This window comes from Pseudomonas sp. 10-1B (genome assembly GCF_000935045.1).
GTDB lineage: Bacteria > Pseudomonadota > Gammaproteobacteria > Pseudomonadales > Pseudomonadaceae > Aquipseudomonas.
This window is the reverse complement of sequence record NZ_JYKS01000023.1, coordinates 1-56393: the sequence shown is the minus strand read 5'-3', so window position 1 is coordinate 56393 and position 56393 is coordinate 1. Positions and strand designations below refer to the sequence as shown.

The window sequence follows — 56393 nt, the reverse complement described above, 5'->3', positions numbered from 1 at the left end:
CATCGAGCAACCTGTTGAGCAGCTTGACCTGTTCGGGCAGCAAACCATCTGCGCGATGCGCCTGCCAGAACCTGGCCTTGGCCAGTATCCGGTCGATGTTTGCCAGTGCCTGTTCGAGGCTGCGCAGCAGGGTGGCAAGAAACCAAGACAGCCACACGGTGATATCCAGGTCGCCTTTTTGGCTGCTCTCCAGCACTTGGTAATAGCCGGCCCTGTCGTCGAGAATGCTGGCGGACATGGCATGGAAGCGAATGGCCTGGCGCTCACCTTGCGCCAGCGCCAAGTCGGTGATCGCCCGGGTCAGGCGGCCATTGCCATCGTCGAACGGATGCAGTGTGACGAACCAGAAGTGGGCGATGCCGGCGCGTAGCAGTGGGTCCAGGCCGGCAGTATCACGGCTGCTGGCAAACCAGTCGAGAAACTCGGCGAGCTGGGCTTCCAGGCCATCGCGCGGTGGCGCTTGGAAATGCACGGTGGGCTTGTCGAGGCGGCCGGAGATCACCTGCATGGGCACTTCATCACGCAACTGGCCGACCAGTACCGTTTTGCTCAAGGTGCCTTGCGCTACCGGGAACAGCCAATGGTGCCAGGTGAACAGGCGTTGCAGGGTCAGTGGTCGGTCATACCCTTGGGTTGCATCCAGCATCAATTCCGCCAGCCCCTCACTGCGGGCATTGGTGGCTCCCTGTTCCGCGATGCCCAGCCGGCGAGCGAGGGAAGAACGGACCGAGCCCACGTTCAACTGCTCACCTTCGATTGCCGAGGAGGTGACGATATTCTGCAGAAGTGTATCCAGGATGTTCTGGCATTCGCTCAGCTCATCGATGCTGCCGATCTTGCCCAGCAGGCGCCCTTGCATATCAATGCAGTTGCGTAGCTGTGGGGCGATGGTTGCGTTTTGCCAGGTGAACTTTGGCCAGTCAGGTTGCTGCCAGATCCACAAAGAGCTGTTCATGATTGTTGTCGATCCATCCCGTGAGCCGAATAAGCCGGCTATTCGGCTCAGCTTGTGAGCCGAATAATAGCGCTATTCGGCTCAGCTTGTGAGCCGAATAAGCCCGTTAATCGGCTCACCGGTTCTCGTGCATCACAAAAAAGGGGCGCTCCATGCGATGGAGCGCCCCTTTCAGTATTGCCAGGCCAGTCTCACTCAGTGGTAATCCGCGAGTGCTGCTTGGTGTCCTTCATGGTCGCGTAAACCAGCAGCGAGCAGGCGATGCACGCGGTGACGTACCAGTAGAAACCGCTTTCCATGCCCGCGCTCTTGAACCACAGGGCCACGTATTCGGCGGTGCCGCCGAAGATCGACACGGTCAGGGCGTACGGCAGGCCCACGCCCAGGGCGCGGATCTCGGTGGGGAACAGCTCGGCCTTGACCACGGCGTTGATCGAGGTGTAGCCACTGACGATGATCAGTGCCGCCATGATCAGGAAGAACGCGCCCCACCAGGTCTGGATGGTGTGCAGGGTGCTGAGGATCGGCACGGTGAACAGGGTGCCGAGCACACCGAAGGCGATCAGGATCGGGCGCCGGCCGATCTTGTCGGACAGGCTACCGATCACCGGCTGCAGGCACATGAACAGGAACAGCGTAGCGGCCGAGATGGTGGTCGAGTCGCTGATGCTCATGCCCACGGTGTTGACCAGGTACTTCTGCATGTAGGTGGTGTAGGTGTAGAAGGCCAGGGTGCCGCCCATGGTCAGGCCGACCACCGTCATCAGCTCCTTGGGGTGGCGCAGCAGGGTGCGCATCAGGCTTTCCTTGGCCTTTTCCTTCTTGGTGAACGAGGCGGTTTCTTCCATGCCACGACGCAGGTACAGGGCGACCACGGCGCACAGTGCACCGATCACGAACGGCACGCGCCAGCCCCAGGCGTACAGCTGCTCGGTGGTCAGTGTCTGCTGCAGGATGATCAGTACCGCCAGGGCGATGAGCTGGCCGGAGATCAGGGTCACGTACTGGAAGCTGGAGAAGAAGCCACGGCGGTCCTTGCTGGCCATTTCGCTGAGGTAGGTGGCCGAGGTGCCATATTCGCCACCCACCGACAGGCCTTGCATCAGACGTGCGATGACCAGCAGGATCGGCGCGGCGACCCCGATGGTTTCATAACCCGGGGTCAGCGCGATGACCAGCGAGCCCGCGCACATCAGCAGCACCGAGGCCATCAAGGCAGCCTTGCGGCCTTTGCGGTCGGCATACAGGCCCATCAGCCAGCCACCGATCGGGCGCATCAGGAAGCCCACGGCGAAGATCGCGGCGGTATTTAGCAATTGTGCGGTGGAGTCGCCGGCCGGGAAGAACGCCTTGGCGAAGTACAGCGAGAATGCGGCGTAGACGTACCAGTCGTACCATTCGACCATGTTGCCGATGGACCCGCTGAAGATCGACTTCAGGCGGCTGGCGGTGGTTTTTTCCGCGGCGGGCGCGATGGCCGCCCCGGCGGGCAGGGAGGTGGCGTTATCCATCAGGGATACCTTCTCGTTGTTTTTGTGGAGCGCGCCATGGCGCAGCTTGCACGGGTAATTGCAGAAGGTGTGCCAAACGGGTGCGTGATGATTCAAATGGGGGCGCTATGCGCCCCTTCGCGGGCCCGCCCGCACCCACAGGGACCGCGTCACGCCTGACGTTACATATCTCTCTGTAGGAGCGGGCTTGCCCGCGAAGGGCTGCAAAGCAGCCCCAAAATCTCAAGATGATAAGCGGATTCCCGCTTATCCCTAATTATCAATAAGCGGAAATCCGCTCATTCCCGCCCAACAAAATCCTCGCGTACCAATCCATGCCGCTGCATCTTCTCGTTCAGCGTGCGCCGCGGCAGTTGCAACGTCTCCATCACCGCCTTGATCTCGCCCCCATGCTGGCGCAGTGCCGCGCGCAGGCATTGCGCCTCGAACGCTTCCATCTGCTCGCCCAGCGACTGCCCGCCAGGCGCCACCTCGATGCTTGGCGAACCCAGCCCTAACGCATGCCGTTCCGCCGCATTGGCCAGCTCACGTACGTTGCCCGGCCAGTCATGCGCCAGCAACTGCGCCAGTTGCATACCCGACAGCGCTGGGGCAGCGCGGCCAAGCTTGTCGCCAGCAGCACGGGCAAAGTGCTCGAACAGCAGCGGAATGTCCTCACGCCGCTCGCGTAACGGCGCCAGGCGCAGTTCGGCAACATTCAGGCGGTAGGCCAGGTCTTCGCGGAAGCGCCCGGCACGGGCCTCTTCAAGCAGGTCGGGCTTGGTCGCGGCAATGATGCGCAGGTCGACGCTGATGCTCTGGTTGGCCCCCAGGCGCTCCAGCTTCTGCTCCTGGATCACCCGCAACAGCTTGGCCTGCTGAGCCAGCGGCATGCTCTCGATTTCGTCGAGGAACACCGTGCCGCCGTTGGCGTATTCCAACTTGCCGATGCGCTTGCCCTGGGCACCGGTGAAGGCGCCGCTTTCATGGCCGAACAGCTCGGCCTCGAACAGCGATTCGGGGATGGCAGCGCAGTTGAGGGCGACAAAAGGCTTGCCGGCGCGCGGGCCAAAATCGTGCAGGCAGCGGGCCACGCGCTCCTTGCCACTGCCGGTTTCGCCGCGGACCAGTACATTGACCGGCAGGCTGGCCAGGTCCAGCACTTGCCGACGCAGCTGTTGCAGGCCCTGGGACATGCCCAGCAGCGTGCTTTCCAGGCGTGACTTGAGGTCGGCCTGCTCGTGCAAGCGGCGGTTTTCCAACACCAGTTGGCGCTTTTCCAGGGCCCGACGCAGGCTGCCCAGCAAGTGCTGCGGGGTGAAGGGCTTTTCCAGAAAATCGTAGGCCCCGTTGCGCATGGCTTCCACCGCCATCGGCACGTCGCCGTGCCCAGTCAGCAAAATTACCGGCAAGTCGGGGTCATCCGCCTGCACGCGCTCGAGCAATTGCAGGCCATCCATGCCTGGCATGCGCACATCGCTGATGATCACCCCCGGGAAGTGCTGCGGCAGGTGCGCCAGGCACTCCTCGGCGCGGGCGAACAACTGCACGCTGAAGCCGGACAGACTCAACCATTGCTCGACCGCAGTGCGGATGCTGGCTTCATCATCGACGACGATCACTGAATTCAACATACAGGCTCCAGGTCACGGGGCAGGGTAAGGCTCAGGCGCGCGCCGCCGGGCAGGTTTTCGGCCTGCAGTTGGCCACCGGCCTCGTGGATGATGCCGTAGGAAATGGCCAGGCCCAAACCCAGGCCCTCGCCCACCGGCTTGGTGGTGAAGAACGGGTCGAAGACCTTGGTCAGATCGGCCTCGGCAATGCCGCCACCAGAATCCAGCACGCTCAGGCGCCACAGCTCGCCGTCGGGTTCGATGCGGATCTCCAGGCGCTTGTAGCGCTTGTCGGCCATGGCGTCGAGGGCATTGCGCAGCAGGTTGATCAGCACCTGCTCCAGGCGAATGGCATCGCCGCGTACCCAGGCCGGGCGCGCCAGGTACAGGGCCACCTCCACGGCTTCGCTGCGAATGCGGGCTTCCAGCAGGTGCAGGGCCTGGTCGACCACGCTGGCCAGGTCCAGGCGCTCGCGCAGGCCAACCGGGCTGTTGCGGGCGAAGGTTTTCAGATGGCTGGTGAGCGCGGCCATGCGCGTGAGCATCTGCTCCAGGGGCTCCAGCGCCTGACGCGCTTCTTCATAGCGGCCATGGTCCAGCAACAGGCGCAGGGTTTCCAGCTGCATGCGCTGGGTGGTCAGCGGCTGGTTGATTTCGTGGGCCATGGCTGCCGACATTTGCCCGAGTGCGGCCAGCTTGGCCGATTGCACCAGGCCCTCCTGGGCGGTGCGCAGTTCTCGGGTGCGTTCTTCGACCTGGCGCTTGAGTTCCTGCCGGCTGCGCTGGCGCAGGCGGGCCAGACGCAGGCGCTGGCTGACGAACAGGGCGGCGAACACCAGGCTCAGCCATACGGCGGCAGCGCCGAGGGCGGCATTGCGGCCATCGGCGGCGACCTGCGGCTTGCGCAGCAGGTGCAAGGTCCAGGCTTCGCCTTCCAGCGGCAAGCTTTCCCACAGGTATTCTGCGTTGCCCTCCGGGGCTTGCACGCGGCTAAGGGTGCTGTTGGTGGCAAAGCGGGTCAGCACCCGGTGCTGCAGCGGCACCAGCGGTTGCTTGTCGTACTGGCGGGTTTCGGCCAGCTCGGCATGGTCGGCGCTACTGAGCGGCTGCAGCTCGCGGTAGCGCCAGCCATCCTGGTTGGCGATGAAGGTGATACCACGGGCATCGCTGACCAGCAGTATGTCGCTGCCCTGGCGCCATTCGCGCTCCAGCTCGGGGAACTCCAGCTTCACCACCATGGCGCCGAGGAAGCGGCCGTGCTCGTCGTTCACCGCGCTGGCGAGGAAGTAGCCCGGCACGCCACTGGTCACGCCCACAGCGTAGAAGCGGCCACTGCCCTGGCTGCGGGTTTGCTTGAAGTAGGGGCGAAAACCGTAGTTGGAGCCTACGTAGCTGCTGGGCAGCCGCCAGTTGCTGGCGGCGATGGCAAGGCCGGTGCGGTCGAGCAGTTCGAGGGTGGACGAGTTGGCGGCGCCGTTGATGCGTTCGAGCTTGCGGTTCAGGGCGTCCTGCATTTGTTCGCTGACCGGGCCACGTAGGGCGGCGATCAGTTCCGGGTCCAGGGCCAGCACGGCGGGCAGGGCGCGGTAGCGGTCGATCAGGGTATGCAACGCATTGGCGTACAACCCCAGTTGCTGGTTGGCACGCCGGGCGTCGTCCTCCATGGCCTGGCGCTTGGCCTGGTGCATCGCCCAGCCAGCGCTGAGGGCGGTGCCAAGCACGATCAGCAAGGTGATCAGCCCCAGACGCAGGGCGCGAAAGGAAAAGGGCATTGGGGCGGATCCGGAAAATTGTGTGTCTTTAAGGGCCCTATCGCCGGCAAGCCAGCTCCCACAGGTACTGCAAAGGCCCGTCAGGCTGTCGCGCTCTTGTGGGAGCTGGCTTGCCGGCGATAGGGCCGGTCCTGGATGCAGCGTACTTACAGCAGTTCAAAGCTTTGCTGCTGCACCGCCTGGGAATCCAGCCCGACCTGGACATTGAATTCCCCTGGCTCGGCAACCCGCTGCAGTTGGCCATTGTAGAACTTCAGGTCTTCCTCGCTGATGCGGAAGGTCAAGCTCCGCGACTCGCCAGGCTTGAGCATCAGCTTCTGGAAGTTCTTCAGTTCCTTGACCGGGCGGCTCATCGACGCCGACACATCCTGCAGGTACAACTGCACCACGGTCTCGCCTTCAACCTTGCCGGTGTTCTTCACCGTCACCTCGGCTTCCAGCGTGTCACCGCGCTTGAGGTCTTTGTTCGACAACTTCAGGCCCGACAGCTCGAAGCTGCTGTAGCTCAGGCCATAGCCGAACGGGTACAGCGGGCCGTTAGGCTCTTCGAAGTACTGCGAGGTGTAGTTGCCCGGCTTGCCCGGCGTGAATGGCCGGCCGATACGGGTGTGGTTGTAGTACATCGGAATCTGCCCGACCGAACGCGGGAAGGTGATGGCCAGCTTGCCGGACGGGTTGTAGTCGCCGAACAGCACGTCGGCAATGGCATTGCCACCCTCGGTACCGGCGAACCAGGTTTCCAGAATGGCGTCGGCCTGCTCGCGCTCCCAGCCGATCGACAGCGGCCGGCCGTTCATCAGCACCAGCACCAGCGGCTTGCCGGTAGCCTTCAGGGCCTTGATCAGCTCACGCTGGCTGGCCGGGATCTCCAGGGTGGTACGGCTCGACGACTCGTGGGACATGCCGCGGGACTCGCCGACCACTGCCACCACCACGTCGGACTGCTTCGCGGCCTTGACCGCTTCATCGATCAGCACCGCAGGCGGGCGCGGGTCGTCGACGATTTCCGGGGCGTCGAAGTTGAGGAAGTTCAGGTAATCGAGGATCGCCTTGTCGCCGGTAACATTGGAGCCCTTGGCGTAGACCAGCTTGGCCTTGCCCTCCACGGCGCGCCGCAGGCCTTCGCGCACGGTCACCGAATGCACCGGTTTGCCGTCGGCGGCCCAGCTGCCCATCATGTCGATCGGTGCATCGGCCAGCGGGCCGACCAGGGCGATGGTGCCGGCCTTTTTCAGCGGCAGGGTCTGGTTGTGGTTTTCCAGCAGCACCAGGCTGCGGCGCGCCACATCACGGGCGGCCTCGCGGTGCAGGCGGTCGTTGCCGTAGTAGTCCTTGAGGTCGGTTTCGGCCTTGCCGATGCGCACGTACGGGTCCTTGAACAGGCCCATGTCGTATTTGGCGCCGAGCACTTCACGCACCGCCTGGTCCAGCTCGCGCTGGGTCACTTCGCCGGACTTCAGCAGGCCTGGCAGCTCTTCGCCGTACAGGGTGTCGTTCATGCTCATGTCGATGCCGGCCTTGATCGCCAGTTTGGCGGCTTCGCGGCCGTCGCGGGCGACGCCGTGGCGGATCAGTTCCTGGATGGCGCCGTGGTCACTGATGGTCACGCCCTTGAAGCCCCACTCCTTGCGCAGCAGGTCGTTCATCAGCCAGGTGTTGGAAGTGGCCGGTACGCCGTTGATCGAGTTCAGCGCCACCATCACCCCGCCGGCTCCGGCGTCGAGTGCGGCGCGGTAGGGTGGCAGGTAGTCGTTGTACATTTTCGGCAGGCTCATATCGACTGTGTTGTAGTCGCGCCCGCCTTCCACCGCGCCATACAGGGCGAAGTGCTTGACGATGGCCATGATGCTGTCGGGGTTGGCCGGGCTGCTGCCCTGGAACGAGCGGACCATCACCTGGCCGATTTTCGAAGTCAGGTAGGTGTCTTCGCCGAAGCCTTCGCTGGTGCGGCCCCAGCGTGGGTCGCGGGCGATGTCGACCATCGGCGCGAAGGTCATGTCCAGGGCGTCGGCCGAGGCTTCGATGGCGGCAGTGCGGCCGACCTTGGCAACGGCATCCATGTCCCAGGTCGCAGCCATGCCCAGGCCAATCGGGAAGATGGTGCGTTCGCCGTGAACGGTGTCGTAGGCGAAGAACATCGGGATCTTCAGGCGGCTGCGCATGGCCGCGTCCTGCATCGGCCGGTTCTCGGGCGCGGTGCGTGAGTTGAAGGTGCCGCCGATGCGGCCGGCGGCGATTTCCTCGCGGATCTTGTCGCGGGGCATTTCCGGGCCGATGCTGATCAGGCGCAACTGGCCGATTTTCTCGGCCTCGGTCATCTGGCTGATCAGATGGTCGATGAACGCCTGTTTGTCCTGCAAGGGTGGGGCGGAGGGGGCGGCGAGGGCCGCCTGACTGGCAAGGCCCATGGCCAGGCCCAGCAAAGACAGTTTCATCATCAATTCCGTTGTGGGGCCCCTGCCGTATCCACGGCGATACGCGCGCGGCCGAAGTTTTCAGGCGGCTATTGTTGTACGATTTGCAGGCATTTTTTCCAGCGGCGGATTATGCCTGAATATATCGCCTGCGGACGAAGCCCCGAATGCCGGGACAACAACTATAAGAACGCTGAAGAGACCGACGGCATGACTCCCTTTGACGAATACCATCAGCGGCAGATCGCCGAAGCCATTGCCCGTGCCGAACGGCGCACCGATGCCGAACTGGTGACGGTGCTGGCCAGGCGTGCAGACGACTATGCCTATTGGCCGTTGTTCTGGGCTGCGGTACTGGCGCTGGCTGTGCCAGGGTTGCTGCAGTGGCTGCTGGGCTGGCCGGGGGTGCGAGGTTTGCTGGTGGCCAACGTGCTGTTGTTCGTCGGCCTGTGCCTGCTGCTGCGCAACCCGCGCCTGGCCGGCTGGCTGATCCCCCATGCCTTGCGCCGTTGGCGCGCCTCGCGCCTGGCCCGCCAGCAGTTTCGCGAACAGAACCTGCAACGCACTGCGGGTGCCACGGGGGTACTGATTTTTGTCAGCGAGGCGGAGCGGCATGTGGAGATTCTGGTTGATCGCGGTATCGAGCACTACCTGGATGCCGAAGCCCGCGCGGCCATCGTTGCCCGCTTTGTCGAACAGGTGCGTCAGGGCCGGACCTTGCAGGGCTTTGTCGAGTGCATCGACGCCTGTGGTGACCTGCTCAGCGAGCACGTGCCGCCTACCCACGCCCGTAACGAGTTGCCCAACCGCCTGGTTATCCTCGACTGATTCGGCCCCCTGGGGCGCACTAGCCGTAAGCCGTGTGCAATTCCTGTGGGAGCTGGCTTGCCGGCGATGAGGCCAGTCCAGCCAATACAAGACAGTTGCTTCCACAAGGTGGGCTGACCGCCTGCGAGGTCAGTTTCTTGTGCGGGCTGGGCGATCTCCCACAGGAAGTACACCACCCTGTAGAATGCATGCATTGCGCCAAGCGCTTCCCGCTATCCGAGGCACCGTTTCTCCATGTCCGCCAGTTCTTCTGCTTCGTCCGCGCCAGATGCGCGCGCCCAGTTTCTCGACCTGCTGAATACCGCCCTGCACGGCAATACCCTGGTCAAACTGGTGCTGGCGCGCCATGTCGGTGCCGACCAGACCCTGCAACGGATCATTGCCAAGCCGCTGCAGGTCAAGGGCCAGCCATGCCTATCGCTGGTCTACCGCCACCAGACCCGCGACATCACCCGTAACCTGCCGCTGGACCAGGCCCAGGCGCTGGTCGCCGAGCTGCTGCCGGACAGCTTCCGCAACGCCCACCTGTTCGATGCCGACGGCGAAGTGCAACTGACCTTCAGCAAGAAGGGCAAGCCCATGCTCCAGCGCCACGGCGCACAGGCACCGCGTGAAGCTGCCGCGAGCAGCGGCCATGACCGCGAGAAGAAACGCTACCTGGAGCTGTCGCGGCCGTTCCTGCGTGACCTGGGTGTAACCGACGCACAAGGCGCGTTGATCCCGTCCATGTCGCGCAAGTGGAAGCAGATCAACAAATTCATCGAGGTGTTCGACCACGCCCTGGCCAACGCCCCGGTGCCAGCGCAGCAGGCGCTGCGGGTAGCCGACTTCGGCTCGGGCAAGGGTTACCTGACCTTCGCCATGCACGACTACCTGCGCAACAGCCTGGGTCGTGATGCGCAGGTGACGGGCGTGGAGCTGCGCCAGGACATGGTCGACCTGTGCAATGCCGCCGCCTCGCGCCTGGAGCACCCGGGCCTGGAATTCCAGTGTGGTGATGTACGCAGCGTGGTGCCGGAGGCCATCGAAGTGATGATCGCCCTGCATGCTTGCGACATCGCCACCGACTACGCCATCCACACCGGCATCCGTTGCAACGCCGCGATCATCATGTGTTCGCCGTGCTGCCACAAACAGATCCGCCCGCAATTGCACAGCCCAGGTTTGCTGCAACCCATGCTGCAGTACGGCCTGCACCTGGGCCAGCAGGCCGAGATGCTCACCGACAGCCTGCGTGCGCTGTATCTGGAAGCCTGCGGTTACGAGACCAAGGTGTTCGAGTTCATCTCCCTGGAGCACACCAACAAGAACAAGATGATTCTTGCGGTGAAGCGGCGGCAGGTGGGGGACAACGGCGCATTGCTGGAGAAAATTGCCCAGCTCAAGGCGTTCTATGGAGTGCAGGAGCATTGCCTGGAGACGTTGTTGCGGGCGGATGGGTTGCTTTGAAGGCTTGGCTGGTCGCCTCTTCGCTGAACCCTATCCTCATGCACTGAATCCTCCTGCACACCTTGATTCGGTATTGATCTCAAATAGGCGTAGGAGAACTCCCAAGATATCGTTCGGGACTTTTTGGACGGCTATAAGCCTGTAGTGTGGCGTGCTACTTACTGAATGCCAGGTTGTCACTTGACAACCTTGTGTTTGCGAGCCCACACTGGAGGAAAGCTGATGTCACGCCCCAGTCATGCCCAGAAAGAGGTCGAGCAGGCCTTGAGGCACGCCGAGTCACAGGGATGGAAAGTCGTGAGGGGAGGTGGGCACTGTTGGGGAAAGATGTATTGCCCCTTTAACGACAGCGAATGTCGCTGTGGCGAGTTCTGTATCACCAGCGTCTGGAGCACCCCAAGGAACCCTGGCAATTTTGCCCGGCAGTTGCGGCGAGTGGTCGATAACTGCTCGGGAAACAGAATGTCGCCCTGGCCTGCCAATAGAGATGAGGAGTAGACGCCGTGGAGTATGAGTACACCCTCAAGTATCAATTGAACGAGCACGAAGATACCGATTCGCTATTGGAGCGTTTGGCCGAGGCGGGTTGTGACGACGCGGTGGTCGGCCTGGGTCAGCCGGGGAGGCTGGCGCTGGCTTTCATCCGCGAGGCTTCTTCTGCGAAAGAAGCCATCGAAAGTGCGCTCGATGATGTTCGCAAGGCAGTTCCCCGAGCACGCCTGGTCGAGGCGACGCCTGATCTTGTAGGGCTTACCGATGTGGCCGAGATCGTAGGCGTATCGCGGCAGAACATGAGGAAGTTGATGCTCGCTCATAGGCATAGCTTCCCTGCGCCCGTTCATGAAGGTAGTGCTTCGCTTTGGCACCTTGCTGATATTCTGGACTGGTTACAGATTCGTGGTAACTACTCGATCGGGCAGGACAAACTGGACTTGGCCCGAGTGGCGATGACGGTCAATGTAGCCAGTGCCTATGAGCGCGTCTTCGGAGGTTCGTACAACGTGCTGCATTGAATTGCGTCGCGGGGTCCTTTTCCCGAGCCGATCCACAAAATGAAATGTCCTGATAGTAGAATTTACTTTTAATGTGAATGTTGGTCCGCGTTTTTTGTCACAAGTCATTAAATGCTGCTATTGATATTCCGGATATGATGATTAGGATTGAAAGTGCCTTCCTCAGGAATCCAGAGGGGGCTATATCCTCGCTAATGAAGTTCGGGAATAGTCGAGTTGCGATGGCTCCAAAAATAAGTACGAACAGAGGATGGATGCTAACAATGACCGACACTAAGGCTGCGCCGCCGCCGACAGCCAGCGCGGCCATGAAAAATATATAACCTCCTACATCGAATAGGTTGGTGGCAGCGAAAATGCCAAGTTGTTTGGTGTTAAGTGTTTTTAGATCTTGAGCTATTAGCTTTCTCCAGGCAGGATTAAGCAGCAATAGAAAGCCACCAAGCGCGTACCCTGAAAAGTTGAAGAGCAGAACGAATTCAAGGTTCTTCATTTTCAGTATTTCGTCGGAAATGATGGTTGATATGGCACCGAAGAATGCGGATACAAATACCATCGCAATATGTCTTTTTTCTCCCAGACCGAGAATCGTTTTTTTTGACATGCAGAGAATTAGAATTCCCCCTGTGATCAGAAAGAAACCGAGTGCCTGCTCGTATGTGGGGAAAGCGTTAAATATCAATATCGAGGCCGCAAGAACAAATAGTGGCTCTGACTGATGGATGGGTATGACTACCGAAACATCCATGTCTTCCAAGGAGTAGCTGTATGCAAAATACTGGAGGAATATCGCAAGCCCAGAAAGTATGTTGAGGCTGGCAAAGAGAATGTCGATTTCTGAAGTGTCGAGAAAAATATATATAAGCGCGGCGAAGAATGTGTTGCCTACGCTGAGAAGGAAAATGAAGGGTATGTAGTTCGAGGTTATATGTTCAATAGCGAATTTGTCCAGTATGTTGGACAGGCTCCACAAGAGTGGAGCCATCAGGGATAAGTATACCCAGTTCATTGATGTCGCTCCAAGATGTCGATAATGGTGCTCTTGCTATGCCGTAGTAAGTCATGAGAAAAGTCGTCAGTATCATGGTCGAAAATGAACGTGTTGTTATAGGTGAACGTTTGGGAGGTTTCATGTGCCAGTATGCTTTCCAGTACAGCGGGAGCTTCTTTTAATCTTGGCTGGTGGCGAAGCTTCAAGATTTTTATTGCATTCCCATAGTGCGCAGCTTCGTCTTTGGCTGCGTTACGTATCCAGGTCGATAGGCATGAAGGCCCCAAGCTGTCAAAAAGCTCAAAGTCTTGCTTGTAGGCTCTTGTGCTTGTTATTTCATCGAATGCAATTGAAAGCAGGATAGTAAACTCATCAGTCAGGAATGCTTCGATGGGATCGAAATCTGGCTTTCTGGATTTTAGTTGGTGTTCAATAAGTTCTTCGCTTTGTCCATAAAGAACGCTGTTTATCTTGCGTAGACCTCGATAATGGTTTTGTTCGTCGAGATGCCAAAGGCATACGAATTCAAGGAATTCATCGCTTAGTTTAAGATCTTTACGTTTCAGGAGATAGATGAGGAAATGCTTTGAGTCGAATTCGGAACTCATGTCGTGCCAGAAATGTTTCTGGCGGTATTTGATATCTTCCTTGTTTCCGATGATGACTTCGGGGGACAGATCTTTCAATAGCTCCACCGAAGACCAGTCATGGCACTTCAGGCCGATAGCCGTCTTTATATAGCTCATGCTTGCGCTCCCTGTATTTATTCAAGAAAGTTTTCAAACTGCCACTGGAGGGAAGTCGAGGGGTAATGGTTTTGCTTGTCGTTGTTTCCTGGTGACCAGTTTGTATATATGCCAACCAAGTCCCCCAAGTAGGGTTGTGCAATGTTGAGTATGAATTGGAAGTCCATTTCCTCTGCTTCCACAATGCCATGCCTGGGGTTCTCTAAGGCCCATATGAGGCCAGCTAATACGCCGGCGGCTACTTGTAAAGTGGTAGCGGAGCTTTTGGGGTTTAAAGCTTGAGCTGTACCGTTTTCAAGGATGGAACCGTACCAGTATGCATTCCTCTCATGTCCCATCAAGAGAACACCGAGATAGTCAGCTCCCTCAAGGATGTCATTGCCGCTTATGACACGCCTTCGCTGTTGTGGTCGCCAGGAGGTTCCACTTAGTTCATGAAGAGAAAGAATGGCATCATTACACGGATGATAAGCATAATTGACAGTTGGCCTATAAGAAACGCTGTCGCCATCATGGATGGTCAAGTAATCCGATAGTGATATGGACTCATTGTGAGTAATGAGAAAACCCAAGCAAGGTCCGGCAGCTGGGGTCCATGTCTTTATACGAACCGATGCACCTGGTCGGGTCAAATAGATTGAACTCTTGCAGCCAGATTCGTGAAAGTGTGCTCCGGTTGGCAGTTTTAGTTCATGAGTTCCCCAGCCTAACTCCGAAGGTTGGCATCCTTCAGCGATAAACCGTCGACTGACCACGTATTGATGAATTCGCCGACTGCCTTCGGTGTTTTAGCTACCTGAGTATCGTGTTCAGCCACATGAATAGTTTTTATTTGCAGGTCGCACGTTAACTGCGCCCATTCTTGGCGTGTGGTTGGCAAATGGTCGCTCGCCCCAGACTGATCATGGCGAATGTTAAGCAGGGCTTGTTTGAAAAAGTGAGATGCCAACCCTGGGTTTGCACCGTGAGCGATAACGGCTGTGGGACCACCTTTGAATTTTTGCTTCAGTGCGAGCATACCTTCTCGCAGGTGATAGTTGGTCCTGTATTTGAAGTCTATATTGTGGTTTGAGTAATGCCCTGCCCACGGCTCAATACAGGTGTCTAGATATTTGGCTCCCCGCTCTTGGCAATAGACGACCAGGTCTAGGCTTGAAACATCGACGGATAGATTTAGCAGGAATGTATTGGCATCTAGGTTGATCAGGATGTGTTTGTAGTTTGCGGGCGTCAGGCGTGTGCGTACAAAGGTCGCGGGAAATACGGTGGATTGGCTGTTATCATTGGTTGAAAGTGGGTCGATGATAGTGAGTGAGGATATCTTGTCGCCTAGTTCGTCAAAGAGCATTGGTAATAGTGTGGCTGCAACCGCTCCGTACCCTACAATGATGAATTTCATCGGATGACTTCCTGTTTTATTTTTTTATTGTTCACTTCTGAATGGAGGTCAGACGTGATCTGCACGTTTGCCGAGGCAAGTTAAAATTATTTGAGATCGTGCTTGATGGAAACATCAGGTATATGGGCGGTCAAGCGGTTTTGCAGTTGAAGCCGAATTTTAAAGGAAGTACTACAGACTTATCCTAATGGCTTGTAGGATATTTCCTATTTAATTCGGATGTTGAAAATAGGCCTTCTGATTGCATATGGATATGCACAAGGGACGGTTTATTCAGGCGATCAGATACTGTGTCTAAATCAGCAAAACTCACCCGTCGCTGTTTTTCCCGAAAGCGGATGATCGGGCTGTTCCAAGGGCGGCACATGGTATGCCGCCGATAGAAGCCTCTTTCATCAACGAGCAGTTGGCCCCTCGATCGTCAACCACGCCTGCCCCAACGGATGGGTACCGGCATCGAAGAAATGCAGCTGCGTCCCCGCCAGATCCCCGAACCGATCGACAAAATGCTGCTTCTGGTTGATCACCGAAGCCTCGCTCAATGGCCGGATCGCAATCGACAAATGCGCCGGCCGGGCCAGCCGAATGGCTTGGAGCAGATGCTGGTCACTGCTGTCCAGGTGCTGGCCGAACAGGCATAGCCCCTGGCTTTCTTGCGCCAGTTGCCCAAGGCACCAGCTCAGGTAGTCCGAGTTGCGGATGGCGCGCAGCTTTTCGTCGCTGCGGTCTTCATTGACGAACAGCGGCACTTCACCGGGAATGTTCACGGCAAAGCCATCGAGCAGTTCGGCGCTGTCGGCGCTGCGTTGGCGGGTGGTGCCGTCGGGCAGCTTGAGCAGGTGCAGGCCGCCATGCAGGTGCAGCACCCGAGTGCCTTCGCTGGCAGTGCGGCGGACGTCGAAGAAGCCTTGCTCGTCGAACAGTTCGGCGAAACCGTGCGAGGCGTGTTGCACGGCCCAAGGCAGGATCAGGTCGTAGTTGCTGGTGTAGACGCTGCGGTATTCGCGCAGAGCCTGGTTGATCGCTGCCAGTGTGGCTGCAGGCATCAGCGGCCATGGCAGGTGCACGCTACGCACGGCGTGGATCAGCGCTTCCTTGATCGAGTAATAGCGGTTCAGCGGCGCGGTAGAATTGATGGCCAGCGCGGCGTTGGTGCGCACGGTGGTGTTGAGGGCGCTGAGCACCGGCTCGAACAGTTCCGTGCCCAGGGACTTGAACAGCGCTTGGTCGCTGACCGCCAGGCCTTTCTTGCGGCCGGCGCGTTGCGCTTGCTCGAACAGCGAGAAGTAGCCGAACGGCTTCCACAGCGCGCGGCTGGCGCCGTTGCCCAGCAGCAGGGCGTTGCTGGGGTGGCGGGCGGCGACTTCTGGCCAGGGGGTGAGGGAGGCGTCGAGTGCGGGCATGCTGGGGTCCGTTGGGTGGAGCGGGAACGGGGGCGACTTTAGCATGTCAGGCAAGGTGTGCGAGGGTTGCTGTCCAGGCAGCGGTGTTGTGTTGTCTCCGGTCCTCCTGAATGCGGCTCGTCAAAAAACGATTCATGCATGTGCTGCTGGCGATGACCAGAATCCCTGTGTGAGAATGATAGGGATTCCTATTAACAGCGCGCATTTGCAATGACATCTTTCCCTACCCCCTGGAGCGGCCCTGCGCCGGCCTTGCAGGCAGTCGTCGATGACTTGCTGGCCCATTACAGTGACTTGCGCCGCTACCTGTGCGGGCGGCTGCGCAACCCGGACGACGCCGCCGACATTGCCCAGTCCAGCTTTGCCCAGGCTTATGCCCATGCCCTCAATGCACCGGTGCTCAATGCCCGGGCTTTGCTGTTCCAGGCTGCGCGCAACCTGTGCATCGACCAGTACCGGCGTCGCGGCACCGAACTGGCGGCGCTGGAGGATTGGCTGGTACGGGTCGATGGGCTGAGCCCCAGCGTCGAGGACATCCTGATCGCCCGTGAGCAGTTGCAGCAATTGATCGTCCTGGTCGAGCGCATGCCGCGCCTGCGCCGCGAGGTGTTCGTGCGAGTGCGCCTGCATGGTCACAGCCACCGCGAAGTGTGCGAGGCCTTGGGGCTGTCGGCCAAGGCGGTGGAGTTGCATATCGCCCGGGCGGTATTCGATTTGTCCGAGTTTCGCCTGGCCAGCCGCCATGGCTGAACCTGCTGCCGCGCGCAAGGTACAGCAAGCCTTGGTCTACCTTGCCGCCATGCATGGCGACGACCCCGCACGTGTGCGTGAAGCCAGTGGCCAGGCGCTGCGCTGGCGACACAAGAGCGACGAGCATGAACGTGCCTGGCAAGAAGCCGAGCAGCGCTGGCAGCTGGTGCACCGCCTGACGCCGCAATTACGCAGTGCCGTGGCGCCGCAACCTTATGACCCGAGCCGCCGGCGCTTGCTGCGCCAGGGCGGTGCGCTGGCGCTGTTACTCGGCGCGGGTGGCTGGCTGGGCTGGATGTTCCAGCGCACGACGCCATTCCAGCAAGATTTGTTGACCGGCCACGGCGAAGCGTCGCATGCGCTCACCCTGCCCGATGGTAGTCAGTTGCTGGCAGCGGCCGAGAGCAACCTGCGCATTCGCTTCGACCATGCTCAGCGCCAGGTGATGCTGTTGCACGGCAATGTCTTTTTCGACGTCGCCCACGAGTGGTGGCGGCCCTTCCTCATCAGTACCCGCAGGGGCAGTGTGCAGGTGTTGGGGACCTCGTTCACCGTCAGTGATCGGGGCGACAGGGTGTTTGTCGCAGTGGCGCGCGGGCGGGTACAAGTGCGTGATTTGCAGGGCGGTGAGCACATCCTGGGCGCTGGCGAGCGTATCTGCATCGATGGCCAGGGGCATCTGGGCAAGCCGCGCAAGGGCGCGCAGTTCGGCCCCGATCTCGAGCATTGGCAACGCGGCTGGTGGTCTTTCACAGATCAGCCGCTCAGTGAGGTGGTGGGCGAACTCAATGCCTACCTGGCCCAGCCTGTAGCGCTTGCACCCGAGATCGCGGAACTGCGCCTGACCGGCAGCTTCCCCAGCGACCGGCCAGAAAAACTGTTGCAGGCGTTGCCGCGCATTCTGCCGGTGCGCCTGGACCTGCAATCGGGCCAGGCGCACTTGCTTGCGCGTTGAAAAAAGTTTTGAGGGGTAAGGCGCCTGAACGGCGTCATCAACGGTGAACCCCACCCGAGCAAGGACCCTTCATGTCGTTCGTCCCTACCCGAATTTCCGCGCCGTTGCGCCATCTGGCCCTGGCCTGCGCATTGGGCAGCCTGCTGTCGCCTGGCATGGTGCTGGCCGACAGCCAGCCACTGGCCCTGGACCTGCCGAGCCAGCCGCTGGAAGCTGCTGTGCACGCGCTGGCCCGCCAGTCTGGCGTAGCCATTGCCGCTGACAGCCGCCTGCTCGCTGGCCGCCACGCGCCCGCGCTGCATGGGCGTTTCAGCGTGCTGCAGGCCTTGCAGCAACTGCTGGTGGGCACCGACCTGGTGGCAGAGGAACAGAACGGCGTGGTGATCTTGCGCAGCATGGCTGAAGAGGGCGCCGTCACCCTTGGCGCCACCAACGTCAACGCCGCCGGCTTCAACAGTGACCTGCCCGAGACTTACAGCGGCGGCCAGGTGGCTCGTGGCGCGCGGCTGGGCATGCTGGGCAACCGCGACATCATGGACACACCGTTCAACATCACCGCCTATACCGCGCAGACCATCGCCAACCAGCAGAGCGGCACAGTGGGCGCGGTGCTGCGCAATGACCCGTCGATCCGCTTCAGCACTGGCGAAGGCCATGCCTACGAGAACTTCATGATCCGCGGCTATGGCCTGGAGTCCTCGGAGTTGGCGGTCAATGGCCTGTACGGCCTGGCGCCCGATGGTCACGTACCCACCGAGTTCCTCGAACGGGTAGAGGTATTGAAAGGGCCGAGCGCGCTGCTCAGTGGCATGGCGCCCAATGGCGGGGTGGGGGGCAATGTCAACCTGGTACCCAAGCGCGCCGGCGATGCCCCGCTCACCCGGTTCACCACCAGCTATGTGTCCGATGGCTATTTCGCTCAGCATATCGATGTGGGGCGGCGTTCGGATGATGGCCGTTTCGGTATTCGCTTCAACGGGGTGTATGGCAGCGGTGATACCGGTGTAGATGAGCAGTCCAAAGACCGTACCCTGGCGTCCTTGGCGCTGGATTACCGCGGCGATGATTTCAAACTCGTGCTGGATGCCTACGAGATCCACGAGAAGCTGGATAACGGCAGCCCGATGATGGCAGGTTTCAGTGAGCTGGGTTACGTGACCAAGGCGCCCAAGCCCGACACCAACATCCTCGAGGGTATTTACGCCAAGCAGGTCAGCAAGGCGGTGATGCTGCATGGCGAGTACCAGCTCAATGACGACTGGACGGCCTTTGCCAGTGTCGGTGGTGCACGCACCTATTACGACGGCTTCCTCAATGGCACGCGCATTCGCGTGCAGGCGGCCGATGGCCGTGCCAAGGGACAGACCTACAACCAGGCCGGCTACACCCATAGCCTGTCGGGCGAGGCGGGGCTGCGGGGCAGCTTCATGACCGGCCCGGTCAGTCACCAACTGGTGTTCAGCAGCTCGCTGCTGCACCAGGACATCGGCCGTGCACCCACGGTCACCGGCCCCACCTATGACACCAACCTCTACCACCCGGTGAAAGGGATCATTGCCGGCGACCATGGCTCGAACGTCAAGACCGGCGACAACACCTTGTCCAGCTTCGCCCTGGCGGACACCCTCGGTTTTCTTGACGAGCGTGTGCTGCTGACCCTCGGCGCCCGTGCCCAGCGGGTGCGGCAGAAGATGAGCAAGCCGTCGGCCTATGACGAGCGCAGACTCACGCCAGCCCTGGGCATCGTGGTCAAGCCCTGGGACGCGCCGGTGTCGTTGTACGCCAACTACATCGAAGGCCTGACCCAAGGCGGTACGGTGACTGAGGTAGGTGCGCTGAACAAGGACGAGCAGTTCGCGCCCTATGTGGCCAAGCAGATGGAGGCCGGCGTGAAGTGGGACCTGGGCACGTTCAGCCATACCCTGGCCGTGTTCCAGATCGAGAAGCCCAGCATGGTCAAGAACACCCGCGGCAGTACGTTCTGGTACACCGACGATGGCGAGCAGCGCAACCGCGGCGTGGAGTGGAACATGTTCGGCGAGGCTGCGCCTGGCGTGCGCCTGCTGGGTGGGGTGACCTACACCCATGCCGAACTGAGCAAGACGGCCAATGGCACCCTGGATGGCAATACCGCCCGAGGCGTGCCGAAGTGGTCGGCCAACCTTGGCGCCGAGTGGGACCTGCCGTGGGTCGACGGGCTGACCCTGACGGCCTTGGGTATCCACAGTAGCTCGCAGTACCTGGATGACGAAAACACCCTGAAGATTCCCCAGTGGACGCGCTATGACCTTGGCGCGCGCTATGCCACGCGGGTGCTGAGCAAGGATGTGACCCTGCGCGCCAGCCTGGAAAACGTGGAGAACCGCGCCTATTGGGCGGGGGTATTCAACCCCGGTTACGCCACGGTCAGTGAACCACGCACCTTGAAACTGTCCGCCAGCGTCGACTTCTGAGGCAAGCATGTACAGGATCCATCACATCGGTTGTGCCTTGCTGCTGGCGTTGGCTTGGGCGAGCACGTCGCAAGCGGCAACGCCGCCTTCCTTGCAGGTGGGGCATCCGGTCCACGGCCAGGCATCCACAGGTAACTCGCCCTGGCAGGTCACCCTGCAGGCGGGCGACCTGGTGCGCGGGCGGGTCGATGGCGACGTCAGCCTGCGTCTGCTGGACCCGCAGGGCAGGCCGTTGCGCCTGCTTGTCGATGGCCAGGACCAGCCGCGCGAGTTCTTTTTCGTCGCTGATGGCACTGGGCGATATGGGCTGCGTGTCGAGGCGCTGGACGGTCGTGCCGGCGCCCGCTTCGGTTTGCGTCTGCACCAGGTGTTGCCGTTGGCACAGCAGCGCCGCAGTCCACCGCGGCTGGCCAGCCCTACGTTGTCAGCGCTGGCCACGCAGTTGGAAAAGAGCGGCGACACCGAGGCTTTCTGGGTTGCACGCACCGCCGAAGGCACACCGCTGGTCGAGCCCTTGCTGGGGAAACCACACCAACGCCTGGTGACCTTTCTGTGGCGCGGTGCGCAACACAACGTGCGAATATTCGGTGCACCGTCCGGGCGCCACGAGGCGCTCGAGCGCCTGGGCAGCAGCGATGTCTGGTACCGCAGCTTCGAGGTCCCGGCCAGCGCACGTCTGAGCTACCAGTTGGCACCGGACGTGCCGGAGTCGGATGACCGCCGTGTGATACTGGCCAGTACACGACGCGACCCGCTCAACCCCGATACTTTCGCCGACAGCAGCGGGGACCCCTGGCTGTCGCGTTCGCGCCTGGAGTTGCCCGATGCGCCGCCGCAGCCTTGGCTGGCAGAGCGCGCGGGCGTGCCACGAGGTACGCTCCAGCGCGAACGCCTGGCCAGTGCCGTGCTAGGCAACGAGCGCGACATCTACCTGTACCGCCCGGCTGGCTGGCGCGCGAATGCGGACGGCCAGGCCCTGCTGGTGCTGTTCGATGCGCATGCCTATACCCGTCAGGTGCCTACGCCGACAATCCTCGACAACCTGATCGCCGATGGCCTGATCCCGCCGACCGCGGCACTGATCATCGCCAACCCCAGCGACCTCAGCCGCCAGCACGAACTGCCGCCCAACCCGCTGTTCGCCCGCTTCATGGCCGAAGAGCTGATGCCGTGGGCGCGCAAGCAGGGCTTGAGTGCGACGGCGGCCAGCACGGTGGTTGCCGGCTCCAGCTATGGCGGGCTGGCTTCGTCTTACCTGGGCCTGATGCATCCGGAACTGTTCGGCAATGTACTGAGCCTTTCGGGGTCGTACTGGTGGGCCGGGGAGGGTGAAGAGCCAGGCTGGCTGATTCGTCAGTACGTCAATGCGCCGCGCCAGCCGTTACGCTTCTATCTGCAGTCCGGGTTGTTCGAAGGGCCGACGATCCTCGATACCAACCGGCACCTGCGCGATGTGTTGCAGGCAAAAGGGTATGCAGTGAAGGCGGTGGAGTACCCGGCGGGGCATGACTACCTGCAATGGCGTGGGTCGTTGCCGTGTGGGCTGATCAGCCTGATTGGGCGGCAGAATCCAGACAGTCTTGCAGGTTGTCGTTGATAGCGATGCATCTTTTGGGGGCAACAGTCTTGTGCTGGTTGTCCTGGCCTCATCGCCGGCAAGCCAGCTCCCACACCGACCGCGCAAGCTGTTCAGATTTTGAGGAAGACAGTTGCTCTCACAAGGACAGCACTAGCCGCAAGCCATGTGCAATTCCTGTGGGAGCTGGCTTGCCGGCGATGAGGCCAGTCCAGGCAATACAAGACAGTTGCTCCCACAGCAGGCATCGGTTTCTAGCTTTGTGCTGGCCTGCGCGCACTATGCTCGCGGTTACGCCACACCCGGTACGCGCGGATTCCTGCCCGCACCGAACCGAACAGCAGTTTTTCTTCCATTTCCCGCGCCATCCCCGAGCGCACCAGCATGCGCAGGAAGGTGCCGCGGGCGCGGGCGATGGCGAAGAAGATACCCTGCGCCGCCAGGGTGTCGCGCACTTCGTGAAGGGCGGCGATACCGCTGACGTCGATGCTGGTTACCGCTTCGGCATCGAACAGCACGGCCTTGGGCTCTGCCTGGCTTTGCACCGCTTCGAGCAGGCGCATCTTGAAGTAGTCGGCGTTGAAGAACAGGATCGCGTCGTCGAAGCGGTACACCACCAGGCCTGGTACGGTGCGGGCCTCCTCATGTTTGCGGATGTCCACTTGGCCTTCGGTGCCCGGCAGCCAGCCCAGCACGGCGTCGGTGGGCTGGTAGATGCTGTACAGCAGGCGCAGGATCGCCAGGGTCACGGCAAACACGATACCCGGCAGCACGCCCAGGCCCAGCACGCCAACGGTGGTCAGCAGGCACAGCCAGAACTCGAAGCGGCTCAGGCGGCGGATGCTTCCCAGCGACTTGATGTCGATCAGCCCCCAGCCGGCCATCAGCAGCACCGCGCCCAGCGCCGCTTGCGGGATCCACGCCATCGGCGCGGTGAAGAACAGCAGGATCAGGGCGATGACCAGTGCCGCGATGATGCCCACCAGTTGGCTCTTGCCTCCGACCATGTCGTTGACCGCGGTACGCGAGTCAGCGCCGCTGATGGCAAAGCCCTGGGACACCCCGGCCGCCAGGTTGCTCACGCCCAGGGCGACGAACTCGTGGTTGGCGTTGATCGCATAGCCATGCCGGGCGGCAAAGCTGCGTGCGGTGAGCATGGCGCTGCAGAAGCTGACGGTGGCGATACCCAGGGCATCGCGCAGCAGGCTCTTCATTTCTGCCAGGTTACTGTGCGGCCAGGCCAGTTGCGGGATGCCGGCAGGCACCGGGCCGAGGATGGCGACGCCGAAGCGGTCGAGGCCGAACAGGCCGACCAGCAGCATGAACAGCGCCACTACCATGAGGGCGGCGGGCAGGCGTGGATAGCGCCTTGGCAGCCAGATCAGCAGGCCCAGTGCGGCCAGGCCGATGAGCAGCGTCAGCCAGTGGATTTCGCCCAGGCGCTGGAAGAAGTTGATCAGGCTGAGGATGAAACCGTCGCCTTCGATCTTGAACCCCACCACCTTGGACAACTGCCCGGCAATCAGGCTCAGGCCGATGCCGTTGAGGTAGCCGATCAGGATCGGCCGCGAGAAAAAGCTGGCGATGAACCCGGCCCGGGCCACGCCGGCGGCAATCAGCATTACCCCGACCAGCACGGTGACGATCACCGACAGCTCGGCAATCCGCTGCGGGTCGCCCATGGCCAAGGGCGCCACGGCGCCGGCGATCATTGCGCAGGTGGCCGCATCGGGGCCGACCATCAGTTGGCGCGAGCTGCCGATCAGGGCGTAGACCATCATCGGCAGCACGCAGGCATACAGGCCGTATTGCGGCGGCAAACCGACGATCTGCGCGTAGGCGATGGCGATGGGGATCTGGATCGCCGCTACCGACAGCCCGGCCTGCAGGTCGGCGTGGAACCATTCGCGGCGGTAGTGCAGCAGGTTGGCAAGGCCCGGTAGCCAGCGGGAAAGAAACATGCGTCGTCCTTTCGAAATGTTTCACGAGACCATTGAGCATATCCGCCTCAAGCCGTTTCGCTTGCACGCGCATGCGCCCCTGCGCATTGAAGCGGATCGGCAGGCAAATGGCCATGTGTCGGATCAAGGAGAAGGGGGCAGAAACGAAAAAAGGAGCCGTGGCTCCTTTTGACTGCGATGACGTCGCTGGAACGCCATGCGGAAATGCGGTATGGAGCGGGTAGAGGGAATCGAACCCTCAACTAAAGCTTGGGAAGCTTTCGTTTTGCCACTAAACTATACCCGCGTCTGCGCTGCACTTTTTACCAGAACCCTCCGCGAATTAGAAGCCCACGTTATAAAAAAGCTTGTCGGCGCCCGGTAGCCTGCGGGTATCGGCTACAGGACGCCGAGGCGCTCAGATGGCCAATGCATGCTGCCCCTGTTGTACCGGCTGGTAGCGTTGACGAGGCTCGCGCACGGTCGGCTTGAGAAAGCCGAGCAGGACGCTGCGGGTGTCTTCGCAGGCAGCCTTGTTTTCCATGTCGAGGAAGTGGCCAGCGTCACGGATCACGCTGAACTGGCTCTTGCCCACATGCTTGCTGAACTGCCGGGCGTCTTCGACTGTGGTGTACTCGTCGCGGTCGCCGTTGATGAACAGCACCGGGATGTCGATGTTGCGCGCGCCGTTCAGTGCCCGTTCCAGGTCGTGCTGCAGCACTTCATTGATATGGAAGTGCATCTGCGCGTATTCATGGCTGTCCAGGCTGCTGACGTGCCGGTAGTTGAAGCGTTTGAACAACGATGGCAGGTGCTTGCCGATGGTGTCGTTGACCAGGTTGCCGACCTGGTAGCGATCGCACGCGGCTAGGTACTGGCAGCCACGGTCGAGGTAGTCGCGCATCGGTTCGTTGATCACCGGCGAGAACGAGCTGACAACGGCCTTCTTGACCCGCCACGGCTGGTGCGCCAGCGCCAGCAGCGTACTTGCGCCACCCCACGAGAATGACATCACGTGATCAGCCTGGAAGTGCTCGATCAACTCAAGGAGGATATGCGCCTCGGTCTCCTTGCTGATCAACCGTTCCTGCCGGTTGTGCGGCTTGGATTTGCCGGCATATGGCTGGTCGAACAGTACGACGTTGAATTGCGGGTGCAGGTTACGCACCGTCTGGGCGAACGAGGCCGTGGTGGCCAGCGAGCCATTGATCAGGATGATCGTTTTCTCGGCCGCGTCCGCCCGATAGAACTCCGTGTAAACCCGATACTGACCTTGGATATCAAGTACAGCGATTTCTGGCCTCATGTCATCGACTCCTGGCGCAAAAAGGGTATTCGCGTCACCTAGGGTGCACGTTCTTTATGACAGGTAGGCATTTGCCTGAAGAGAAACCGGGGGCCCTGTGTCGATCCTTGGCACTTGCGTCGACGGTATTGTTTTTGGCGGGCAATTTGCCGTGCCCCAAGGCATCGAGGCCCTGGGTAGCCGGCAAAAAGGTGTCTTCGACTGCGGGCGTGACTTGTTGGTCACATGCAGACTGACGATTTGGATTCAAGCAGCGGGGCGGGGATCGCGCAAGTGCCGTTCGTGGGGAAATGTGACTTTTCTTGCTGAGCGGTCGTATGACGACCCTGTGCAGTCTGTTCCGGCCCTTTCGCGGGCGCGCCCGCTCCCACAGGTTCACCACAGGTCTCAGGGCTGGTGTGATCCCTGTGGGAGCGGGCGTGCCCGCGAAGAGGCCGGAGCAGGCGACCTAGACGGTGGCTACTTCTTCTGCCGTCAGTTCCCGAAACGCTCCCGGCGCCAGCCCCGGGTCCAGCCGGATCGCCCCCATGCTCTCGCGATGCAACCCCACCACCTTGTTGTCGAAATGGCCGAACATGCGCTTGACCTGGTGATAACGCCCTTCGACGATCGCCAGCCGAGCCTGGCGCGGGCCCAATATGTCCAGCCGGGCTGGCTGGGTGGTGAGGTCTTCGAAGGCGAAGTAGAAACCCTCACGAAACTTGGCCACATAGTGCTCGCCAATCTCGTCTTCGGTTTCCACCAGGTAGTGCTTGGGCAACTTGGTCGCCGGCTGGGTCAGGCGTCGCGACCACTGGCCATCGTTGGTCAGGATCATCAAACCGGTGGTGTTGAAGTCCAGGCGCCCGGCAATGTGCAGGTCGTCACGCAACGCGGCGGGCAGCAGGTCAAGCACGGTGCGGTGTTGCGGGTCGTGGGTGGCGCTGACGCAGCCAGGCGGTTTGTGCAGCATCAGGTAACGCGCTGGGCGGCCGGCTTGCAGCAGTTGGTCGTCCAGCTCCACACGGCTGAATTCGCGAACCTCGGCCAGCGGGTCGCTGACCACCTGGCCATCGACCCGCACGCGGCGTTGCGCCAGCATCAGGCGCACTTGCTGGCGGTTGTGGCTGGGCAGGTTGGCGAGGAAACGGTCGAGGCGCATTGCAAACGGTCAGTGGCTAGCAGGTGATTGGAGTTGCGCCTCAACGGCGGCGCAGCGCGGGCACAGGCAGGCTTGGTCGCGCAGCTCGGCGGGCAGGGCCTGGAGCACGGCCGGGTCGATGGTCACGCTGTAGCACCAGCAAGCCTGGGTGGCGCTGCGTGGGTCGGCCAGGCTGCACTGGTTGAGGGCGCCGCAGGCTGGGCAGTGTTGGCTGTCATTCATGGCGGGTTTCACTGCAGACGCGGTTGCGGCCGGCCTGCTTGGCACGATAAAGCGCACGGTCGGCGCGGGTCAGCAGGGTATGCAGGGTATCCCCCGGCTGCAAGCTGCTCAGGCCGATGCTGGTGGTCAGGCGCAACGGTTGGTCATCGTAGCTGAAGGTCAGCTGTTCGGTACGGCGGCGGATTTTCTCTGCCACCTCGATGGCCTGCCGGCCTTCGGCTTCACGCAGTAGCACGATGAATTCCTCGCCGCCCCAGCGGCAGAGTATATCTGACTGGCGCAGGCTGCCCTGCAGCACATTGGCGAATTGGCGCAGCACTTCGTCGCCTGCCAGGTGGCCGTGGGTGTCATTCAGTGCCTTGAAGTGGTCCAGGTCGATCAGCAGCGCCACCAGCGGGCCGCTGTCGCGCTGGGCTTCGTGCAGGGCCTGGGCGGCGAGCAGGTCGAAGCTGCGCCGGTTGGGCAGGCCGGTGAGGCTGTCGAGGGTGGCCAGGGCCTCGGTACTGGCCTGGTGGTGGCGGACCATGGCATGCACCAGCGACAGCACCACCAGGGTGATCATCGCGCAGATCGCCAGGTTCAGGTACAGGGCGTGGCGGATACGGTCGAGGGCGCCGGTTTCGCGCTTGTCCACCAGCAGGTACCAGTTCAGCTCGGGCAGGTGGCGCACGTTGAGGAAGTGGCTGTGGTTGCCGCTGTCACGGTATTCGTGGCTGCCTTCGCCGGGCACCTGCTGTTGGGCCAGCAGGTCGCTCAGCTCGGGGTTGTCGGCGAGTGACTGGCCGACCCGCAAGCCATGCGGGCCACCTTCGGAGCCGGTCAGCAGTACCTTGCCCTTGGCATCGGTGAACAGCACCGCGCGCTGGTAGCGCCGCTGGTACTGGTCGATCAGCCTGACCACCGACGACACGCTCAGCCCCACGCCGGCGGCGCCGATGAAACGGTGCTGGTAATCATGCACCTGGTAGTTGATGAACACGGTCAGGCTGTCCTGGTTGGCCATGTCCAGGTCGACGTTGATCTCGTAGGGGGCCTTGAGGTCGCGCAGGCGGAAGTACCAGGCGTCGCGCCAGGTGCCCGGCTGCACCTGCTTGAGCACCCCCTTGGCCTGGTAGTAGGTGAGGGTGCGGTCGGAAACGAAGAACGAGGTGAAGGTATCCTGCTTGCCCATGACTTCGCCCAGGTAGCGGGTGATGCGCTGGGTGTCCTGCTCCCCGGACAGCACCCAGTCACGCAGGAAGGTGTCCTGGGCCATCATCGAGGCGATCAGCACTGGGCGGATCAGGTCTTTCTGGATTTCCGAGTAGACCGTGTCGGAGGTCAGCGGTAGTTCGGTATTGATGATGCCGTCGCGGATGGCGCTGCGCGAGGCGAAGTAGCCGAGCAGTGAAGTGGCCAGGAAACCGCAGGCCAGCAGCACCAGCAGGGTAAAGATCAGCGAGCGCTGTGAAAACAGAGCGGGGCGTAGAGGCATGATCTTCCCGTGATGTGTGCCGAGCCGCTCATTCTAGTGAGATGACCGAAAAATGACTGCAAGTTTTTCAGGGTTATATCACCTGTATCAAATTGTTGCGTAAATGGCACTGTATCTCGGCGCAATGGTCTTATTCGGTGTCGACGAACGCCTTTCGCCTCGACGCTCGCCAGCGCCGCTGTTCGGGCAGCCAAGCGGTCCAGGAGGCCGCCATGTCCTATCGAATTCTGTTGATCGCCCTGCTGGGGCTGATGACCTCCGCCTGCGCTCCGTACCATGGAAGCGGGGGCTACTACCGCTCGGATTACTACACCAGCGACCGCTATGTGTCGCCGGGTTACTACCGTTATGACCGCTACTACGTCACGCCGCAGCCGCGCTATTACTACCAGCCGGCACCGCGCTACCACCACCCGGCGCCGACGCCGCATTACCGGCCTTATCCGCAGCCGGGGGTGAACCAGGGGCACGCTAATCCGAGGTACGACTATGGCAACCGCCAGCGCTATGACTATGGGCGCGACCGGGACCGCCATGATTATCGCAATGGCAGCCAGCGGTACCAGAATGACCGCTGGCAGTCCAAAGGGCGGGGTGATGGTGACCGGCGCTGGGATGGGCGGCGCGGGCAGGGGCAAGGGGGGAACTGGCAGCGGTAGGTGAATTGAAAGCGGGGGACGCTTTGCGCCCCAATCGCCGGCAAGCCAGCTCCCACATGGACCGCACCAGCCGCAAGCCCTGTGCAGTATCTGTGGGAGCTGGCTTGCCGGCGATGAGGTCAGTGCAGGCAATACAAGACAGTTGCTCCCACATGGACCGCACCAGCCGCAAGCCCTGTGCAGTACCTGTGGGAGCTGGCTTGCCGGCGATTGGGCTGCAAAGCAGCCCCCAGCTTCTCCAGGCTAACCGAGATCCGCCAATGGATGCCTCCCCTCCCATACCTTGGCGAAATGCGCTTCCACCACCGTCACCGGCACCTGCGCCACATCCGGCCAGTGCCAGCGCGGCTGGTTGTCCTTGTCCAGCAGGCGGGCACGCACGCCTTCGCTGAACTCTGGATGGCGGCAGCAGTTCAGGCTCATGCAGTATTCCATCTGGAACACCTGCGCCAACGACAAATACCGCGCCCGGCGGATCTGCTCCCAGACCAGGTGCGCCGTCAGCGGGCAACCTTCATGCAGCCGTTTGCCGGCGTCTGCCAACAGCGGGTCGTCATGGTGTTTCAGCCCTTCCAGCGCGCGCCAGGCCGCCGCAGCATCGGCCACGTCGAGCAGTTGGTCGATCACTTGCCGCCGCGGCAGCCACTGGGCTTCGGGCAATTCTGCGCAGGCGCGGTGTTGCTCGGCCTTGAGCAGGCTGTTCAGTTGCAGGGCGGTCTGCTCCTGCCAGTTCAATTGCAGCAGTTCTTCGATCAGCGCGTCTTGCTGGTACTCGCCCAGGAAGCGGTCGGCCAGGCCCAGGTCAAGGGCGTCGTGGGCGTTGATCGGCGCGCCGGTCAGGCCCAGGAACAACCCCAGCTTGCCCGGCAGGCGGGCCAGGAACCAGCTGGCGCCCACGTCCGGGTACAGGCCAATGCTGATTTCCGGCATGGCCAGCCGGCTGCTGGGCGTGACGATGCGCACATTGGCGCCCTGCAGCAGCCCCATGCCGCCGCCCAACACATGCCCGTGGCCCCAGCACAGCAATGGTTTGGGGTAGGTGTGCAGGGCAAAGTCCAGGCGGTACTCGGCAGCGAAGAAGGTGGCGGCCAGGGGCGGCACGCTGCCTGGGTGGTCGCGGCAAGCTTGCACCAGCGCACGCACATCGCCCCCCGCGCAGAAGGCCTTGGCGCCGTTGCCGCGCAGCAGCACGCAGACGATGCCTGGGTCACGGGCCCAGGCATGCAACTGTTCACCCAGCACCTCGATCATCGGTAGGTTCAGGGCATTGAGCGCCTTGGGCGCATCCAGGGTGGCGATGCCGATGCGGGCGCCATCGGCGCCGGTGAGTACCTCGCAATGAATGGCCATGGACTACCTCGTTCAAGTCATCGCACAAGTATGGCCTGCCTGGCCGATCATGCCGGTCGTCGGTCGGATCGTTTGACAAGCGGGAAGGGCTTACCTAGTGTCGCGCCATTGTTTACGGATGGCCCCATGACTGACGACGACCGCATCAAACTCGAACCCAGCTGGAAAGCCGCACTGCGCGCCGAATTCGACCAGCCCTACATGCATCAGCTACGTGAGTTCCTGCGCAGCGAGTACGCCGCCGGCAAGGAGATCTACCCGCCAGGGCCGCTGATCTTCAATGCGCTCAACTCGACACCGTTGGACCAGGTGAAAGTAGTCATTCTTGGCCAGGACCCATACCACGGTCCGGGCCAGGCCCATGGCTTGTGTTTCTCGGTGCAGCCTGGCGTGGCCACGCCGCCTTCGCTGGTCAATATCTACAAGGAACTGCAGCGCGACCTGAACATCCCGATACCCAACCATGGCTACCTGCAGAGCTGGGCCGAGCAGGGCGTGCTGCTGCTCAACACCACCATGACCGTGGAACGTGCCAATGCCGCGTCGCATGCCAAGAGGGGCTGGGAGTTCTTTACCGACCGGGTCATCCAGGTAGTCAGCGAGCAGTGCCCGAACGTGGTGTTCCTGCTGTGGGGCTCGCATGCGCAGAGCAAGCAGAAGCTGATCGACGGGACCAAGCACCTGGTGCTGAAGTCGGTGCACCCGTCGCCGTTGTCGGCTTACCGGGGGTTCCTGGGCTGTGGGCATTTCAGCCGGGCCAACAGCTTCCTCGAACAGCGGGGGCTGGCACCGATCAACTGGGCGTTGCCGCCGCTGTGATGGCCTGAAAGATCTGGTTGGCTTCTTCGCGGGCTTGCCCGCTCCCACAGGTTTGGCGCAAGCCATGAGGGCGGCGCAGTCCCTGTGGGAGCGGGCAAGCCCGCGAAGCAGGCGACGCGATTATTGAGGGTTCGCGTTCCACACCCGGAACAACGGCTCTGCCAGAAACAGCACGAACAGCAGTCGCATCACCTGCAGCGCGGTCACCAGCGGCACCGAAAGCTGCAGGGTCTCCGCCGTCAGGCTCATCTCGGCAATCCCGCCCGGCATCATCCCCAGGGTCAGCGAACGCAGATCCAGCGAGGTCATCAAGCTCAGCGCCCAGGCGGCACTGCCAGCAATCGCCATGCACAGGGCCGTGGCCAGCAGTGTGCGCCCGAGGAACGATGGGGCGCGGCGGAAGAATGCGCGGTTGAAGTGGCAGGCCAGGCCGCTGCCGATCAGCCATTGGCCGATCTGGCTGGCGCCATTGGGCAGGGCGATCTGCAGGTTACCCGCAAGGCTTACCGTGGCTGCTACCAGCAAAGGCCCGAACAGCCAGGGGTTGGGCTGGCGCAAGCGCTGCCAGAGAAAGCCCACGGCCACCCCCGACGGCACGATCAAGGCCAGCCAGCCCCAGTTCACGCTACCGGCATGGTTCAGCGGCACCCCGTCACCCAGCAAGAACTTGAACAGCGCCGGCACGCACAGCACCACTGCCAGTACGCGCAGGCTCTGCGCCGCCGCCACCTGGCTGAGCACCGCGCCATTGCGCGCGCCAAGGTTGACCATCTCCCCCGAGCCGCCGGGCATGCTGGCGAAGAACGCCGTGGCGCGGTCTTCGCCGGTGCGTCGCAGCAGCCAGACGCTGATTACGCTGGACAGGGTGGTGAACAGCGCACCGCAGAAGATCAGCACGAAATGGCTGGCCACCTGCTCGATCACCGCGGGGGTGAAGTGCAGGCCGATGCCGATGCCGATGATGCATTGCCCGCATTTGCGGCCATTGGGGATTTCCGACAGCTGCCAGGGCGTCAGGCAGCGTACCAGGATGATCGCCAGCAACGAGCCGACCATCCACGGCAAAGGCCAGCCGACCTTGCTGGCGGCAAAACCGCCAACAAGGCCGACCAGCCCGGTCGCGACGAACAGTGGCAGTGCGCGATCAGGCATCGGCCATCGCCCGGCGCTGCAGGCTGCGTTTGCGCCAGATGCGCAGCAGCGGCAGGGTCAGCATGCAGAGGGTCAGCACCCACACCGACAGGCTGATCGGGCTGGACCAGAGGATGCCCAGCTCACCGTTGGAGATCGACAGCGCCCGGCGCAGGTTCTGCTCCATCAGCCCACCGAGGATGAAGCCGAGCAGGATCGGCGACAGCGGGAAGTCCAGCTTGCGCAGGATATAGCCCATGATGCCGATGCCGACCATCAGGAACAGGTCGAAGGTGGTGGCATGCACGGCGTACACGCCGATGGCGGTGATGATGGCGATGACCGGCACCAGCGCCCAGTTCGGCACGGCGAGGATGCGGGTGAAGATGCGGATCATCGGGATGTTGAGGATCACCAGCATGATGTTGGCGACGAACAGCGAAGCGATCAGGCCCCAGACGATGTCTGGCTGCTGTTCGAACAGCAGTGGGCCGGGGGTGATGTTGTACAGGGTCAGTGCGCCAATCATCACCGCAGTGGTGCCGGAGCCAGGTACGCCCAGGGTCAGCATCGGCACCAGGGCGCCGCAGCAGGACGCGCCAATGGCGGTTTCCGGTGCGGCCAGGCCGCGGGCGTCGCCCTTGCCGAACTTACCGCCGGCACCGGCGATGCGCTTCTCGGTCATGTAGGCCACGGCGCTGGCCAGCGTTGCGCCGGCACCCGGCAGCACGCCCATGATGAAGCCCAGCAGGCCGCAGCGAATGTTGACCAGGAACACCGAGGCCGCTTCCTTGAGGTTGAACAGCATGCGCCCGGTGGCCTTGACCGCCTGGTGGCCATGGTGGGTCTTTTCCAGCAGCAGGAGGATTTCGCTGATGGAGAACAGGCCCAGCACCAGCACCACGAACTGGATGCCGTCGGCCAAATGCACGCTGTCGCCGGTGAAACGGTACACGCCACTGTTGGCGTCGATGCCGACCGCCGACAGGAACAGGCCGATCAGCGCGGCAATGAAGGTTTTCAGCGGTTTGTCACCGGCCATGCCGCCCAGGCAGACGATGGCGAACACCATCAGCACGAAGTACTCCGCCGGGCCGAAGGCGATCGCCCATTTCGCCAGCAGCGGGGCGAACAGCACCATGCCGCAGGTGGCGATCAGCGCGCCGATGAACGAACTCCAGGCCGACAGCGACAGGGCCACGCCAGCCAGGCCGTTGCGGGCCATGGGGTAGCCGTCGAGGGTGGTCATCACGGTCGAGGCTTCGCCCGGGATGTTCAGCAGGATCGAACTGATACGCCCGCCATACTCGCAGCCCAGGTATACCGCTGCCAGCAGGATCAGCGCCGACTCCGGTGGCAGGCCGAGGGCGAAGGCGATGGGGATAAGCAAGGCCACGCCGTTGATCGGGCCCAGGCCCGGCAGCAAGCCGACCACGGTGCCGATCAGGGTGCCGGAGAGGGCGGTGACCAGGTTGTAGGGGGACAGGGCGACGCCGAAGCCCTGGCCCAGGTAGCTCAAGGTATCCATGTGTCAGTTCTCCAGTACGCTCAGCAGGCCAAGGGGCAGGGGCACGTCCATGACGCGGTCGAACAGCCAGTAGAGGAACAGGCTCATGCCGGCCACCACGATGGCGCTGTGCAGCCAGCGACCGCCGTACAGGCGGGCCATGGGTATGCCGACCAGGATGGCGCTGAGGATGAAGCCCAGGGCTTCGAACGTGCTGGCGAAAACGATCAGCAGGCCGACGCAGGCGGCGATCTTGATCAGGGTTTCGCGGTCCAGTTCCGGCTCGTCGTCCTTGCGCACGATCGGCGTGGGGCGCAGCGCCAGGTACAGCAGGCCCAGGCCCATCAGGCCGAGCATCAGCAGCGGGTAGGCGCGTGGGCCTACCGGTTCATAGGAAAATGCCGCCTGGTAGGGCCAGGCCATCACGGCCAGGGCGGCACACACCGCCAGCAGGGCCAGGGCGAAGATGCGTTGCAGGATCATTGCAGAGTCCTCGTTTGTGGGAGCGGGCGTGCCCGCGAACACCGGCAACGCCGGTGCCAGGCAGCGCGGTGCCTTCTTCGCGGGCATGCCCGCTCCCACAGGGTTCGTGGTGAATCCGACAGGCTTACTGGATCAGGCCAAATTCCTTGGCCAGCGCCTTGTAGTCCGCCACTTGCTTCTTCACATAGCCGTCCAGCTCGTCGCCGGTCATGGCGAACGGGAACAGCTCGCGTTGGTCACGCAGCTGGGCGAAGTCTTCCGAGGCCAGCATCTTGTCGAACGACTGCTTCCACCAGGCGTAGTCCTCGTCGCTCACCTTTGGCCCCAGGTAGAAGCCGCGCACCACTGGCCAGACGATGTCGTAGCCTTGCTCCTTGGCGGTGGGGATGTCTTTCATCTCGGGCTCGTCCAGGCGGTTTTCCGAGAACACTGCGAGGATGCGCATGTTGCCGCTCTGGATATGCGGCATGGAGTCGGAGATGTCGGTAGAGCCAACCTGGATGTGCCCACCCAGCAGCGCCGTGGCAATTTCGCCGCCACCTTCCAGCGCCACGTAACGCAGGTCGCGCGGGTTGATGCCGGCGGCCTTGGCGATCAGGGCGGTCTGCATCCAGTCCTGGCTGCCGACGGTGCCGCCGGAGCCGATCACCACCTTGCTCGGGTCTTTCTTCAGTGCCGCGACCAGGTCGTCGAGGGTCTTGTAGGGCGAATCGCTTTTCACGGCGATGGCGCCGTAGCTGGTGCCGACTGCGGCTAGCCACTTCACCGCGTTCTCGTCGAAGCGGCCGAACTTGCCCTGGGCCAGGTTCAGCAGCGAACCGCTGGACCAGGCCACCAGGGTGCCGGCATCGGCCGGGCGCTGGGCGACCACGGCGTTGTAGGCCACTGCGCCGACACCGCCGGGCATGTAGGTGACGCGCATCGGCTTGCTGAGGATCTTTTCCTGCACGAGGGCGCTTTGCACCAGCTTGCAGGTCAGGTCGAAGCCACCACCGGGCGAGGCGGGGGCGATGCATTCGGGGCGTTTCGGTTCGGCAGCGAGGGCGTTGCCGGCCAACAGCAGGCAGCCGGTAGCGAGGACGAGGCGGCGCAGTGAAAAGGTCATCGTCGATCTCCGTGAGTGTTGTTGTTATCGGTTACTGCTATTGGCTTACCAAAGGGCCACGCTGTAGCTCACCAGCAGCCGCACTTCGTCGGCATCGCGGGTGAAGTTGGAGCGGAAGGTGGCGTTGCGCAAACGCACGGCGACGTTCTTCAACGGGCCGCTTTGTACCACGTACTTCATTTCGGTATCACGCTCCCATTCCTTGCCCTCGCCACCGGCGGCGCGGCTGACGTTGTCGCCACTGATGTAGCGGGTCATGAAGGTCAGGCCGGGGACGCCGAGCGCGGCGAAGTTGTAGTCGTAGCGCGCTTGCCAGGAGCGTTCGTCTCTACCTGCGAAGTCGTTGATCTGGACGAAGTTGACCAGGTATGGGTCGGCGCCATCGATGTACGGGAAGGCGCTGTCGCCGGACAGCTGTTGCCAGGCGGCGCTGACCTTGTGCCCGCCCAGGGCGTAGCTGAGCATGCCGTTGAAGGTGGTGTTGTCGATGTTGCCGGCCTTGGCGGCGCCAGCGTCGTCGCTTACGGCCAGGCGCAGGTCGGCGCCGAAGGTGCCCGGGCCCCACGGCTGAGTGGCGAGCATGCCGATGAAGTGCTGGCGGTAGATATCGTCGAGCTGGGCGAAATGGTAGCTGCCGGTGATGCGATCGGTGAACTGGTAGTCGAGCCCGGCCAGGTCCAGGTTGTCGGCGCTGAACGAGCCACCGAAGCGGCCGTTCTTGTTGTTCAGCGCCAAGTCTTCCCAGTTGGTGTCGTTGCGGTCCTTGGCCTTGTCCAGGCGGCCACCGGTGAACGTCAGGCCCTTGATCTCCTTCGAGGTGAGCAGGCCGCCTTCGAAGGTTTGCGGCAGGATGCGCCCATCGTTGGGTTTCAGGGTGGGCAGTTCTGGGATCAGGGTGCCGATCTTCAGTTCGGTCTGCGACACCTTGACCTTGCCGGTCAGGCCGAGTTTGGAGTACTCGTCCGCCGCCTTGCCATCATCGTGGGTCGGCAGCAGGCCGCTGTCGGTGCGGTCGGGGCTGGAGTCCAGCTTGATGCCGAGCATGCCCAGGGCGTCCAGGCCGAAGCCGACGGTGCCATCGGTGTAGCCCGACTCGAAGTTGAGGATGAAGCCCTGGGCCCATTCGTCGCGCTTGGATTGCTGCGCACTGGTGCCGTCGCGGAAGTCGCGGTTGAAGTACATGTTGCGGGTTTCGAAGGTGGCTGTGCTGTCTTCGAAGAAGGCGGCTTGGCTCATAGGGGCGACACCGGCAAGCGCAAGGGCGCTGGCGATGGCGGAAGGGCGTGCGACAAAGGAACGGGAAGGCGCGAACGCCTGCGGCTGCGATGACAGCATCGTCGATGACTCCGTTTATTGTTCTTATTCGTTACACCTTGCTGGTGCTTTTTTCGGCGCGAAGGGCGACCGTGGTGCGATGCTAGGCAACCAACCTTTCGCTAACCTTTCAGCGTGAAAGGTTTGTTGGCAGGGGCTTCACAGGCCTGCCGACAGCGGTACACTCCGCGCCACTGCCCCACCCGAGCAGGGAGAATCCGATGCGTGTGCTACTGGTCGAAGACCACTTGCAACTGGCCGAAAGCGTGGCCCAGGCCTTGAAAAGCCACGGCCTGACCGTGGATGTGCTGCATGATGGCGTGGCTGCCGACCTGGCCCTGGCCAGTGAGGAATACGCCGTGGCCGTTCTCGATGTCGGCTTGCCGCGAATGGATGGCTTCGAGGTCCTGGCACGCCTGCGCGGCCGTGGCAAAACCTTGCCGGTGCTGATGCTGACCGCGCGCAGCGACGTCAAGGACCGGGTCCACGGCCTGAACCTGGGCGCCGACGACTACCTGGCCAAGCCGTTCGAGCTGACCGAACTGGAAGCGCGGGTCAAGGCCCTACTGCGCCGCAGCGTGCTCGGTGGTGAGCGCCAGCAACGCTGTGGGCCGCTGGTGTACGACCTGGACACCCGGCGCTTCACCCTCGGCGACGACAACCTGACCCTGACCTCGCGTGAGCAAAGCGTGCTGGAGGCGCTGATCGCCCGCCCGGGCCGGGTGATGAGCAAGGAGCAACTGGCCGCCCAGGTGTTCGGCCTGGATGAGGAAGCCAGCTCCGACGCCATCGAAATCTACATCCACCGCCTGCGCAAGAAGCTCGACGGCCACGCGGTGGCCATCGTCACCTTCCGCGGCCTGGGCTATCTGCTCGAGCACCGTGATGCGTGACAATGGCAGCCTGCGCGGGCGCTTGCTGGGCAACCTGGCCTTGTTGCTGGTGGTGCTGATGCTGGCCAGCGGCCTGAGTGCCTACTGGAACGGCCGCGAGGCCGCCGACACCGCCTATGACCGGACCCTGCTGGCCTCGGCACGCACCATTGCCGCAGGCCTGTCCCAGCGCGACGGTTCGCTGAGCGCGGACGTGCCCTACGTGGCCCTGGACACCTTCGCCTACGACAGTGCCGGGCGCATCTACTACCAGGTGCTGGACATCCAGCAGCGGCTGATTTCCGGCTACGAGAACCTGCCACCGCCGCCGCCGGGCACGCCGCGCACCGACGACTACCCAGCATTGGCGCGGTTCTACAACGCCACCTATCTGGGCCAGGACGTGCGTGTGGTGAGCTTGCTGAAGGCGGTGAGCGAGCCGAACATGAACGGCATGGCGGAAATCCGCGTGGCCGAGACCGAGGAAGCACGGGTACGCATGGCCCGTGGGCTGATGGCCGATACCCTGCTGCGCCTGGGAATGCTGGCATTGGGCGCGCTGGTGATGGTGTGGTTTGCCGTGAGTGCCGCGTTGCGGCCGCTGGAGCGTTTGCGCACGGCGGTGGAAGAACGCCAGCCGGACGACCTGCGGGCCTTGCCGGTGGTGCAGGTGCAGCGTGAGCTGAGCCCGCTGGTGCGGGCCTTGAATCACTTCACCGAGCGCTTGCGCGGCCAGTTCGAGCGCCAGGCCCAGTTCATCGCCGATGCCGCCCACGAACTGCGTACGCCGCTGGCGGCCCTGAAGGCACGGGTCGAACTGGGCTTGCGCTCGCCGGAGCCGCAGGAGTGGCGGCAGACTTTGGAGTCTGCGGCCCAGGGCACCGACAGGCTGACCCACTTGGCCAACCAGTTGTTGTCGCTGGCGCGGGTCGAGAACGGCGCACGGGCGATTGCCGAAGGCGGCGCGCAGCGTCTGGACTTGAGCCAGCTGGCCCGCGAGCTGGGTATGGCCATGGCGCCACTGGCGCACAAGCGCGGGGTGGCGCTGGCCCTGGAGGCAGAGGCGCCGGTGTGGCTGAAGGGGGAGCCGACGCTGCTCAACGAGCTTTTGAGCAACCTGGTGGACAATGCCCTGGCGCATACGCCAGCGGGTGGCAATGTGATTTTGCGGGTAGTGGCGCCGGCAGTGCTGGAGGTGGAGGATGACGGGCCAGGGATTCCCGAGGCCGAGCGCGAGCGGGTGTTCGAGCGCTTCTACCGGCGCAGTGCGCAGGGTAGCGGGCTGGGGCTGGCGATCGTTGGCGAGATCTGCCGGGCGCACCTGGCGCAGATCAGCCTGCATGATGGTGACAAGGGTGGGTTGCGGGTGCGGGTGAGTTTCATCGCGGATTGATGGGGTGGCGGTGCTGGCCCTATCGCCGGCAAGCCAGCTCCCACAGGTACTCCACAGACTTCAGCTCTTGTGGTTTACCTGTGGGAGCTGGCTTGCCGGCGATAGGGCCAGTACAGACTGACACCGCTCAGCGCAACATGCTTCGCGCCTCGAGCAATTCATCCACCTCCAGCTCGGTACCGAACGGCAACCCCAGGTGCCGGTACGCCGGCAGTGCCGCCAACGGCCGGTGGCGGCCACGCTGGCTGATGCAACGGGCGATCTGCACGATATCGATATAGTCGATCTTGTCGGTCTGCCGATCCAGGTCCTGAACCTGGCTCGGCAGGTTGACCAACAGCTCCGGAAACTCCCAGGCCTTGAGAATCTTGTCGCCCAGCACCGGCTGGATCTGTTCGATCACGTAATGCAGGCAGATCGGGTCGGACAGCAGTTCGTTGTGCTCTTCGGCATAGATCAGCACCGGCAGTGCGCCGATCTGGTTGACCAGCCCGCCCAGGGTGGCCTGGTCGGGCTTGAGTTGCGTGTAGCGACGGCAGATCTCATAGCTGACGCCCGCCACTTCCAGGCTGTTGGCCCAGATATCGCGTAGCTTCTGCTCTACCGCCGGCGCGCGCGCATGGAAAATCTGCTCGATCACCAGGCCAATGGCCAGGTTGCAGCTGTAGTTGATGCCCAGCCGCGTGATGGCGGTGTGCAGGTCGGTGACCTCCACCGCCGCGCGCAGCAGCGGGCTGTTGACCACCTTGATCAGGCGCGCCGACAGGGCCGCATCGCGACCGATCACCTTGCTCAGGGCCGCTACGCTGATCTCGCTGTCTTCCGCTGCCTCGCGGATGCTCAAGGCAACCTCGGGCAGGGTCGGCAGGACCAGGTCATCCTTTTCGATGGCATCGAGCAACTGTGCTTGAACCATCTCGGCCAGCTTGTTCATGGGCGTGTCTACCGCAGTGGTGGTGCGACCCCGCCACAACGGCGGGGCAGGCTGGTCAACGTTGGATTTCCCGGTCGCGGTCCAGTTCGTAAGGCAGGCTCAGTACCTGCAGGCGCGGGCCTTCCAGGCTGCCCAGGTGCAGGTTGTCGTCTTCGACCGCCTCGGCGCTGAGCACCGCGAGCAGTTCGCAGCCCGCGCCGTTGTTGGCAGCGATGACCACCTCACCGACCGACGAGCCATGGGTGGGCGAGAAAATCTCGGCGCCCGGTGCCGGAATGGCCTGTTGGTCCAGTGCCAGGCGGTACTGGCGGCGTTTGAGCTTGCCCAGGTACTGCATGCGCGCGACGATTTCCTGGCCGGTGTAGCAGCCCTTCTTGAAGCTGACGCCGTCGACGGCCTGCAGGTTGATCATCTGCGGGATGAACAGTTCACGGGTCGGCCCCATGACCTGGCCGATGCCGGCGCGAATCTGCCCCAGCAGCCAGTCGTTGAGGCTGCCTTCGGGCAAGGCGGCGGCCAGGGCCTGGCGCACCTGGTCGGCGTTTTCCGCCGGTACCCACAGCTCCACGCGGCCTGCGGACACGGCAATGGCGATCAGCCCTTCATGGCGCGTGGTGCTGCCGGCTGCTGCGGGCACGCTGAGCCCCAGCGCCTGCAACGCAGCGTCACCGCCCTGCAGGCCGAAGCGTGCCCAGGCGGCGCTGTCATCGGTCAGCGTGGCCTTGGAGAACACGGCGTACTTCTTCAGGTCGGCCAGCTGCGCGTCGAGCAGCTCGCTGGCCATGGCCAGCAGGTAGCCGTTGCCTTCAGGCAGGATGCGGAAGCTCGACTGCATGCGCCCCTTGACCATGCAGCGGGCGCCGAGGCTGGCATGTTCCTGGCTGAGGTAGTTGATGTTGCAGGTCAGCTGGCCTTGCAGGAACTTGCCTGCATCGGAGCCGCGGACGGCGAGGATGCCCTCGTGGGACAGGGGGCAGAAGAAAGCGGAATCGGCCATGGGTCATCGCGGTGGCTAAAGACTGGCGGCCATCATAGAACGCCAGTAACAAAATAGGTAGTTGACTAGACCAACGCCCGGTGTCGCTTCGCTCGCCTGGCTGTATACTGGCGGGCCATTCGAGGAGGGCCCCATGGTCGAACAAACTGAACTCAACCGGCTTTTCTGGCACAGCCGCCGCGGCATGCTGGAACTGGACGTACTGCTGGTGCCTTTCACCCAGGAAGTCTACCCCACCCTCAACGAGACCGACCGCGAACTGTACGTGCGGCTGTTGAGCTGCGAGGATCAGGACATGTTCGGCTGGTTCATGGAGCGCACCGAGTCTGAAGACCCGGAGCTGCAGCGCATGGTCCGTATCATTCTGGACCGTGTCCAGCCCAAGTGAGTGCTTCGAGTGCCGCTGGCAAGGCTCGCGCCTGCTGCTAGCGGCCTACCTGGGGTGCCAGGTACTGGCGTGGCTTGCTGTATGGGCGAGCCCGCTGCCCGGGTGGTTGGCCTTTTCTGTTGTCGCCGCCTGTATTGCCCACGCTGGCTGGGCCATTCCCCGACGTATTCTTCTGACCCATGAGCATGCCGTTGTCGGCTTGCGCCGTGATATGCGCGGCTGGCAGGTGTTCAGCCGTGCCTGTGGCTGGCAGCCGGTGCGGCTAGGCCGGGATAGTGTGGCGTTGCCGGGGCTGGTGGTATTGCGCTTTGTGCGGGCGGGGCGTTGGTTGGGGCAAAGCCAGTGCATACCGCGGGATGCGCTGGGGGCGGATGAGCATCGGCGTTTGCGGGTGCGGCTCAAGTTCAGCCGGCGACGCTGGGCTGAGGTGAGCCGGGCATAGATCAAGACCGGGCTGGCTTCTTCGCGGGCGAGCCCGCGAAGGCCGCGACGCCGGTTTCAGAGCGGACTGAGAATGGTGTCCTTGGCCTCGTCCAGCATCCCTGGGTAATCCAGGGTGTAATGCAAGCCTCGGCTCTCCTTGCGCTGCATCGCCGACAAGATCATCAGCTCGGCCACCTGCGCCAGGTTGCGCAGCTCGATCAGGTCACGGCTGACCTTGTAGTTGCTGTAGAACTCATCAATTTCATCCAGCAGCAAGCGAATGCGGTGCTGGGCCCGCTGCAGGCGCTTGCTGGTGCGCACGATGCCGACATAGTCCCACATGAAACGCCGCAGTTCGTCCCAGTTGTGCGCGATGATCACGTCCTCGTCCGAATCGGTGACCTGGCTGGCGTCCCAGCCGGGCAGGGCCTTGGGCATGGTCACTTCATCCAGGTGCGCCTGGATGTCGGCAGCGGCAGCGCGGCCGTAGACGAAGCATTCCAGCAGCGAGTTGCTGGCCATGCGGTTGGCGCCATGCAGGCCGGTGAAGCTGGTCTCGCCGATGGCGTACAAGCCCGGTACGTCGGTATGCCCGCGGTCGTCGACCATTACCCCGCCGCAGGTATAGTGCGCCGCGGGTACCACCGGGATCGGCTGGCGGGTGATGTCGATGCCAAAGGCCAGGCAGCGCTCGTACACGGTGGGGAAGTGGCTCTTGATGAAATCGGCCGGCTTGTGGGTGATGTCCAGGTACACGCAGTCCACGCCCAGGCGCTTCATCTCATGGTCGATGGCGCGGGCCACGATGTCGCGCGGGGCCAGTTCTTCACGCGGGTCGAAGCGGGGCATGAAGCGTTCGCCATTGGGCAGGCGCAGCAGCGCGCCTTCGCCGCGCAGGGCTTCGGTGATCAGGAAACTCTTGGCCTGCGGGTGGTACAGGCAGGTCGGGTGGAACTGGTTGAATTCCAGATTGGCCACCCGACAGCCGGCCCGCCAGGCCATGGCGATGCCATCGCCGCAGGCACCATCGGGGTTGCTGGTATAGAGATAGACCTTGGCCGCACCGCCAGTGGCCAGCACGGTGAAGCGCGCGCCGAAGGTATCCACCTCGCCGGTGTTGCGGTCTAGCACGTAGGCGCCCAGGCAGCGCTCGCCGGGCAGGCCCAGGCGGCGCTCGGTGATCAGGTCGACCGCCACGCGCTGTTCCAGCAGCTGGATGTTCGGGCGCAGGCGGGCCTGCGCCAGCAGGGTGGTGAAGATAGCCGCACCGGTGGCGTCGGCGGCATGGATGATGCGCCGATGGCTATGGCCACCTTCACGGGTGAGGTGAAACTCGAAGCCGCCGTCGTCGACGCTGTGGTGCTCGTCGCGGGTAAAGGGCACGCCTTGCTCGATCAACCACTGAATGGCTTCGCGGCTATGCTCGACGGTAAAGCGTACCGCCTCTTCATGGCACAGGCCGCCGCCGGCATTGAGGGTGTCCTCGACATGCGACTGCACGGTATCGGTATTGTCCAGCACCGCCGCGACACCACCCTGGGCCCAGAAGGTCGAGCCATTGGCCAGGTCGCCCTTGCTGAGCACGGCGATGCGCAGGTGGCTGGGGAGGTTCAGTGCCAGGCTGAGACCGGCGGCACCGCTGCCGATCACCAGGACATCATGTTGGAATTGTTGGCTCATGTCGGGACACTAGTAATCTTCGGAAAGGGCGCGGCACAATAGTCACGCGCAGATGGCATTGTGAAACTATCGTTAAACTTGGCCAGGTTGCCTTTATAGCAGCCCGAGGTGGCCAATTTCCATGCCACTTGGCCACTTACCGAGGCGCGCGGCAACCTTTGCGGGAACTTTCCGACATGGCCGGAAATCCTATGAAGGCTGCCCGCACGCCACAATTTGCCGCGGCGACGCAGGGCGGCAGGCCTGTCCGGGCTGTCCCTGCGTATTCGAAAACCTGATTATCGACGTAGCCGGCCATGACCGCGCCGCGTCTTCCGTGCAAGCCGACCAAGGGCTGCAGGAAACTTGCTTGGAGGGGAGAACTTTTGCGCAAAGCCCGAGTCTATGGTTGCAAGCCTGAACGATGGCTGTTGCAACGCTCCTTCGAGTTCACTGAGGAGTGTTCATGCTAACCCAGGAAGAGGATCAGCAGCTTGTCGAGCGCGTTCAGCGCGGCGACAGGCGAGCGTTCGATCTGTTGGTGCTGAAGTATCAGCACAAGATTCTCGGGTTGATCGTGCGGTTCGTTCACGACACCCACGAGGCCCAGGATGTGGCACAGGAAGCCTTTATCAAGGCCTACCGTGCGCTTGGCAATTTCCGCGGAGACAGTGCGTTCTATACCTGGCTGTACCGCATCGCCATCAACACGGCGAAGAACTACCTGGTGTCCCGTGGAAGACGGCCGCCAGACAGCGATGTGAGCTCCGAGGATGCGGAGTTTTACGACGGCGATCATGGCCTCAAGGATCTCGAGTCCCCAGAACGCTCGTTGTTGCGGGATGAAATCGAAGGCACTGTCCATCGCACCATCCAGCAACTGCCTGAAGACCTGCGCACGGCCCTGACCCTGCGTGAGTTCGACGGACTGAGTTACGAAGACATTGCCAGTGTCATGCAATGTCCGGTGGGTACCGTGCGCTCTCGAATCTTCCGCGCTCGGGAGGCCATAGACAAAGCCCTGCAGCCCTTGTTGCAGGAAACCTGAGACAGCGGCGACAGCCAAGAGAGGAACCGCCATGAGTCGTGAAGCTTTGCAGGAATCGCTGTCCGCGGTGATGGATAACGAAGCGGACGAACTGGAATTGCGTCGGGTGTTGAACGCCGTCGACGATGCCGAAACCCGTGCCACCTGGTCGCGTTACCAGGTTGCCCGTGCAGCCATGCACAAGGAGCTGCTGCTGCCTAACCTGGATATCGCCTCGGCGGTGTCTGCGGCGCTGGCCGATGAAGCCGTGCCGGCCAAGGTCAAGAAGGGCCCATGGCGTAGCATTGGCCGCCTGGCGGTGGCCGCCTCGGTCACCGTAGCGGTGCTTGCCGGTGTGCGCATGTACAACCAGGACGAGATCACGGGTGCCGAGCTGGCTGCGCAGCAACCTGCCCAACAAGGCCTGAGCGTGCCACAGGCGCAAGGCCCGGCCGTTTTGGCAGGCTATAGTGAGAGCAGTGAGCAACCGACCGGGCCAATGGCCAACGGCGTGCTGCAGAACCAGGCCGGCTGGGATCAGCGTCTGCCAGGCTACCTGCGCCAGCATGCCCAGGAATCCGCGCTCAAGGGCAATGAAACCGCATTGCCATATGCCCGCGCTGCCAGCCTGGAAAACCGTTAAGTAAGGAGGATCATGCGCGCGCTACCTCTCCTGTCGCTGCTGATTGGCAGCTGCATGACGGTGCCAGCATTGGCGGCCAACTCTTCGCCCGAGGCGAGCGAATGGCTGAACAAGCTGGCACAGGCCGAGCAAAAACAGAGCTACCAGGGCTCTTTCGTCTACGAACGCAACGGCAGCTTCTCTTCCCACGATATCTGGCACCGGGTTGAAGGCGACAAGGTCAGCGAGCGGCTGCTGCAGCTCGATGGCACCGCCCAGGAAATCGTGCGCGTGGATGGCAAGGTGGAGTGTGTCAGTGGGGCCTTGGCCAGCGGTGTGACGACGCCGCCGGATACCGCGCCACGTGTGCTTGATCCGCTGAAACTGATGGGCTGGTACGACTTGAGCGTGGCGGGCAAGTCACGGGTCGCCGGGCGCGATGCCGTGATCGTGACCCTCACCCCGCGCGACCAGCACCGCTATGCCTTCGAATTGCATCTGGACCGTACTACCGGCCTGCCGCTGCGCTCGTTGATGCTCAACGACAAGGGGCAGTTGCTGGAGCGCTTCCAGATGACCCGTCTCGATACCGACGAGCTGCCCAGCGACGATGACCTGCGCGCCAGTGCCGCCTGCAAGCCGGTGCAGCATGCCGCGGCCGCCGGCAATGACAGCGTCGCCGGCTGGCGTTCGGACTGGCTGCCGCCTGGGTTCGAGCTGGTCAATAGTTCGGTACGCCGCGATCCGAAGCGTGGCAGCTCGGTCAGCAGCTTGATGTACGATGATGGCCTGGCGCGCTTCTCGGTATTTCTCGAAGCGGTGAAAGATGATGGCGGCACCGATGTGCGCACCCAACTGGGGCCGACTTCGGCGGTTTCGCGTCGCCTGAACACGCCGAAAGGCAAGGTGATGGTCACCGTGGTCGGCGAAATTCCGTTGGGTACTGCAGAACGCGTGGCGTTGTCCATGCGCCCGCAGGATGCCCAGGCACGCCAGTAATGGCGCGCTTTTCCGGGGCATGCTTGTGGGTCTGCCAAGGCGAGCGGACATGCGCCTGAAATGAAATTAAAGCATTGTCATTTGCAATCCATCGGCAAATTTTCTATAGGTCAGGCTTCTTGGAGCCTGGCCTTTCCTGCTTTTTGCGCAGGGGCCTTTCTAAACTACCGCTCGTTGTGACGGGAGCCGTATGTCAACACCACGCTTGAAATCCTACCTATCGATGTTCGCCGCCGTGCTGATGCTCGGCCAGGTGCTCACCGCCCAGGCCGAGGAAGCCCTGCCGGACTTCACCAGCCTGGTCGAGCAGGCCTCGCCGGCCGTGGTCAACATCAGTACCAAGCAGAAGCTGCCGGAGCGCCGCATGGCTGCCGGGCAAATGCCGGACCTGGAAGGCCTGCCGCCGATGTTCCGCGAGTTCTTCGAGCGCAACATGCCGCAGCAGCCGCGCTCGCCGCGCGGTGATCGGCAGCGCGAGGCGCAGTCCTTGGGTTCGGGCTTCATCATTTCCAACGACGGCTACGTGCTGACCAACAACCACGTGGTGGCCGATGCCGATGAGATCATCGTCCGTCTGTCGGACCGCAGCGAACTGCAGGCCAAGCTGGTCGGCACCGACCCACGCACCGACGTGGCCCTGCTCAAGGTCGAGGGCAAGAACCTGCCGACCGTGAAGCTGGGTGATTCCGAGAAGCTCAAGGTGGGCGAGTGGGTACTGGCCATCGGTTCGCCGTTCGGCTTCGACCATTCGGTGACCAAAGGTATCGTCAGCGCCAAGGGCCGTACCCTGCCCAATGACACCTATGTACCGTTCATCCAGACCGACGTGGCCATCAACCCGGGTAACTCCGGCGGCCCGCTGTTCAACATGCAGGGCGAAGTGGTGGGTATCAACTCGCAGATCTTCACCCGGTCCGGCGGTTTCATGGGGCTTTCGTTCGCCATCCCGATCGATGTGGCGATCGATGTCTCCAACCAGTTGAAAAAAGACGGCAAGGTCAGCCGTGGCTGGCTAGGCGTGGTGATCCAGGAGGTCAACAAGGACCTGGCTGAATCCTTCGGCCTGGACAAACCGGCTGGTGCCCTGGTGGCCCAGGTACTGGAAAACGGCCCGGCAGCCAAGGGCGGCCTGCAGGTGGGTGACGTGATCCTGAGCATGAACGGCCAGCCGATCGTCATGTCGGCCGACCTGCCGCACCTGGTCGGTAGCCTGAAGGATGGTGAAAAGGCCAAGCTGGAAATCATTCGCAACGGCAAGCGTCAGAACCTGGACATCAGCGTCGGCGCATTGCCGGACGACGATGCCGATATCGGTACCGGTGCCCAAGGCAGTGCCGAGCGCAGCAGCAACCGCCTGGGCGTATCGGTGGCCGACCTCACCGCCGAGCAGAAGAAATCCCTGGAGCTCAAAGGTGGCGTGGTCATCAAGGAAGTCCAGGATGGCCCGGCTGCGATGATCGGTCTGCGTCCCGGTGACGTCATCAGCCACCTGAACAACCAGGCCATCGGTTCGGCCAAGGAATTCACCGAAATTGCCAAGGAACTGCCGAAGAACCGCTCGGTGTCGATGCGCGTGCTGCGTCAGGGCCGCGCCAGCTTCATTACCTTCAAGCTCGCTGAATAAGCTGGTTGACCGGTAGGAAAAAGGGCAGCTTCGGCTTAATGCCAAGCCAGTTGAGCCTACTGAGGCACATTGGGGCTGCTGCGCAGCCCATCGCCGGCAAGCCAGCTCCCACAGCTGTGGGAGCTGGCTTGCCGGCGATGGGCCGCAAAGCGGCCCCAAATCGCTTGACTGACTGGCATTAAGCCGAAGTTGCCCTTTTTCTTGCAGGAGCGGGCAAGTTCGTCTGTCGAGGAGCATTCATTGAAGGGGGAAACATTTAGCCCGATAGAGGAATCTCCCATATCCCTGCGGCTTGAGGTACAATTCCCGGCTATTTTTCGGCGGGCGTCCGGCTCGCAGCCTTTTCGAGTGTTGACCCGTGAGTGATTTGAGTCATATCCGCAATTTCTCCATCATCGCCCACATCGACCATGGCAAGTCGACGCTGGCCGACCGTTTCATCCAGATGTGCGGTGGCCTGACGGCTCGCGAAATGGAAGCCCAGGTACTGGACTCCATGGACCTGGAGCGCGAACGCGGTATCACCATCAAAGCCCACAGCGTCACGCTTCACTACAAGGCGCAGGATGGCAAGACCTACCAGCTGAACTTCATCGACACCCCCGGCCACGTTGACTTCACCTACGAAGTCTCGCGCTCGCTGGCAGCCTGTGAAGGTGCGTTGCTGGTGGTCGACGCCGGCCAGGGCGTGGAAGCGCAGTCGGTGGCCAACTGCTACACCGCCATCGAGCAGGGCCTGGAGGTCATGCCGGTACTGAACAAGATGGACCTGCCCCAGGCTGACCCGGACCGCGTCAAGGACGAAATCGAGAAGATCATCGGCATCGACGCCACCGACGCGGTGGCGTGCAGCGCCAAGAGCGGCATGGGCGTGGACGAGGTACTCGAGCGCCTGGTGCACTCTATCCCCGCGCCGGAAGGCGAGATCGATGCGCCGCTGCAGGCGCTGATCATCGACTCCTGGTTCGACAACTACCTGGGTGTGGTCTCGCTGGTGCGTGTGCGCCAGGGCCGCGTCAAGAAAGGCGACAAGATTCTGGTCAAGTCCACCGGCAAGGTGCACCTGGTCGACAGCGTCGGTGTGTTCACTCCGAAACACACCCAGACCGCCGATCTGAAGGCCGGTGAAGTAGGCTTCATCATCGCCAGCATCAAGGACATTCACGGGGCCCCGGTGGGTGACACCCTGACCCTGTCCTCGACCCCTGAGGTCGAAGTGCTGCCAGGCTTCAAGAAGATCCAGCCGCAGGTCTACGCCGGCCTGTTCCCGGTCAGTTCCGACGACTTCGAGGACTTCCGCGATGCACTGCAGAAGCTGACCCTGAACGACTCGTCGCTGCAGTACATGCCGGAAAGCTCCGATGCCTTGGGCTTCGGCTTCCGTTGCGGCTTCCTCGGCATGCTGCACATGGAGATCATCCAGGAGCGCCTGGAGCGCGAATACGACCTGGACCTGATCACCACCGCGCCAAGCGTGATCTACGAGCTGGAACTGAAAACCGGCGAGACCATCACCGTCGACAACCCGTCGAAGCTGCCAGACGTCTCGGCGGTCGCCGACTTCCGCGAGCCGATCGTCACCGCCACCATCCTGGTGCCGCAGGAGCACCTGGGCAACGTCATTACCCTGTGCATCGAGAAGCGTGGCGTGCAGCGCGACATGCAGTTCCTCGGCAGCCAGGTGCAGGTGCGCTATGACCTGCCGATGAACGAAGTGGTACTGGACTTCTTCGACCGTCTCAAGTCCACCAGCCGCGGCTATGCTTCGCTGGACTATCATTTCGACCGCTACCAGTCGGCCAACCTGGTCAAGCTGGACGTACTGATCAACGGCGACAAGGTCGATGCCCTGGCACTGATCGTGCACCGCGACAACGCGGCCTACAAAGGCCGTGCGTTGACCGAGAAGATGAAGGAACTGATCCCGCGGCAGATGTTCGACGTGGCGATCCAGGCAGCCATCGGCGGCCAGATCATCGCGCGTACAACCGTCAAGGCGCTCAGAAAGAACGTACTGGCCAAGTGCTACGGTGGTGACGTCAGCCGTAAGAAAAAACTGCTGGAGAAGCAGAAGGCCGGTAAGAAACGCATGAAACAGGTGGGCAACGTGGAAATTCCACAAGAAGCCTTCCTCGCCGTGCTCAGGTTGGATAGCTAGGTCCTATGTCGCTAAATTTCCCGCTGTTGCTAGTCATCGCCGTCTTCGTCTGCGGTCTGCTGGGCTTGATCGACCTGCTGTTCCTGGCCCCGCGCCGGCGCGCGGCAATCGCCAACTACCAGGGCAGCGTCAGCCAGCCCGAGGTAGCGGTGGTCGAGCGCCTGGGCAAGGAGCCGTTGCTGGTCGAGTACGGTAAGTCGTTCTTCCCGGTGCTGTTCATCGTGCTGGTGCTGCGCTCGTTCCTGGTCGAGCCGTTCCAGATCCCTTCGGGGTCGATGAAGCCGACCCTGGAAGTAGGCGACTTCATCCTGGTGAACAAGTTCTCGTACGGCATTCGCCTGCCGGTGATCGACAAGAAGGTCATCGAGGTGGGTGACCCGCAACGCGGTGATGTGATGGTGTTCCGCTACCCGAGCGACCCGAACGTCAACTACATCAAGCGCGTGGTCGGCCTGCCGGGCGACCAGGTCCGCTACACCAGCGACAAGCGGCTGTTCGTCAACGGCCAGCCGATTGCCGAACAACTGGTGGGCACCGAGCCGGGCACCCTGGGCAGCGCCCAGCTGTACAAGGAAAAGCTCGGCGAGGCCGAACACCTGATCCGCAAGGAGATGAGCCGTTATCGCATGCCGCCGGACCAGCAATGGACCGTGCCGGCAGGCCATTACTTCATGATGGGCGACAACCGCGACAACTCCAACGACAGCCGCTACTGGGATGACCCGAACATTCCCAAGGAGCTGCATGGCATGGTTCCGGACCGGAACATCGTCGGCAAGGCCTTCGCGGTGTGGATGAGCTGGCCAGAGCCCAAGCTCAGCCACATGCCCAACCTGTCGCGGGTCGGCCTGATCCATTGATACCCTTCGGCGCTGTCCAGCAGACAGCGCCGAATGCATTTCTGACATAGGCTGTGTTCTCAGGGATCGGGAGATTCGCCGCACATCGCGCGGCGGACCACAGCCAAACAGTCTTTCAGGATGTTGATTTGAACAACGCGTTGAACAATGAACGGGTGGCCCCATGAGTGCTTCCCTTGCCCGTCTGGAGCGAAAGCTCGGTTACACCTTCAAGAACCAGGACCAGATGCTCCTGGCGCTGACTCATCGCAGCTACGCCGGGCGCAACAATGAGCGCCTGGAGTTCCTCGGTGACGCCATTCTCAACTTCGTCGCCGGCGAGGCGCTGTTCGAGCGCTTTCCGCAGGCCCGCGAAGGCCAGCTGTCGCGCCTGCGCGCACGCCTGGTCAAGGGCGAGACCCTGGCCCGTCTGGCTCGTGGTTTCGACCTGGGTGATTACCTGCGCCTGGGTTCGGGTGAGCTCAAGAGTGGCGGCTTCCGCCGCGAGTCGATCCTTGCCGATGCCCTGGAGGCGCTGATTGGCGCCATCTACCTGGACGCCGACATGGAAACGGCCAGGGAACGCGTGCTGGCCTGGCTGGCCGACGAGTTCGAAGGCTTGACCCTGGTCGACACCAACAAGGACCCGAAAACCCGCCTGCAAGAGTTCCTGCAGTCGCGCAGCTGTGAGCTGCCGCGATACGAAGTGGTGGACATCCAGGGTGAACCGCACTGCCGGACTTTCTTCGTCGAATGCGAAGTGGTGCTGCTGAACAACAAGAGCCGTGGCCAGGGCGTTAGCCGGCGTATTGCCGAGCAAGTTGCCGCCGCGTCTGCACTGATCGCCCTGGGCGTGGAGAATGGCAATGACTGATAGCAACCCGACCCGCTGCGGCTACGTGGCCATTGTCGGCCGCCCCAACGTGGGCAAGTCGACCCTGCTCAACCACATCCTCGGGCAGAAGCTGGCGATCACCTCGCGCAAGCCGCAGACCACCCGGCACAACATGCTCGGCATCAAGACCGAGGGTGATGTGCAGGCGATCTATGTCGATACCCCCGGTATGCACAAGGCCAACGACAAGGCCCTGAACCGCTACATGAACCGCAATGCCTCGGCGGCCCTGAAGGACGTCGACGTGGTGATCTTCGTGGTTGACCGCACCAAGTGGACCGACGAGGACCAACTGGTGCTGGAGCGTGTGCAGTACGTGACCGGTCCGCTGATCATCGCGGTCAACAAGACCGACCGCATGGAAGAGAAGGCCGAGCTGATCCCGCACCTGCAGTGGCTGCAGGAACAACTGCCGAACGCCGAGGTGATGCCGATTTCCGCGCAGCAGGGGCACAACCTCGAAGCGCTGGAAGCCCAGATCGCCAAGCACCTGCCGGAGAACGATCACTTCTTCCCGGAAGACCAGATCACCGACCGCAGCAGCCGTTTCCTGGCCGCCGAACTGGTGCGTGAGAAGATCATGCGCCAGCTGGGTGCGGAGCTGCCCTACCAGATCACCGTGGAGATCGAGGAATTCAAGCAGCAGGGGCATGTGCTGCACATCCATGCGCTGATCCTGGTCGAACGTGACGGCCAGAAGAAGATCATCATTGGCGACAAGGGCGAGCGCATCAAGCGCATTGGCTCCGAGGCGCGCAAGGACATGGAAGTGCTGTTCGACTCCAAGGTCATGCTCAACCTGTGGGTCAAGGTGAAGGGCGGCTGGTCCGACGACGAGCGCGCCCTGCGTTCGCTGGGCTACGGCGACCTGTAGGCAATACTGTTGGGGCCGCTGTGCGGCCCATCGCCGGCAAGCCAGCTCCCACCCCGACCGCATCGCAGCACCTGTGGGAGCTGGCTTGTCGTGGCGACGAACCGCGACGATGGGCTGCAGAGCAGCCCCAATGTGCAGTTTTCCCAGGCCGCAGGGAGTAAAGTGACCTTTCATGGAACAACCTGTCGGCCAGCCAGCCTACGTGCTGCACAGCCGTGCCTATAAGGAAACCAGCGCGCTGGTGGACTTCTTCACCCCGCAGGGCCGCATGCGCGCGGTGCTGCGCCGCGCGCGCGGCAAGGGTGGCAGCCTGGTGCGGCCGTTCGTGCCGCTGGAGCTTGAGCTGCGCGGACGCGGTGAGCTGAAGAATGTCGGGCGCATGGACAGCGCCGGCATCGCCGCCTGGCTGCATGGCGATGCGCTGTTCAGCGGGCTGTACCTGAATGAGCTGCTGATGCGCCTGCTGCCCGCCGAAGCGCCGTTTCCGGCACTTTTCGAACACTACACCCTGACCTTGCAGGCCCTGGCCGAAGGCCGCCCGCTGGAGCCTTTGCTGCGCTCGTTCGAATGGCGGCTGCTGGACGAGCTCGGTTATGGGTTTTCCTTGAACCACGACGTCAACGACCAACCGATCGCGGCCGAAGGGCTGTACCGCTTGCGCGTGGATGCCGGTCTGGAGCGGGTCGAGCTGGTGCAGCCGGGGCTGTTCCGCGGCACCGAACTGCTGGCCCTGGCCGAAGCCGACTGGGATGCCCCAGGCGCCTTGCTCGCCGCCAAGCGCCTGATGCGCCAGGCACTGGCGGTGCACTTGGGCGCCAAGCCACTGGTCAGCCGGGAACTGTTTCGCAAGCGCTGATCACGACGTATGCTGTGGGGCTCAACCTTCAGGAGAGCCTTTCGTGACTCACAGCAACCGCATGCTTCTCGGCGTAAACATCGACCACGTGGCGACCCTGCGCCAGGCCCGGGGCACGCGTTACCCTGACCCGGTCAAGGCTGCCCTGGATGCCGAGGAAGCAGGCGCCGATGGCATCACCGTGCACCTGCGCGAAGACCGCCGGCACATCCAGGAGCGCGACGTGCTGCTGCTCAAGGATGTACTGCAGACCCGCATGAACTTCGAAATGGGCGTCACCGAAGAGATGATGGCCTTTGCCGAGAAGATTCGCCCGGCGCACATCTGCCTGGTGCCCGAGACTCGTCAGGAGTTGACCACCGAAGGTGGCCTGGATGTGGCAGGGCAGGAGGCACGGATCAAGGCGGCGGTGGAGCGCCTGGCACGTACCGGTGCCGAGGTGTCGCTGTTCATCGATGCCGACGAGCGGCAGATCGAAGCGTCGCACCGGGTGGGGGCGCCGGCCATCGAGCTGCACACCGGCCGTTATGCCGATGCCGAAACCCCGACGGAAGTGGCTGCAGAACTCCAACGTATTGTTGATGGCGTGGCATTTGGCGTGGGCCAGGGGCTGATCGTCAATGCCGGCCATGGTCTGCATTACCACAACGTCGAGGCGGTGGCGGCGATCAAGGGTATCAATGAGCTGAACATTGGCCATGCGCTGGTGGCGCATGCCTTGTTCGTTGGTTTCAAGGCTGCTGTGGCCGAGATGAAGGCCCTGATCGTCGCGGCTTCGCGCTGATCTGTCAGTCGCCTGTACCGGCCTATTCGCGGGTAAACCCGCTCCTACAGGGGTTGTGGTACCTGTGTAGGAGCGGGTTTACCCGCGAAAGGGCCGGTACAGGCGGCCGATCACTCGGCAGGAAACACCAGAGTGAAGCGGGTCGGCCCCAACGGACTGCTGCTCACCTCGACCCGCCCGCCATGCAGTTGCATGATCGACTTGACGATCGCCAACCCCAACCCAGTCCCGCCCTCCAGCCGCGAGCGCCCCGAGCCTTCCCGGTAAAAGCGCTCGAACAAGCGCGGCTGGTGCTCTGCAGGAATACCAGGCCCCTGGTTCGTCACCGATAGCCGTACTTCGCTGGTCGCACGCTCGATGTGCAACTTGACCGACTCACCCTCCGGACTGTGCCGAATGGCATTGCTCAACAGGTTCGATAACGCCCGCTGAAACATCAGCCGGTCACCCAGCGCCGTCCCCCAGCCCTGAACCCGCAGCTCAACCTCTTTCAGCTCGGCACTGCAGGCAAACAGCTCGACAACCCGCCCAGCCTCATCAGCCAGCGCCAAGGGTTTCAGCGCAACCTGGGCCTGTGGCTGGCTGGCCTGGGCGAGAAACAGCATGTCGTTGATGATACGGTTGAGCCGGGTCAGCTCTTCGATGCTGTCTTCCAGCACCTCCCGGTAGTTCGCGTTGTCCCGTTCCCGGGCCAGGGTCACCTGCGCCTTGCCCATCAGGTTGCTCAATGGCGTACGCAGTTCATGGGCCAGATCGTCGGAGAATTGCGACAGTTGACTGACGCCCTGGTCGAGGCGGTCGAGCATCACGTTGATGCTGCTGGCCAGCTCTGCCAGTTCCAGCGGCAGGCCGCTAGCAGGCAGGCGATGTTGCAGGTCCTGGGCCGACACCTGCCCGGCAATGCGCCGGAAGTGTCGCAGCGGCTTCAGGCCGCGCTGCATCAGCCACCAGGCGCCCGCACCAATCAGTACCAACAGCAGCGGCAACGCCAGCAAGGTGGAGTGCAGGTAGGCCTGCAACAGCGCGTTATCGTCAGCGCGGTCGAGCGACATCATCACCTTGACCGGAGTGTTGTCGCGCAGGCGCATCAGCCGGGTCACCGTGAATATCTGCTTGCCGCTGCTGTCGCGCCAGGCATGGAAGGCCAGGCGGGTACCGGTGCGCAGTTCGCCGACCTGCGCCTCCAGGGCTGGCCCGAGGCTGAGCAGGTGCGGGTGACGGCCATCCAGGGCCAGTATGCTGAGGCTGAGGTTGTCATGCCCCATTACCAGGTCGAGCAGTGGATGGGCGCGGCTGCCCAGGTCCTCGCTGCGCAGGTCGACGCGCAGGTTGTGCTCGACCTGCAGCATCTTGCGCGTCAGGTCCTTGCGTGCCCGGCTGTCCAGTTCGTGGCCCAGGGCGAACACGGCCAGGCAGGCCAGCAGCAGCACCAGTGCGGCGCCCATCAGCGTCACGCTCAGGCCCAGCCGCAGCGACAGGCTGGCGTTCTTCAAAAGCGTGCCTCGAGCACGTAGCCGACACCGCGCAGGGTATGGATCAGCTTGTCGTCGAACGGGTGGTCGATCTTCGCCCGCAGGCGCCGGATCGAGACTTCGACCACGTTGGTGTCGCAGTCGAAGTTCATGTCCCATACCAGCGAGATGATTTGCGTACGCGACAGCACTTCGCCAGTCTGGCGCATCAGCAGGTGCAGCAAGGCGAATTCCTTGGCGGTCAGGTCGATCCGCTGCCCGGCGCGGTAGGCGCGGTGGCGGCCGGGGTCCAGCTCCAGGTCGGCGACGCGCAGGGTGCTGGGCTGCAGTTGCTGGTCGTTGCGGCGCAGCAGGCTGCGGATGCGGGCCAGCAGTTCAGGGAACTCGAAGGGCTTGAGCAGGTAGTCATCGGCCCCCAGGTCCAGGCCCTTGACTCGGTCGGCCAGGCGGCCGTGGGCCGTGAGCATCATGATGCGCGTGGCCGATTCGGCGCGCAGCCGCTGCAGCACGCTCCAGCCATCGAGTTCGGGCAGGTTGACGTCGAGGATGACCAGGTCGTAAGGCTGCTGGCGAGCCAGGTGCAGGCCGTCGATGCCGGTGTGGGCGCAGTCGACCACGTAACCGTTCTCGCGCAGGCCCTGTTGCAGGTAGTCGGCGGTACGCAGCTCGTCCTCGATGATCAGTAGGCGCATGGGAGGCTCGGTGTGATGAAAGGAGGCGATTCTCGACCCTGTAGTGACATCAGGGTCAAGGGGCAGGATGTTACGGCATGAGTAAGGGATCGAGGCGCAGATAACGGATTTGTAATCCTGGTGTTATCTGGCTGCCTGTTCTGGCCCTATCGCCGGCAAGCCAGCTCCCACCTCGACCGCGTCGACCTCAAATCCTGTGCAATACCTGTGGTAGCTGGCTTGCCGGCGATGAGGCCAGTCCAGGCAATACAAGACAGTTGCTCCCACAGGATCACCACGGTCTTGAAAATTGTGCGGTACCTGTGGGAGCTGGCTTGCCGGCGATGAGGCCAGTTCAGGCAATACAAGACAGTTGCTCCCACAGGATTGGACTGCCCCCAAGAAGTTGGACAAAAAATCCAACCCTTGGGGGACCTATGGGCAAATACACAGAGCATTTCAAGCTCACAGCCATCTCAGCCTACCTGGATGGCAATAAAGGCTTCCGCAAGGTAGCCCAGCATTTCGGTATCGACTACAGCTTGCTGCGCCGGTGGGTTTCAAGCCATCAGAGCAAATCCAGCTTTTCTCCGCGCTCAAACGGGCAGCGCTATGACGACGATTTCAAGCGGCAGGTGCTGAGCTTCA

The 56393-nt window shown here is 62.5% G+C and carries 52 protein-coding genes and 1 tRNA gene (1 of these 53 running past the window's edge); 26 read left to right on the top strand and 27 right to left on the bottom strand.

The features are described from left to right. The 5 genes from TZ03_RS13645 to bglX all read right to left on the bottom strand — a co-directional run. On the bottom strand, nt 1-955 hold the 5' portion of the coding sequence (locus TZ03_RS13645) for a Fic family protein (RefSeq protein ID WP_051098356.1). The gene continues 185 nt to the left of window position 1, outside the view; only the first 955 of its 1140 coding nucleotides appear in the window; the start codon lies at nt 953-955; its stop codon lies beyond the left edge, outside the window. Between the two features lie 191 nt (nt 956-1146). Next, nucleotides 1147-2466, bottom strand: a complete 1320-nt coding sequence (locus TZ03_RS13640) for an MFS transporter (RefSeq protein WP_051098354.1) — start codon at nt 2464-2466, stop codon at nt 1147-1149. Nucleotides 2467-2744: 278 nt separating this feature from the next. After that, nucleotides 2745-4079, bottom strand: coding sequence for a sigma-54-dependent transcriptional regulator (locus TZ03_RS13635; protein ID WP_051098351.1), 1335 nt, complete (start codon nt 4077-4079; stop codon nt 2745-2747). Then, the gene (locus TZ03_RS13630; protein WP_051098349.1) at nt 4073-5830 is read right to left on the bottom strand and encodes an ATP-binding protein; all 1758 of its coding nucleotides are present in this window, start codon (nt 5828-5830) and stop codon (nt 4073-4075) included. The genes TZ03_RS13635 and TZ03_RS13630 overlap by 7 nt, the downstream gene beginning before the upstream one ends. 146 nt (nt 5831-5976) lie before the next feature. Beyond that, entirely contained in the window at nt 5977-8268 is a 2292-nt protein-coding gene (gene bglX, locus TZ03_RS13625) for a beta-glucosidase BglX (RefSeq protein WP_051098347.1), read from the bottom strand. A gap of 186 nt (nt 8269-8454) precedes the next feature. Here bglX and TZ03_RS13620 point away from each other — a divergent pair, with 186 nt between their 5' ends. The 4 genes from TZ03_RS13620 (at nt 8455) to TZ03_RS13610 (ending at nt 11534) form a co-directional block, all read left to right on the top strand. After that, the gene (locus tag TZ03_RS13620; RefSeq protein WP_051098345.1) at nt 8455-9072 is read left to right on the top strand and encodes a TPM domain-containing protein; all 618 of its coding nucleotides are present in this window, start codon (nt 8455-8457) and stop codon (nt 9070-9072) included. A gap of 234 nt (nt 9073-9306) precedes the next feature. Continuing rightward, nucleotides 9307-10521, top strand: a complete 1215-nt coding sequence (locus TZ03_RS13615; RefSeq protein WP_051098343.1) for a class I SAM-dependent methyltransferase — start codon at nt 9307-9309, stop codon at nt 10519-10521. Nucleotides 10522-10743: 222 nt separating this feature from the next. Then, nucleotides 10744-11019: a hypothetical protein gene (locus TZ03_RS31530; protein ID WP_082056627.1), complete on the top strand. Its 276-nt coding sequence runs from the start codon at nt 10744-10746 to the stop codon at nt 11017-11019. A gap of 5 nt (nt 11020-11024) precedes the next feature. Continuing rightward, the gene (locus TZ03_RS13610) at nt 11025-11534 is read left to right on the top strand and encodes a helix-turn-helix transcriptional regulator (protein WP_051098341.1); all 510 of its coding nucleotides are present in this window, start codon (nt 11025-11027) and stop codon (nt 11532-11534) included. Between the two features lie 97 nt (nt 11535-11631). On the opposite strand, the gene TZ03_RS13605 is transcribed toward TZ03_RS13610, so the two are convergent. From TZ03_RS13605 to TZ03_RS13590, 5 genes are all read right to left on the bottom strand, one after another. Continuing rightward, complete coding sequence (locus TZ03_RS13605) at nt 11632-12543, bottom strand: EamA family transporter (RefSeq protein ID WP_051098338.1); 912 nt, start codon at nt 12541-12543, stop codon at nt 11632-11634. Further along, nucleotides 12540-13271, bottom strand: a complete 732-nt coding sequence (locus TZ03_RS13600) for a hypothetical protein (protein ID WP_051098336.1) — start codon at nt 13269-13271, stop codon at nt 12540-12542. The genes TZ03_RS13605 and TZ03_RS13600 overlap by 4 nt, the downstream gene beginning before the upstream one ends. Before the next feature lie 17 nt (nt 13272-13288). Beyond that, nucleotides 13289-14026 carry a saccharopine dehydrogenase C-terminal domain-containing protein gene (locus TZ03_RS30250; RefSeq protein ID WP_160297745.1) on the bottom strand — a complete coding sequence of 246 codons (738 nt, stop codon included), beginning with the start codon at nt 14024-14026 and terminating at the stop codon, nt 13289-13291. Continuing rightward, nucleotides 13978-14670 (bottom strand): saccharopine dehydrogenase NADP-binding domain-containing protein, encoded by a 693-nt coding sequence (locus TZ03_RS30245; RefSeq protein ID WP_152645449.1) that lies wholly within the window; start codon nt 14668-14670, stop codon nt 13978-13980. Before TZ03_RS30245 ends, TZ03_RS30250 begins: the two co-directional genes overlap by 49 nt. 395 nt (nt 14671-15065) lie before the next feature. Beyond that, the gene (locus TZ03_RS13590; protein WP_051098334.1) at nt 15066-16073 is read right to left on the bottom strand and encodes a DUF4917 family protein; all 1008 of its coding nucleotides are present in this window, start codon (nt 16071-16073) and stop codon (nt 15066-15068) included. A 210-nt stretch (nt 16074-16283) separates the two neighbouring features. Here TZ03_RS13590 and TZ03_RS13585 point away from each other — a divergent pair, with 210 nt between their 5' ends. From TZ03_RS13585 to TZ03_RS13570, 4 genes are all read left to right on the top strand, one after another. After that, on the top strand, nt 16284-16823 hold the full coding sequence (locus tag TZ03_RS13585; RefSeq protein ID WP_051098332.1) for an RNA polymerase sigma factor: 540 nt from the start codon (nt 16284-16286) through the stop codon (nt 16821-16823). Then, nucleotides 16816-17778, top strand: a complete 963-nt coding sequence (locus TZ03_RS13580; RefSeq protein WP_051098331.1) for a FecR family protein — start codon at nt 16816-16818, stop codon at nt 17776-17778. The genes TZ03_RS13585 and TZ03_RS13580 overlap by 8 nt, the downstream gene beginning before the upstream one ends. A 71-nt stretch (nt 17779-17849) precedes the next feature. Continuing rightward, nucleotides 17850-20231: a TonB-dependent receptor gene (locus TZ03_RS13575; protein ID WP_051098329.1), complete on the top strand. Its 2382-nt coding sequence runs from the start codon at nt 17850-17852 to the stop codon at nt 20229-20231. Nucleotides 20232-20238: 7 nt separating this feature from the next. Beyond that, the gene (locus TZ03_RS13570) at nt 20239-21828 is read left to right on the top strand and encodes an alpha/beta hydrolase-fold protein (RefSeq protein WP_051098327.1); all 1590 of its coding nucleotides are present in this window, start codon (nt 20239-20241) and stop codon (nt 21826-21828) included. Between the two features lie 233 nt (nt 21829-22061). On the opposite strand, the gene TZ03_RS13565 is transcribed toward TZ03_RS13570, so the two are convergent. Beyond that, a complete protein-coding gene (locus TZ03_RS13565; protein WP_051098325.1) occupies nt 22062-23768 on the bottom strand; it encodes a SulP family inorganic anion transporter in 1707 nt (568 codons plus the stop codon). Between TZ03_RS13565 and TZ03_RS31110 the strand changes: the two genes are divergently transcribed. Continuing rightward, a complete protein-coding gene (locus TZ03_RS31110) occupies nt 23767-23940 on the top strand; it encodes a hypothetical protein (RefSeq protein ID WP_160297744.1) in 174 nt (57 codons plus the stop codon). The two genes, TZ03_RS13565 and TZ03_RS31110, sit on opposite strands and share 2 nt — an antisense overlap. Nucleotides 23941-23980: 40 nt before the next feature. Here the strand turns inward: TZ03_RS31110 and TZ03_RS13560 are convergent. The 5 genes from TZ03_RS13560 to TZ03_RS13540 form a co-directional block, all read right to left on the bottom strand. Continuing rightward, nucleotides 23981-24054: transfer RNA gene (locus TZ03_RS13560), tRNA-Gly, on the bottom strand. 111 nt (nt 24055-24165) lie between these two features. Beyond that, on the bottom strand, nt 24166-25053 hold the full coding sequence (gene phaG / locus TZ03_RS13555; RefSeq protein ID WP_051098323.1) for a (R)-3-hydroxydecanoyl-ACP:CoA transacylase: 888 nt from the start codon (nt 25051-25053) through the stop codon (nt 24166-24168). A gap of 448 nt (nt 25054-25501) precedes the next feature. Next, nucleotides 25502-26194, bottom strand: coding sequence for a pseudouridine synthase (locus TZ03_RS13550; protein WP_051098321.1), 693 nt, complete (start codon nt 26192-26194; stop codon nt 25502-25504). A 9-nt stretch (nt 26195-26203) separates the two neighbouring features. Continuing rightward, nucleotides 26204-26416 (bottom strand): cysteine-rich CWC family protein, encoded by a 213-nt coding sequence (locus TZ03_RS13545; protein ID WP_051098319.1) that lies wholly within the window; start codon nt 26414-26416, stop codon nt 26204-26206. Beyond that, entirely contained in the window at nt 26409-27890 is a 1482-nt protein-coding gene (locus tag TZ03_RS13540) for a diguanylate cyclase (protein ID WP_051098317.1), read from the bottom strand. The genes TZ03_RS13545 and TZ03_RS13540 overlap by 8 nt, the downstream gene beginning before the upstream one ends. A gap of 212 nt (nt 27891-28102) precedes the next feature. Here TZ03_RS13540 and TZ03_RS13535 point away from each other — a divergent pair, with 212 nt between their 5' ends. Beyond that, on the top strand, nt 28103-28549 hold the full coding sequence (locus TZ03_RS13535; protein ID WP_051098315.1) for a hypothetical protein: 447 nt from the start codon (nt 28103-28105) through the stop codon (nt 28547-28549). 243 nt (nt 28550-28792) lie between these two features. Here the strand turns inward: TZ03_RS13535 and TZ03_RS13530 are convergent, their stop codons facing one another. Further along, nucleotides 28793-29899 carry an enoyl-CoA hydratase/isomerase family protein gene (locus tag TZ03_RS13530; protein WP_051098313.1) on the bottom strand — a complete coding sequence of 369 codons (1107 nt, stop codon included), beginning with the start codon at nt 29897-29899 and terminating at the stop codon, nt 28793-28795. Between the two features lie 126 nt (nt 29900-30025). Here TZ03_RS13530 and ung point away from each other — a divergent pair, with 126 nt between their 5' ends. After that, nucleotides 30026-30718: a uracil-DNA glycosylase gene (gene ung, locus TZ03_RS13525; protein WP_051098311.1), complete on the top strand. Its 693-nt coding sequence runs from the start codon at nt 30026-30028 to the stop codon at nt 30716-30718. A 120-nt stretch (nt 30719-30838) separates the two neighbouring features. Here ung and TZ03_RS13520 read toward each other — a convergent pair whose 3' ends face one another. The 5 genes from TZ03_RS13520 to TZ03_RS13500 all read right to left on the bottom strand — a co-directional run bounded on the left by TZ03_RS13520 (nt 30839) and on the right by TZ03_RS13500 (nt 36279). Next, a complete protein-coding gene (locus TZ03_RS13520) occupies nt 30839-31870 on the bottom strand; it encodes an AbrB family transcriptional regulator (protein WP_051098308.1) in 1032 nt (343 codons plus the stop codon). Further along, entirely contained in the window at nt 31863-33377 is a 1515-nt protein-coding gene (locus TZ03_RS13515; protein ID WP_051098306.1) for a tripartite tricarboxylate transporter permease, read from the bottom strand. The genes TZ03_RS13520 and TZ03_RS13515 overlap by 8 nt, the downstream gene beginning before the upstream one ends. A 3-nt stretch (nt 33378-33380) precedes the next feature. Beyond that, on the bottom strand, nt 33381-33839 hold the full coding sequence (locus TZ03_RS13510) for a tripartite tricarboxylate transporter TctB family protein (RefSeq protein ID WP_051098304.1): 459 nt from the start codon (nt 33837-33839) through the stop codon (nt 33381-33383). A gap of 124 nt (nt 33840-33963) precedes the next feature. Further along, nucleotides 33964-34944 (bottom strand): Bug family tripartite tricarboxylate transporter substrate binding protein, encoded by a 981-nt coding sequence (locus TZ03_RS13505; RefSeq protein ID WP_051098302.1) that lies wholly within the window; start codon nt 34942-34944, stop codon nt 33964-33966. A 45-nt stretch (nt 34945-34989) separates the two neighbouring features. Further along, nucleotides 34990-36279: an OprD family porin gene (locus TZ03_RS13500; RefSeq protein ID WP_051098300.1), complete on the bottom strand. Its 1290-nt coding sequence runs from the start codon at nt 36277-36279 to the stop codon at nt 34990-34992. A gap of 200 nt (nt 36280-36479) precedes the next feature. Between TZ03_RS13500 and TZ03_RS13495 the strand changes: the two genes are divergently transcribed. Next, a complete protein-coding gene (locus tag TZ03_RS13495; protein WP_051098297.1) occupies nt 36480-37151 on the top strand; it encodes a response regulator in 672 nt (223 codons plus the stop codon). Further along, nucleotides 37144-38523 (top strand): sensor histidine kinase, encoded by a 1380-nt coding sequence (locus TZ03_RS13490; RefSeq protein WP_051098295.1) that lies wholly within the window; start codon nt 37144-37146, stop codon nt 38521-38523. Before TZ03_RS13495 ends, TZ03_RS13490 begins: the two co-directional genes overlap by 8 nt. 127 nt (nt 38524-38650) lie before the next feature. Here TZ03_RS13490 and TZ03_RS13485 read toward each other — a convergent pair whose 3' ends face one another. Next, entirely contained in the window at nt 38651-39457 is an 807-nt protein-coding gene (locus TZ03_RS13485) for an HDOD domain-containing protein (protein ID WP_051098293.1), read from the bottom strand. Between the two features lie 55 nt (nt 39458-39512). Continuing rightward, on the bottom strand, nt 39513-40454 hold the full coding sequence (locus TZ03_RS13480; RefSeq protein ID WP_051098291.1) for a YgfZ/GcvT domain-containing protein: 942 nt from the start codon (nt 40452-40454) through the stop codon (nt 39513-39515). A gap of 133 nt (nt 40455-40587) precedes the next feature. Here TZ03_RS13480 and TZ03_RS13475 point away from each other — a divergent pair, with 133 nt between their 5' ends. Both TZ03_RS13475 and TZ03_RS28780 read left to right on the top strand, forming a co-directional pair. Beyond that, nucleotides 40588-40842 (top strand): succinate dehydrogenase assembly factor 2, encoded by a 255-nt coding sequence (locus tag TZ03_RS13475; RefSeq protein ID WP_003252043.1) that lies wholly within the window; start codon nt 40588-40590, stop codon nt 40840-40842. Then, nucleotides 40826-41284, top strand: a complete 459-nt coding sequence (locus TZ03_RS28780; protein ID WP_082056626.1) for a protein YgfX — start codon at nt 40826-40828, stop codon at nt 41282-41284. The genes TZ03_RS13475 and TZ03_RS28780 overlap by 17 nt, the downstream gene beginning before the upstream one ends. A gap of 56 nt (nt 41285-41340) precedes the next feature. Here the strand turns inward: TZ03_RS28780 and nadB are convergent, their stop codons facing one another. Then, on the bottom strand, nt 41341-42945 hold the full coding sequence (gene nadB, locus TZ03_RS13470; protein WP_051098289.1) for an L-aspartate oxidase: 1605 nt from the start codon (nt 42943-42945) through the stop codon (nt 41341-41343). Between the two features lie 445 nt (nt 42946-43390). Here nadB and rpoE point away from each other — a divergent pair, with 445 nt between their 5' ends. The 10 genes from rpoE (at nt 43391) to pdxJ (ending at nt 53602) form a co-directional block, all read left to right on the top strand. Then, entirely contained in the window at nt 43391-43972 is a 582-nt protein-coding gene (gene rpoE / locus TZ03_RS13465) for an RNA polymerase sigma factor RpoE (RefSeq protein ID WP_003252049.1), read from the top strand. Nucleotides 43973-44003: 31 nt separating this feature from the next. Continuing rightward, a complete protein-coding gene (locus TZ03_RS13460) occupies nt 44004-44594 on the top strand; it encodes a sigma-E factor negative regulatory protein (RefSeq protein ID WP_051098287.1) in 591 nt (196 codons plus the stop codon). Between the two features lie 12 nt (nt 44595-44606). After that, nucleotides 44607-45572 (top strand): MucB/RseB C-terminal domain-containing protein, encoded by a 966-nt coding sequence (locus TZ03_RS13455; RefSeq protein ID WP_051098284.1) that lies wholly within the window; start codon nt 44607-44609, stop codon nt 45570-45572. 223 nt (nt 45573-45795) lie between these two features. Continuing rightward, a complete protein-coding gene (locus TZ03_RS13450; protein ID WP_414860311.1) occupies nt 45796-47196 on the top strand; it encodes a DegQ family serine endoprotease in 1401 nt (466 codons plus the stop codon). Between the two features lie 358 nt (nt 47197-47554). After that, entirely contained in the window at nt 47555-49354 is a 1800-nt protein-coding gene (lepA, locus tag TZ03_RS13445) for a translation elongation factor 4 (RefSeq protein ID WP_051098278.1), read from the top strand. 5 nt (nt 49355-49359) lie between these two features. Then, nucleotides 49360-50214: a signal peptidase I gene (gene lepB, locus TZ03_RS13440; RefSeq protein WP_051098277.1), complete on the top strand. Its 855-nt coding sequence runs from the start codon at nt 49360-49362 to the stop codon at nt 50212-50214. A 163-nt stretch (nt 50215-50377) separates the two neighbouring features. Continuing rightward, nucleotides 50378-51067: a ribonuclease III gene (gene rnc, locus TZ03_RS13435; RefSeq protein WP_051098276.1), complete on the top strand. Its 690-nt coding sequence runs from the start codon at nt 50378-50380 to the stop codon at nt 51065-51067. Beyond that, a complete protein-coding gene (era, locus tag TZ03_RS13430; RefSeq protein ID WP_003252061.1) occupies nt 51060-51962 on the top strand; it encodes a GTPase Era in 903 nt (300 codons plus the stop codon). The genes rnc and era overlap by 8 nt, the downstream gene beginning before the upstream one ends. Nucleotides 51963-52134: 172 nt before the next feature. Next, entirely contained in the window at nt 52135-52818 is a 684-nt protein-coding gene (gene recO, locus TZ03_RS13425; protein WP_051098275.1) for a DNA repair protein RecO, read from the top strand. A gap of 61 nt (nt 52819-52879) precedes the next feature. Further along, nucleotides 52880-53602 carry a pyridoxine 5'-phosphate synthase gene (gene pdxJ / locus TZ03_RS13420; protein WP_414860310.1) on the top strand — a complete coding sequence of 241 codons (723 nt, stop codon included), beginning with the start codon at nt 52880-52882 and terminating at the stop codon, nt 53600-53602. Nucleotides 53603-53712: 110 nt separating this feature from the next. Here the strand turns inward: pdxJ and TZ03_RS13415 are convergent, their stop codons facing one another. Together TZ03_RS13415 and TZ03_RS13410 are read right to left on the bottom strand one after the other, a co-directional pair. Further along, nucleotides 53713-55095 carry a heavy metal sensor histidine kinase gene (locus TZ03_RS13415; protein ID WP_051098273.1) on the bottom strand — a complete coding sequence of 461 codons (1383 nt, stop codon included), beginning with the start codon at nt 55093-55095 and terminating at the stop codon, nt 53713-53715. Beyond that, nucleotides 55092-55766 (bottom strand): heavy metal response regulator transcription factor, encoded by a 675-nt coding sequence (locus TZ03_RS13410; RefSeq protein ID WP_051098271.1) that lies wholly within the window; start codon nt 55764-55766, stop codon nt 55092-55094. Before TZ03_RS13410 ends, TZ03_RS13415 begins: the two co-directional genes overlap by 4 nt. A gap of 416 nt (nt 55767-56182) precedes the next feature. On the opposite strand from TZ03_RS13410, the gene TZ03_RS13405 reads away from it, so the two are divergent. Further along, the coding region (locus TZ03_RS13405; protein ID WP_051098263.1) for an IS3 family transposase at nt 56183-56393 on the top strand (211 nt) is incomplete at its 3' end.

Bases quoted from the DNA above. Each gene is read 5' to 3' on its own strand.
- TZ03_RS13510 (WP_051098304.1), bottom strand. From the start codon at position 33,839: ATGATCCTGCAACGCATCTTCGCCCTGGCCCTGCTGGCGGTGTGTGCC.
- TZ03_RS13515 (WP_051098306.1), bottom strand. From the start codon at position 33,377: ATGGATACCTTGAGCTACCTGGGCCAGGGCTTCGGCGTCGCCCTGTCC.
- ung (WP_051098311.1), top strand. From the start codon at position 30,026: ATGACTGACGACGACCGCATCAAACTCGAACCCAGCTGGAAAGCCGCA.
- TZ03_RS31110 (WP_160297744.1), top strand. From the start codon at position 23,767: ATGCGTCGTCCTTTCGAAATGTTTCACGAGACCATTGAGCATATCCGC.
- TZ03_RS13640 (WP_051098354.1), bottom strand. From the start codon at position 2,466: ATGGATAACGCCACCTCCCTGCCCGCCGGGGCGGCCATCGCGCCCGCC.
- TZ03_RS13495 (WP_051098297.1), top strand. From the start codon at position 36,480: ATGCGTGTGCTACTGGTCGAAGACCACTTGCAACTGGCCGAAAGCGTG.
- TZ03_RS13635 (WP_051098351.1), bottom strand. From the start codon at position 4,079: ATGTTGAATTCAGTGATCGTCGTCGATGATGAAGCCAGCATCCGCACT.
- TZ03_RS13600 (WP_051098336.1), bottom strand. From the start codon at position 13,271: ATGAGCTATATAAAGACGGCTATCGGCCTGAAGTGCCATGACTGGTCT.
- TZ03_RS13550 (WP_051098321.1), bottom strand. From the start codon at position 26,194: ATGCGCCTCGACCGTTTCCTCGCCAACCTGCCCAGCCACAACCGCCAG.
- TZ03_RS13605 (WP_051098338.1), bottom strand. From the start codon at position 12,543: ATGAACTGGGTATACTTATCCCTGATGGCTCCACTCTTGTGGAGCCTG.
- TZ03_RS13520 (WP_051098308.1), bottom strand. From the start codon at position 31,870: ATGCCTGATCGCGCACTGCCACTGTTCGTCGCGACCGGGCTGGTCGGC.
- TZ03_RS13545 (WP_051098319.1), bottom strand. From the start codon at position 26,416: ATGAATGACAGCCAACACTGCCCAGCCTGCGGCGCCCTCAACCAGTGC.
- nadB (WP_051098289.1), bottom strand. From the start codon at position 42,945: ATGAGCCAACAATTCCAACATGATGTCCTGGTGATCGGCAGCGGTGCC.
- TZ03_RS13620 (WP_051098345.1), top strand. From the start codon at position 8,455: ATGACTCCCTTTGACGAATACCATCAGCGGCAGATCGCCGAAGCCATT.
- TZ03_RS13570 (WP_051098327.1), top strand. From the start codon at position 20,239: ATGTACAGGATCCATCACATCGGTTGTGCCTTGCTGCTGGCGTTGGCT.
- TZ03_RS13480 (WP_051098291.1), bottom strand. From the start codon at position 40,454: ATGGCCGATTCCGCTTTCTTCTGCCCCCTGTCCCACGAGGGCATCCTC.
- era (WP_003252061.1), top strand. From the start codon at position 51,060: ATGACTGATAGCAACCCGACCCGCTGCGGCTACGTGGCCATTGTCGGC.
- TZ03_RS13580 (WP_051098331.1), top strand. From the start codon at position 16,816: ATGGCTGAACCTGCTGCCGCGCGCAAGGTACAGCAAGCCTTGGTCTAC.
- TZ03_RS13575 (WP_051098329.1), top strand. From the start codon at position 17,850: ATGTCGTTCGTCCCTACCCGAATTTCCGCGCCGTTGCGCCATCTGGCC.
- lepB (WP_051098277.1), top strand. From the start codon at position 49,360: ATGTCGCTAAATTTCCCGCTGTTGCTAGTCATCGCCGTCTTCGTCTGC.
- TZ03_RS13630 (WP_051098349.1), bottom strand. From the start codon at position 5,830: ATGCCCTTTTCCTTTCGCGCCCTGCGTCTGGGGCTGATCACCTTGCTG.
- TZ03_RS13475 (WP_003252043.1), top strand. From the start codon at position 40,588: ATGGTCGAACAAACTGAACTCAACCGGCTTTTCTGGCACAGCCGCCGC.
- bglX (WP_051098347.1), bottom strand. From the start codon at position 8,268: ATGATGAAACTGTCTTTGCTGGGCCTGGCCATGGGCCTTGCCAGTCAG.
- rpoE (WP_003252049.1), top strand. From the start codon at position 43,391: ATGCTAACCCAGGAAGAGGATCAGCAGCTTGTCGAGCGCGTTCAGCGC.
- TZ03_RS13490 (WP_051098295.1), top strand. From the start codon at position 37,144: ATGCGTGACAATGGCAGCCTGCGCGGGCGCTTGCTGGGCAACCTGGCC.
- TZ03_RS13540 (WP_051098317.1), bottom strand. From the start codon at position 27,890: ATGCCTCTACGCCCCGCTCTGTTTTCACAGCGCTCGCTGATCTTTACC.
- TZ03_RS13460 (WP_051098287.1), top strand. From the start codon at position 44,004: ATGAGTCGTGAAGCTTTGCAGGAATCGCTGTCCGCGGTGATGGATAAC.
- TZ03_RS13450 (WP_414860311.1), top strand. From the start codon at position 45,796: ATGTTCGCCGCCGTGCTGATGCTCGGCCAGGTGCTCACCGCCCAGGCC.
- TZ03_RS13500 (WP_051098300.1), bottom strand. From the start codon at position 36,279: ATGCTGTCATCGCAGCCGCAGGCGTTCGCGCCTTCCCGTTCCTTTGTC.
- TZ03_RS13410 (WP_051098271.1), bottom strand. From the start codon at position 55,766: ATGCGCCTACTGATCATCGAGGACGAGCTGCGTACCGCCGACTACCTG.
- TZ03_RS13565 (WP_051098325.1), bottom strand. From the start codon at position 23,768: ATGTTTCTTTCCCGCTGGCTACCGGGCCTTGCCAACCTGCTGCACTAC.
- TZ03_RS13485 (WP_051098293.1), bottom strand. From the start codon at position 39,457: ATGAACAAGCTGGCCGAGATGGTTCAAGCACAGTTGCTCGATGCCATC.
- TZ03_RS13455 (WP_051098284.1), top strand. From the start codon at position 44,607: ATGCGCGCGCTACCTCTCCTGTCGCTGCTGATTGGCAGCTGCATGACG.
- TZ03_RS13615 (WP_051098343.1), top strand. From the start codon at position 9,307: ATGTCCGCCAGTTCTTCTGCTTCGTCCGCGCCAGATGCGCGCGCCCAG.
- phaG (WP_051098323.1), bottom strand. From the start codon at position 25,053: ATGAGGCCAGAAATCGCTGTACTTGATATCCAAGGTCAGTATCGGGTT.
- TZ03_RS31530 (WP_082056627.1), top strand. From the start codon at position 10,744: ATGTCACGCCCCAGTCATGCCCAGAAAGAGGTCGAGCAGGCCTTGAGG.
- TZ03_RS13590 (WP_051098334.1), bottom strand. From the start codon at position 16,073: ATGCCCGCACTCGACGCCTCCCTCACCCCCTGGCCAGAAGTCGCCGCC.
- TZ03_RS13505 (WP_051098302.1), bottom strand. From the start codon at position 34,944: ATGACCTTTTCACTGCGCCGCCTCGTCCTCGCTACCGGCTGCCTGCTG.
- rnc (WP_051098276.1), top strand. From the start codon at position 50,378: ATGAGTGCTTCCCTTGCCCGTCTGGAGCGAAAGCTCGGTTACACCTTC.
- pdxJ (WP_414860310.1), top strand. From the start codon at position 52,880: ATGCTTCTCGGCGTAAACATCGACCACGTGGCGACCCTGCGCCAGGCC.
- TZ03_RS30245 (WP_152645449.1), bottom strand. From the start codon at position 14,670: ATGAAATTCATCATTGTAGGGTACGGAGCGGTTGCAGCCACACTATTA.
- recO (WP_051098275.1), top strand. From the start codon at position 52,135: ATGGAACAACCTGTCGGCCAGCCAGCCTACGTGCTGCACAGCCGTGCC.
- TZ03_RS13530 (WP_051098313.1), bottom strand. From the start codon at position 29,899: ATGGCCATTCATTGCGAGGTACTCACCGGCGCCGATGGCGCCCGCATC.
- TZ03_RS13585 (WP_051098332.1), top strand. From the start codon at position 16,284: ATGACATCTTTCCCTACCCCCTGGAGCGGCCCTGCGCCGGCCTTGCAG.
- TZ03_RS13535 (WP_051098315.1), top strand. From the start codon at position 28,103: ATGTCCTATCGAATTCTGTTGATCGCCCTGCTGGGGCTGATGACCTCC.